Here is a 57,671-nt window from a genome sequence, read left to right on the forward strand (position 1 = left end):
ACCCGCCAAACCCTTTTATCTCGCCCTACCAGCCTACGGTGTCGCGCTGTTGCCCGGCGACGGTGTGCCGCTGGTGGAAAGCGAAGTTGCACTGGAGCAAGGGGGAGAGCGGCGGGAGCTGTTGGCTGATCCGCAGCAGTTGAGTCGACTCGCCGCAGACTTGCGTAACGACCCGCCTACGCATTTGGCGGGCTTGATCTGGTTTCGTCTTCCGTTGAGCCATGATCGCCGGGCGTGGAGTCTGACGACATTGCGCGCAGTAGCACAGGGTGTTGCGCTCGACAGTCGCTTGACGGTGAAACTGTCTAGCCAGCAAGGCCTATATGACATCAGCCTGAGCAATCAGGGCAACCTCGACAGTGCCTGGCCCGAACGCATAACCCTCGCCGCACGAGGTTGTGAGGGCGCCGATGCGTTGGCCGGTTACACGTTGCAACAGAGCCCTGAACTCCTTACCTTCACCCGCCTGCGTGAAGGCCGGATACTGGCCGGCGGAGAGCGCGCCATCGGCTGGGCGCGGTGCGCATCGATTGATCAAGGAAATTCGAATGTTGACCCGTAACTGGCCTCGCCATCTGTTATGCCTGAGTCTGGGTTTGCCGTTGGGCACGGCAGTGGCCTGCGGGCCGGACTTCCCGATGCGCCTGCTCGACAATCGCGCGCAGTCGCTAGCGGAGCTACCGGAAGGGAATTTCCGCTACGAGGTGAGTCGTCTCGGGCAGGCCATCGATGGTTTGAAGAAAATCGCTGTGCCCGTCGGCGACAGTGCCGTACTGGACCTCGCAGAACAGCGCAGTCAGGCTGAATTGGCGGGGCTGACTGCTGAACAGCAGACTCTTCTAAAGCACTTGCGCACCTTGACCGATGCTCACGAAGTCGACCGTCAAGGCGCGAGTCTTTCCAGTGAATTCAGGCTGTATCTGGCGGGCGCTGTCGCTTTCCATGCGGGCGATTTTCCCTTGGCCGTCGAATATTTTCACCGAGTGCTGGCGCTCCCTGCTGATCAACGCGCCTTGCGCAGCACTTGGGCAGCTTACTCATTGGGCCGTGCGCTGTTTGCCATGCACGCTGGAGCAGATGCTTCGTCTGATCTGCTCCATCAGGCGCAGCAGGCCTTCGAGCTGACGCGACGACTGAGCATCGATGGTTTCAGCGATCCACTGGGACTGGGTGTCGCCAGTCTTGGCGAGCAAGCGCGTGTAGCGCTCGATTCGGGCGACTGGAGCAGGGCAATCGAGCTTTACGCCACACAGAATGCCCAAGGTTCGGCGGTGGGTTACACCTCGCTGAAACTGTTGGCGGCTCAACTGAGCTCGATGCCGAGCGATCAATTGGCATTGCTGCTGCAAAACAAGCCGGTGCAACAACTGGTCACGGTGTCGTTGCTCAGCCGACTTGGCTGGTCATTTGGTGAACAACCGCCAAACGAAAAGAAATTGATCGAGCTTCTGCAAAGCAGCACCCGTGGCACCTTCGATAACGCTGATCGCCTGGCAGCGATCAGTTACCAACAAGGTGATTACCCCAGTGCCAAAGCGCTCCTTGAGCACGCAGGGGATGGCGGGCTGGCATGGTGGCTGCGGGCGAAACTGGCGATGCGAGACGGCGACAAATCCGCTGCGGCCGCAGCCTACGCCAAGGCAGCCCGAGCCTTTGCGCAAGACGAATCCTGGGGCGAGCGACGAACGCAGGACTGGAATATCGAATCGCTGCAACCCAAGTGCCGGGTCGAAGGCGAGAGCGCGATTCTTGCGTTACAACGTGGCGATTATCTTCAGGCGTTCGATCAGCTTTATCGCAGTAACGGCATCTACTGGTTTGATGCTGCCACTGTTGCGGAGCGCGTGCTGACCGTCGATGAGCTCAAGCAATACGTGGACAGCAACGTCCCGGCGCCACCTGTGCACAGCCAACAGTTTCGTGACAACTATGCACCTTTACCGGTGGCGGCGAGATTGCGTGACTTGCTCGGACGGCGGCTACTTCGAGAAGAGCGCTATGAGGAAGCGCCGCAGTATTTCGGTGATGTTGACCTGCAAAACAAAGCCAAGGCTTATGGTCAGCTGCGTCAGGAAGCCGAAGCGGCCTGGTGGCCATCGACCCGCGCTTCGGCGCTGTTCAGTTCGGCCTGGTTGGCGCGGCAGTGGGGGATGGAAATCCTCGGCTACGAGATGGCTCCGGATTACGCTACGTTCGGTGGTAATTACAGCCTCGAAACGACCTCGCTCAGTGTCGGTCCGCTGGTATCCGAGAATGAATACCAGCGTCAGCAGGCCAGTGCCGCGCGCCCTGATCAACGCTACCATTATCGGTTTGTGGCCAACTCCCTGGCCAATCGCGCCGCTGATAATCTGCCGCATTCAAGTCAGGCCTTCGCGGCTGTGCTGTGCGCGGCGGCGGGATGGAATACAGATGCGCAACAAAAAGCGTTTTTCTACCGACGCTACGTCAAGGAAGGTCCGTACGTGCAATGGGCATTGTTCTTTGGCGAGCAATGCCAAACCCCGGACTTCCTCAATGCTGACAAGCGTTATGTGACCCAGGCGTTGAGCCCGATCCGCGCTGTACTTCGACCCTATAAAAAGCCGCTGCAGTACGGCGGCGTGGTCGCGTTCACGGCGGTGGCGTTGTGGCTCATCATCCGTCGAAAGCGAGTACATAGGGCCTGATCACCTGCTGTACAAAGATCAGAATGGCGAACCCGATCAGCAGACCCGGAACCGGCTACCAGAGGCCGGTTTTACCGACAGGATCTACCCCTATGAAGCTGGATGCCTTTGATCGCAAAATCCTCTCGGCCCTGCAGCGAGACGGCCGGTTGAGCAATGTCCAACTGGCGGACGAGATTGGTCTGTCGGCCTCGCCGTGTTTGCGCCGCGTACGGATGCTGGAGGAGGCAGGCGTGATTCGCGGTTATCAGGCCATCCTGGACCGGGATGAAGTCGGGCTCGGATTGACCGTCTTTGTCGGCGTCAAAGTCGAACGACACACGGACGAACGAGCTGAAGCCTTTCGTGTTGCGGTGACGGCATTGCCTGAAGTGATTTCGGCGTTTCTGGTATCTGGAGAATCCGATTTCCTGTTACAGGTCGTTGTGCCGGATCTGCGTAGTTATGATCGCTTTCTCTCCGAGAGATTGTTGAAGCTGCCGGGTATCAGTGACATCCGCAGCAACTTCGCGATCAACACAGTGAAAGCACCCGGGGCTTTACCGCTGGCGCATTTGCCGACGGGCTGATTGCTCTCACCTGAAACATGAGAGCGATCAGCTCCGATATCACATCTGCGTCGCCATTCCTTCCACGTTCATCGCTGCTTGGCGCAACGCCTCGGAGCGAGTTGGGTGAGGGTGGCAGGTCAAAGCGATGTCTTCAGCAGACGCGCTGAATTCCATGGCCACGCAGTATTCGCCGATCATTTCACTGACGCTTGGGCCTACCAGATGCACGCCAAGGATTTCATCGGTGCGCTCGTCGGCCAGCACTTTGGCAAAGCCTTCGGTTTCGTGATTGATTTTTGCCCGGCTGTTGGCCGTGAAGGGGAATTTGCCGACCTTGTAGGCCCGGCCTTCGGTCTTGAGTTGTTCTTCGGTTTTGCCGACGCTGGCCAATTCCGGTTTGGTGTAAATCACGTTGGGGATGAGGTTGTAATTGACCTCGCCTGCCTTGCCCACAATCTGTTCGATGCACGCCATGGCTTCGTCTTCAGCCTTGTGAGCGAGCATCGGGCCGGACGTTACATCACCGATGACCCACACGCCGGCGGCTTCAGTCCGATGGTTCTGGTTGGCGAGCATGCCGCGCGCGTCGGTGGCCAGGCCGACATTCTCCAGCCCCAGTCCTTGGGTGTAAGGACGGCGGCCGATAGCGACCAATACGTAGTCGGCTTCCAGCAGCTCAGCTGTTCCACCGGCCGCCGGTTCAACGCTCAGTTGGACAGCAGTCGCCGACGTTGTGGCGCTGGTTACTTTGGAACTCAGCTTGAAGTTGATGCCCTGTTTGCTCAGCGAGCGCTGCAGCGTTTTACCTGCTTCACCGTCCACACCCGGGCAGATCCGATCGAGAAACTCGATCACCGTAACCTGGGCGCCCAAGCGTCTCCACACTGAACCCAGTTCCAGACCGATGACACCGGCGCCAATGACCACCAGATGCTTGGGGACTTCCGCCAGCGCAAGCGCTCCCGTGGAATCGAGAATGCGCTGATTATCGATGGTCACGCCGGGCAGGGGTGTGGGTTCAGAACCCGTCGCAATTACGATGTCTTTCGCACTCAGTTCGGTCTTGTTGCCTGCGCCATCGGTTACCGTCACTTTGCCCGGGCCGTCGATATGGCCCCAGCCTTTGATCCAGTCGACTTTGTTTTTGCGAAACAGAAATTCGATGCCCTTGGTCAGGCCTGCAACGCTTTCATCTTTCTGCTTCATCATCTGAGTCAGATTAAGCGTGGGCTTGACCTCGATTCCCAGGTTGGCGAATTCAGTGCCCATGGCAGCATCGTAGAGTTCTGACGCGTGCAACAAGGCTTTGGATGGCATGCAACCGACATTTAAACAGGTGCCGCCCAGGGTTGCGCGACCCTCTACGCAGGCAGCCTTCAAACCCAATTGGCCGGCGCGGATCGCCGCGTTATAGCCGCCAGGTCCTCCGCCTAAAATCACGACATCATAATTACTCATGAATAACTCCGGTTGGCCAGGCAAATGAATAGGCTCTCCCAGTCTAGAAAAGAAACACGTTCCACGTGGAACAAATGTTGGTGGGCGCAACCAAGCCGATAGAAAAACGCTATTTATCGATAGCCAGTTATTTTTCATGGATGGTCTACCCTCAAATCAGACGTCTGAAACAAGGGGGATTTTCCATGCTCGCGCATCTTCCACCGGCCTTACAGAATCTGCAGTTACCGCTTCGTCTGCGACTTTGGGATGGCCATGAATTCAATCTGGGCCCGACGCCCAGCGTGACAATTGTGGTAAAGGACCCACAAATGGTGACTCAATTTACGCACCCGAGCCTGGATGCACTCGGGGCCGCGTTCGTCGAGGGCAAACTCGAGCTTGAAGGTTCTATCAGCGACGTGATCCGTGTCTGTGATGAGTGGAGTCAGGCTTTGCTGGATGAAGGTGATGACAACCAGCCGGTCCGCGCCATGCATGACAAAGAAACCGACGCCAAGGCTATCTCCTACCATTACGACCTTTCCAATGCCTTCTATCAACTGTGGCTCGATAGCGACATGGCCTATTCCTGCGCCTATTTCGAGACCGGCAGTGAATCCCTGGAACAGGCCCAACAAGCTAAATTTCGTCACCTTTGCCGTAAGCTGCGACTTCAGCCTGGCGAGTATCTGTTGGATGTCGGTTGCGGTTGGGGCGGGCTGGCGCGGTACGCCGCCAGGGAATTTGGCGCAAAGGTGTTTGGGATTACGCTGAGCAAAGAACAGCTTGATCTTGCTCGTGAGCGCGTATTGGCCGAAGGTCTCGAAGATCTGGTTGAGCTGCAACTGCTCGACTATCGTGACCTGCCGCAAGATGGCCGCTTCGACAAAATCGTCAGCGTCGGCATGTTCGAACACGTTGGCCATGCGAATCTTCATGAATATTGCAGCACCTTGTTTGGCGCTGTGAGGGAGGGCGGCCTGGTGATGAATCACGGCATCACGGCGAAGCACACGGACGGACGACCTGTGGGACGCGGTGCCGGAGAGTTCATCGAGAAGTACGTATTTCCCAACGGAGAGCTGCCGCACCTGTCGATGATTTCGGCGCAAATCAGTGAGGTCGGGTTGGAGATTGTCGACGTTGAGAGCCTGCGTCTGCACTACGCTCGCACGCTCGACCACTGGAGCGAACGCTTGGAAGACAACCTCGAAGCCGCGGGTGGTCTGGTGCCCGAGCAGGCATTGCGAATCTGGCGCCTGTACCTCGCTGGATGCGCTTATGCGTTCGCCAGGGGCTGGATCAATCTTCACCAGGTGCTTGCCGTAAAGACGCACGTCGACGGCAGCCATGAGCTGCCCTGGACCCGCGACGATATCTACACGCCCTAAAGGATCGGTGAAATCAACCGGGCGACTCGCATGCCTAGCTGTTGCAGGCGGCGCGTTTCCCGGCGATCTTGCGCTGCGATTTCGTACGCGTTGGCGAAATCGTCGTTGAGCATCTGTTCCACCTCTGCGGCGAATGTACTGTCGACCGTCAGCAACATCACTTCAAAATTCAGCCGGAACGAACGGTTATCCATGTTTGCGCTGCCGATGGCGCTGATCTCGCTGTCGATCAAGACGACTTTTTGATGCAGGAACCCCGGTTCGTAGCGGAACACGCGCACGCCGGCACGTACTGCTTCGAAGGCGTAGAGGCTGGAGGCGGCGTAGACGATTCGGTGATCGGGTCGTGAAGGCAGGAGGATCCGCACATCAACCCCGCGCAAAACTGCGAGTCGGAGCGCTGCGAATACTGCCTCGTCGGGAATGAAGTAGGGGCTGGTTATCCACACGCGTTCAGTCGCCGCGTGGATGGCTTCGACGAAGAAGAGCGAGCAAGTCTCGTAGGAGTCTGCCGGGCCGCTGGCGAGCAGTTGGCAGAGCACGCCATCTTCAGGATATTCGTCGGGCAAGATCAGCGGTGGCAGTGTTCGCGCTGCCCAGAACCAGTCCTCGGCAAACGATTCCTGCATGCACGCCACTACAGGCCCGCTTACCCGTACGTGGGTATCGCGCCAAGGCGCCAGTGGCGGTTTTTCGCCCATGTATTCGTCGCCTACGTTGTGACCGCCGACGAAACCCAGCACACCGTCGACCACAACAATCTTGCGGTGATTACGGAAGTTGACCTGGAAGCGATTGAGCCATCCGCTGCGCGTGGCGAACGCTTTGACTTCCACACCGGCATCACGCAATGGCTGCACGAAACTGTGAGGCAGGGAATGGCTCCCTATCCGGTCATACAGTAGAAACACGGCCACGCCTTCGGCTGCCTTTTCCAGTAGCAACGTCTGCAGACGCCGGCCGAGCCGATCGTCGTGGATGATGAAAAACTGAATCAGCACTGCCTGTCTGGCGCCACGAATGGCCTCGAATATTGATTCGAACGTGGCTTGTCCGTTGATCAGCAGTTGCACTTCGTTGTTTGCCAGGCAGGGCATGCGTCCCAGTTTTGGCATCGCTCTCAACGAGGCGTATGCGCGCGATGCGCGGGCGGTCAGTGCCTCTTCAACCCACGGGCGCCAGTTCAGCTCGGAGATTGCTTTGCGCATTTCCTCGTTGGCCTGGCGACGCGCCTGGATGTAGCCATCGAAGGTACTGCGGCCGAATACCAGATAAGGAATCAGCGTGAGATAGGGAATGAAAAACAGTGACAATGCCCAGGCGATGGAGCCTTGCGCCGTGCGGACGGTCAGTACGGCATGGATCGCAGCGATCATGCCGAGCGTGTGGATCAACGCGATCAGGTAACCGAAAACATGCGGGCCGAAATAATCCATGGGGCAGCCTTGCTCCTGAAGTTTCAATGCTTAACAGACCATGTTCCGTGCAGAATGTCGCTATTTAATTGGTCCATGAACCGAAGCCAGCGGCTGACGTCTAACGGCCACTACTGATCAGGAGTTACACGATGAACGTACGTCTGCTGGGTTTGGCCGTGGCTTTTGGTTTGACACTTCCTGTCGCTGCCCAAGCGCAAATGTTGCAGCCTGGGTTGTGGGAACTGACCTCGAGCAACATGAAAGTCGATGATCAGAATTTGCCTGACCTGCAATTGATCCTCGGTCAGATTCAAAGCCAGATGACCCCGGAACAGCGTGCTCAACTGGAGAAGCAGGGCATCACCATGGGCGGCAAAGGCATTCGCGCTTGCCTGACGCCAGAGCAGGTTCGATCCGACAACATCCCGCTGACCGACCCGCAGTCGGGTTGCAAACAGGAAATCACTGAGCGCACCGGTAACCAGTGGAAATTTCGCTTCAGCTGCCCTAAGGCTCAAGGTGCTGGTGTCGCAACCTTCCTCAGCGATCGTGAGTTCACCACCAAGGTGAATGGCACCTTCAACGCGACCGGGATCCAGCAGAAGGGGAGCCTTGATACTCGCGCAGTCTGGTTGGGGAAGGAATGCGGAACGGTAAAACCGCGCGCTTAAGCTGTCACCGCACTTCAGATCAGAATTTATTCTGCCTTTCAGCCGCGCATCCATCCACATGGGTGCGCGCTACGTCCTCTGAAAACTCAGAGTTGACGGATCTCCGTGGCGACCGCGTGTGCTGATTCCGCCATCAGTTGCAGATCATGTTCTTAGGAGTCGACCCTCCAATTCCATCGGCTCACTGCTACCGCATCATGAGCGTGCAGGCTTTCGCTGTGGACCACGCGAACTTGGAATCCGTTGATGCCTGGAGAACGTTTGAGCGCCAAGTTCAATCGTCGGGCTGCGTCCTCGCAAAACATCAGATTCTGTCCATTAGCCAACGCAAAAGCTTGCTCGTCAGCGCGCTTGACGGCGGTTTGCACGGCTGTTCCCAAAGCGGCTTCTGCGTCATTGATCACGGCCACCCACGGCAGATTGTCCAGATAATCGTCGAGGCGAACCTGCAGGTGCGCATAACTGCGTTGGCTATGTGGCGTTGCAACAATGCCATTGGATGAGCCTAGCCACGCTAATACGTCGGCATGCTGCAGTGATCGGTTGGCGAAATCTTCAATGAATTGCTGCTGAATCAGTTGCCTCGCGAGCGCGGCCGAGCAAGGGCAAGTCGAGGAATATGGAATCTCGATGCTAAGTTCCACGTGGAACATATCGTTTTCCATCGACGCGCTGACGCAGACTGAATAGCTTTTCCATCCCGACAAAGGACTTATCAGCGCGGGCCTCCTCAACAGAAGTTCTGCGCGTAATTTCAAATATGCATTTTTTGAAAGGCCGCGGTGGGAATGAAGAAAGCTTTGCAGGAGCTGGCGCAACAGGGCCGGAGTCAGGCTTTCGCGTTCAAGTATTCCCAGTGCGAGATACAACCGTGACATGTGAATGCCGCGAGCATCGCCGTTATCCAGGCTCACACCGGCGTCAGCTCTTGCGCTGAGGCGTTGCCCGTCGAATACGACCGGCAGGGCGATGCCGTGCATGCCAACCCATTCAAGAGGCAGCGAAGTGTGGGACGTCTGGGCGCAGATATCCGGGAGCGTTAGCGCATTCATGAGCAAGTCCGTCGTGGAAATCGATTAGTTTATGTTATGTTATTACATCTAAATCGACCACGCCTTTTTGCCGAAGCAATCATATTGCTTGCCGTAAAGGGCGCTCGCTCAGTCTCCCCTTGAGGAATACCCGATGCCCAATCGACTCCCCGTTACGGTTCTTTCAGGCTTTCTCGGAGCCGGCAAAAGCACGCTGCTCAACTACGTACTGCGCAACCGTGAACATCTTCGGGTCGCTGTAATCGTCAACGACATGAGCGAGATCAACATCGACGGCAGCGATGTTCAGCGCGACGTCAGCCTGAATCGCGCTGAAGAAAAACTCGTGGAGATGAGCAACGGCTGCATCTGCTGCACGTTGCGCGAAGACTTGCTGGAAGAGGTGAGCAAGCTCGCCAAGGAAGGGCGTTTTGATTACTTGTTGATCGAGTCCACCGGTATTTCCGAGCCACTGCCCGTGGCCGAGACCTTCACTTTTCGCGACGACAGCGGACAGAGTCTGGCCGATATTGCCCGGCTCGACACCATGGTCACCGTCGTCGACGGTGTGAATTTCCTGCTCGACTACCAGGCTGCTGAAAGCCTCGCGTCTCGTGGCGAAACGTTGGGTGCTGAGGATGAACGTTCCATCACTGACCTGCTGGTCGAACAAATTGAATTCGCCGACGTCATCCTGATCAGCAAGATCGATTTGATCGGCAGCCACGAGCGCCAGGAGCTGATGGCGATACTCCAGCGACTCAACTCACAGGCAGAGATCGTCCCCATGGTCATGGGTGAAATCCCGCTGCAGAAGATCCTCAACACCGGCCGGTTTGACTTCGACAAAGCCGCCCAGGCGCCGGGCTGGTTGCGTGAAATGCGCGGTGAACATGTGCCGGAGACCGATGAATACGGCATTGCCAGCACGGCCTACCGGGCCCGGCGACCCTTCCATCCGCAACGCTTTTTCGACTTTATCGACGGGCACTGGACCAACGGCAAGCTGCTGCGCTCGAAAGGTTACTTCTGGTTGGCGAGCAAGCACATGGATGCCGGAAGCTGGTCTCAGGCAGGTGGCTTGATGCGCCACGGGTTTGCCGGTCGCTGGTGGCGCTTCGTGCCGAAAAACCAATGGCCCGAGGACGCAGAAAGTACTGCAGCAATCATGAAAAACTGGACGCAGGCCACCGGCGATTGCCGGCAGGAGCTGGTGTTCATTGGTCAGAACATCGATTTTGAATTGCTTACCGCAGCGCTGGATAACTGCCTTCTGACAGATGCTGAGATGGCTTCAGGCGTGACGGCCTGGCTGCAGCTGCCTGACCCGTTTGGCCCTTGGCACGATGACGAAGCAGCTTAGGCTCTGCATCCGCCTCAGGGCTTGAGCCACGTACCTTGGCTCTGGCCTTGGCAAAACGGTTTCAAATAGGCTGCATCCGTGGCCACACCGTAATAGTGGATGTCCTGCCGGTACGGCATGTTGACGACTTGCGCGTTGCTGCATACGCCAAAAGCGCCGGCAGGACACTCATCGACGTACTGCACTTCGACTTTCTGCCCGGGCAGGTTGGGCTGGCAGAAGCCATCGGCGAAGAGCTTCTGCGGTATGGTGCGGTTCTGTTGGCAGACCTTCACGTCGAGTCGTTCAGCTGTACTATGTACCACACATGCCTGAGCCAACACTTCGCCTGACATCAGCGCCAACAACAACGACAATCCCCTCAACCCCATTCTTGTCTCCTTAGATAACATCACCATGCTGCATAACATTCCCACACACGTTATTGCCGGGCCACTGGGCGCTGGTAAAACCAGCCTGATCAAAAATCTGCTGGCGCAGCGACCGCCGAATGAACGTTGGGCAGTGCTCATCAATGAGTTCGGCCAGATCGGGCTCGACGCTGCGTTGCTGACCCGGGATGACGAGGGTATCGCATTGGGAGAAGTGGCCGGTGGGTGTTTATGTTGCGTCAACGGTGCGCCGTTTCAGATCGGTCTTGGACGGTTGCTGCGCAAGGCGCGGCCTGAGCGTTTGTTTATCGAACCGTCGGGCCTCGGCCACCCGGCGCAGTTGCTGGCGCAGTTGAGCGAGGCGCCGTGGCTTGGTGTGTTGACCGTGCAGCCGTGTGTGTTGGTACTCGACGCTCAGGCACTTGCTGCCGGCAAACGCTTGCCAGCGGCGCAGCAGGAGGCGTTGAGCAGCGCAGGATTATTGTTGCTCAACAAGTCCGAAGGCCTCGACGAGTCCGCCCGCGAGCGAATCGCTTCACAATTACCTTCACTTCCTGTGGTTTGGACCCGCCAGGCCGCGCTGCCCCTGGAGAAACTTCCAGGATTCGGGACGAAAGCACTGGCGGGTGTGGATAACTTTGTTGTCCCCAAGGGTTTCGCCCGGATGCCTGCGGTCTGGCCCGACCCCTCGCTGCCAATTTGCTCAAGCCAGGCACAGGAGGGCGGTTGGAGCATTGGCTGGCGCTGGCATCCCGCGCAGGTTCTCGAGTCAGCGCGGATCGCTGAATGGCTCCAAAGTCTGCAATGGCGGCGCGCGAAGCTGGTGATTCACAGCAGTCAGGGTTGGGTCTCGGCGAATGCGCTGGATAATTCAGGCCTGGAATGGCGACCCAGTGAGTGGCGGAATGATTCGCGGATCGAATTGATCTTCAATGAGCCGCAGGACGTTGGCGCGCTGCAGGCCGCGCTGCTCAATTGCCGTTCGAGTTGAGCCTTTGACTCAGGGCCGCCACTTGGTGTGTTCCTGCCGCCACTGACTCAACTCGATGACTTGAGCCCGGGGCTTCGCCACATCGTCGACAACCGGCGTGTCGTCAAAAGGCATCGGGTAGGGTGCCAGTTCAATCTGCGCACTGTGTGCGCCGAACTGGGTAATAGTACCAACATGGCGACTTTCGCCGGTCACCGTAAACTCGAAGTTATACACGCGGGCCAGCCGTCGACGGCCGTTGGCGTCTTTGATGAACGCGATTTTCTTCAGTGCGACGTTGCCGTCCAGCAGCTCGATGCCGAGTTTGCCGCAATGTTGCTTGACCCGCTCCAACGCCCGTTCGCGCAAGCCATGGTTGTGCCACAGCCACGCGCCGCCAGCGGCGAGCAGCATCAGCACGAAGATATTTCCGAGGGTCAGCATCAGCAGGGTGCTCCAACAAGATAGCGTCAGCTTAACTGCCTCGCCGGTGTGTCGTACAGGCTGCGTTTCGTCGCATACTGCGCGGCTTGAATTCCAACCGTTTGACGGAACTGACGCATGAAACGAACGCCCCATCTGCTCGCCATCCAGTCCCACGTGGTGTTTGGTCACGCCGGTAACAGTGCGGCGGTTTTCCCGATGCAGCGGCTCGGGGTGAATGTCTGGCCGCTCAACACCGTGCAGTTCTCCAATCACACCCAGTATGGTCAGTGGAGCGGCGAAGTGCTGGCGCCGCAGCAGATTCCCGCGTTGATCGAAGGCATCGCCGCCATCGGCGAGCTGGGCAACTGCGACGCCGTGTTGTCCGGGTACCTCGGCAGTGCGGCTCAGGGTCGGGCGATCCTCACCGGTGTGGCGCGCATAAAGTCGACCAACCCCAACGCGCTGTATCTATGCGATCCGGTGATGGGTCACCCGGAAAAAGGCTGCAGCGTGCCGGCCGAAGTCAGCGATTTCCTCCTGGAGGAAGCCGCCGCCATGGCCGATTTCATGTGCCCGAACCAACTGGAGCTGGACAGCTTTACAGGACGCAAGCCGCAATCGCTGTTCGATTGCCTGGCGATGGCGCGCAACTTGTTGGCTCGAGGTCCGAAAGCGGTGCTGGTCAAGCATCTGGACTATCCCGGCAAACCGGCGGACGTCTTCGAAATGTTACTGGTGACGGGAGAGGGGAGCTGGCATCTGCGCCGCCCGCTGCTGGCGTTCCCGCGCCAGCCGGTGGGCGTCGGCGACCTGACTTCAGGGTTGTTTCTGGCGCGGGTGCTCTTGGGCGATAGCCTGGTGGCGGCTTTTGAGTTCGCAGCGGCGGCGGTGCATGAGGTGCTGCTCGAGACTCAGGCGTGCGCCAGCTACGAACTGCAATTGGTGCGAGCGCAGGATAGAATTGCGCATCCGCGAGTACGGTTCGAGGCGACTGCGATCAGCCTTTGAAGGCGGCGGCAAACCCATTCGCGAGCAAGCCCGCTCCCACATTTGATCTTCGTCGTGCACAAAGATGTGTCCACGGAAGATCCAGTGCGGGAGCGGGCTTGCTCGCGAAGACTCTTTAAAGAACACCGTCAGGCTATAAGACCAGCTCAGACGTCGCCCTTGATTTCCTGATAACGCTTTTCCAGTTCCTGGCGGATCTGCCGGCGCTGCTGAGCCTGGATAAAGCGGCGTTTATCCTCGCTGTTTTGCGGTTGCAGCGGCGGGACGACGGCCGGTTTGCGCTGGTCATCCACCGCGACCATGGTGAAGAAACAACTGTTGGTGTGCCGCACCGAGCGCTCGCGGATGTTTTCGGTGACTACTTTGATGCCGACTTCCATGGACGTGTTGCCGGTGTAGTTGACCGAGGCCAGAAAGGTCACCAGTTCACCGACGTGAATCGGCTCACGGAAAATCACCTGATCCACCGACAGCGTCACCACGTAGCGACCTGCGTAACGGCTCGCGCAGGCGTAGGCGACTTCGTCGAGGTACTTGAGCAGGGTGCCGCCGTGAACATTGCCAGAGAAGTTGGCCATGTCGGGAGTCATCAATACTGTCATCGACAGCTGGGCGTTTCCGGGTTCCATAGCGTTCTCAAGGTTCAGGGCAGGTTCGGGAAATGTGCACCTCTGCGGGTGCCTGACGGGTCTTTGCAAACCACAGTTATCGGGACGCCGGGCATGACACTGCCGTCACGCTTAATCGATCTGTTTCCATATATTGCACTGCCTTTCTGCCGGAAGTCGCGGTGTTACCCTGCAAATGCTCGTATCAAGGGCGATTCCTACACGTAAACCGGATTTTTACTCTGCTCAGTCAGACATTTCCTGCGTTCGGCGACTGAGCTCTGTCCCCAAGGAGCCCCCACCATGCATGCCATCAGTTTTATTCAGGACCTGGCGGTAATCATGTTGGTTGCGGGTGTGGTGACGGTGCTGTTTCACCGCTTTAAACAACCGGTGGTTCTCGGCTATATCGTTGCAGGCTTCATTATCGGCCCCCATACCCCGCCCTTCGGCTTCATCCACGATGAAGAAACCATCAAGACACTCGCCGAGCTGGGGGTGATTTTCCTGATGTTCTGCCTGGGGCTTGAGTTCAGTTTGCGCAAGTTGTTCAAGGTCGGCGCCACGGCGTTTATCGCGGCGTTCCTGGAAATCGTGCTGATGATCTGGATCGGCTATGAAATCGGCCGCTGGTTTGACTGGAACACCATGGACTCGCTGTTCCTCGGCGCAATCCTGGCAATTTCCTCGACCACCATCATCGTCAAAGCGCTTAACGATTTGAAGATGAAAAACGAACGCTTCGCTCAGCTGATCTTCGGCGTGCTGATTGTCGAGGACATCCTTGGCATCGGCATCATCGCTTTGCTCTCGAGCATCGCCGTCAGCGGTACGGTGAGTTCCGGTGAAGTGTTTTCAACGGTCGGCAAACTGTCACTGTTCATGATCGTCGCCTTGGTCATCGGCATTCTGCTGGTGCCGCGCCTGTTGGCCTACGTGGCCAGATTCGATAGCAACGAGATGCTCCTGATCACGGTGTTGGGCCTGTGTTTTGGTTTCTGTCTGCTGGTAGTGAAACTTGAATACAGCATGGTGCTCGGCGCGTTCCTGATCGGCGCGATCATGGCCGAATCCCGTCAGCTATTGAAAATCGAGAGATTGATCGAACCGGTTCGCGACCTGTTCAGCGCGATCTTCTTCGTCGCGATCGGGCTGATGCTCGATCCGATGATCCTGTTGGAATATGCCTGGCCCATCGCCGTGATCACTGTCGCCGTCGTACTCGGCAAGATAGTGTCCTGCGGCTTGGGTGCTTTTATCGCCGGCAATGATGGACGCACCTCACTGCGCGTAGGGATGGGCCTTTCGCAGATTGGCGAATTCTCCTTCATCATCGCGTCGCTGGGCATCACCCTGCAGGTCACCAGCAACTTTCTTTATCCGGTCGCAGTGGCGGTTTCCGTGCTGACCACTCTACTGACGCCCTACCTGATTCGGGCGGCCGATCCACTGTCGATCAAACTTGCCGCCGTCGTGCCGAAACGGCTTGGACGCGTGTTGAGCATGTACGGCGAATGGCTGCGCAGCATTCAACCGCAGGGCGAGGGCGCGCTGCTGGCATCGATGATCAGGCGGATTTTGCTGCAGGTAGGGGTGAATCTGGCACTGGTGATTGCCATTTTCATCTGCGGTGCTTTTTTTGCCGAGCGTATGTCGGCATACATTCAGGACTGGATCAGCGACCCGAGCTGGCAGAAGGCGTTGATCTGGGGTGGCGCGCTGCTGCTGTCGCTGCCGTTCCTGATTGCGGCTTACCGCAAGCTAAAGGCGCTGTCGATGTTGCTGGCAGAGATGGGCGTGAAGCCGGAAATGGCGGGGCGCCATACGGAGCGGGTGCGTCGGGTGATCGCCGAAGTCATCCCGATCCTCTCGCTGCTGGTGATTTTCCTGCTTCTGGCAGCCTTGTCGGCGAGCATTTTGCCGACCAACGAGTTGCTGATGTTGATCGTGGTGGTGGCGGCTGCTGTAGCGGCGCTGCTGTGGCGCTGGTTCATCCGCGTGCACACGCGCATGCAAGTAGCGCTGCTGGAAACCCTTGATAATCACAAGGACTCCACAGGTCATTGATCCCACCTGTAGCAGCTGGCGCAGCCTGCGTCCGGCTGCGCAGCAGTCGTAAAAAGAGTCGACGAAGCATTTTTGGTTGAGCGGCTCAACCGGGTTTACGACTGCTTTGCAGCAGGACGCAGGCTGCGCCAGCTGCTACACAGTCGGAGCTTCGGTTTGCTCAGCTTTCCAGCCACACATCCCGCGCCCAGTGCCACACCGATTCCCAGGTCTCTTCAGCGATCAGCTCTTCTTCCGCCTGCCACAACACCACGGTGCCGTCTTCTTCGACGCAGTAGTAGTCGTCGCCGTCCTGGCAGATAGGGATAAGACTACGATCAACGCCCACATCCCAGGCATTGGCAGCCACGTCCGGCAGATAAGTATGGGATTGCGGATCGGTGACGGTCACCGGTTCCAGGCTGCCGTAAACCACGTCACTGACCGTCAGCAGAAACTCCCTGAAGACAAACGGAATGTCGATGAACAGCTGTTCTTCGATTTCGACCAGAACGTCTTCGTCGGGCAACTCCAAGGGGACCGGTACTGGTTCGTTGGCTTCACGTAGTTGTTCGATGATTTCTTCCACGTCCGGGATCCTCTTGCTGTTGGCGCGGTTTGGTTGGGGCGGTTTATACAGTAGCTCGCAATAGATGCAACCGTGAAATAGAAAACCCCGGCCAAAGGCCGGGGCTTTTTATTGCGACACGTTTACTGCGGGTCGGTTCAGCCGTTCTGGCGGATACCGGCCACCAGCCAAGGCTGGTTCTCGCCTTGTGGACGTTCCATGTTCCAGCTTTCGCTGAATGCTTCGCCCTGGTCGAAACGCGACGTCTTCGACAGACCGCTGAAGGTCAGGGTAGCAATGGTCTTGTCCGCACGATCATCGACGCCGTCCAGCTGAACGCTGAGGTTATCAATGTAAGTGGACTGGAAACCGTCACCCAGATCAGCACGTTCGCGCTTGAGGAACTCAAGCAGTTGCGGGGTCACGAACTCGGAGATCTTGTCCATCTCGTTTGCGTCCCAATGTTGCTGCAGGGACTGGAAGTGGTTGCGGGCCGCTTCAATGAAGTTGGTTTCATTGAACCAGGCTGGCGCGTTGATCACCGGGCGCGCGGCTACTGGTGCAGCCGAACCGCCGAAGATCGAACCCATGCCTGCTGGCTTCTGCTCGAACACTTCACGCTGCATCGGTGCGCCGGCCGGAGCCATGTGCGACTGCTGCTTGCGACGACGAGCGGCGATGAAACGGAAGACCAGGAAGGCGATGACCGCCATGATCAGGATATCGAAGATCTGCATGCCTTCGAAGCCGCCACCCATGAACATGGAAGCAAGAAGACCACCGGCAGCGATACCGGCGAGAGGGCCGAGCCAGCGCGAAGCACCGCCGGCTTTGGCGGCAGCGCCAGCGGCACCGGCCGCACCGGCAGTGGCAGCAGCGCCACCGGCGGCAGAAGAAGGAGCCATTTGGCTGGTCTGGTGAGTCGGCGCAGCGCCGGAGCTCTTGCCGCCACCAAAGCGCTTGGCGTTGGCGTCGAGGCTCATCGTCAGGCCGATGCACAACGCCATGGCGATGCTAAGAAAACGTTTCATATAGGGAATTCCCATTTGTGGAAGGCACGCGCGCCATGTTGCACAGCTGAAGTGTTGCTGGCTAGCGGCAGAGTGTTTCGGGCTTTTGCCTGACAGGTGTGGTTCAGCTTCGGTCAGCGCTGTAAGGCCTGTTAACGTTGGTCTGTAGGACGAGTGATAAAGTTCTGTGGGAATGCGATCTTGCCGGAGCGAGCTGGCTCCCCTACGGATCGTTCCCACGCTCTGCGTGGTAACGCCGCCATGGACGCTCTGCGTCCACTGTGACACAGAGCGTCATGATCAGGCCGTACTAAATTGCTTCCAGCTTGGCATAACCGAGCATCAACCACTTGCTGCCTTCGCTGAAATTCACCTGCACCCGAGCCTGAGCCCCGGCGCCCTCGAAGTTGAGGATCACGCCGTCACCAAACACCGAGTGCCGCACAGCCTGGCCCAGACTGAAACCGGTGTCCGGGATTTCGCTGCCGCCAAACAGACTGCTGGAGCTCTGCTGCTGACCACCGCCAAAAGGGCGGCTGACGCTGTTGGACAAGCGCACTTCCTGAATCAGGCCTTTTGGCACTTCCCGTACGAAACGCGACACCTTGTTGTAGGTCTCGCTGCCATACAGGCGTCGGGTTTCCGCGTAAGTCATCACCAGGTTCTGCATGGCCCGGGTAATGCCGACGTAAGCAAGGCGACGTTCTTCTTCAAGACGGCCGGGTTCCTCCAGGCTCATCTTGTGCGGGAACAGACCTTCTTCCATGCCCACCAAGAACACGTAAGGGAATTCCAGGCCTTTGGCGCTGTGCAGGGTCATCAACTGAATGCTGTCTTCATGCTCTTCGGCCTGAGTATCTCCCGCCTCCAGAGAGGCATGACCGAGGAAAGCTGCCAATGGCGTAAGGTCTTCCTCTTCTTCAGCGTTCTCGAAGTTGCGCGCGGCACTGACCAGTTCCTCAAGGTTTTCCACCCGGGCCTGGCCTTTTTCGCCTTTTTCGGCCTGGTGATAGGCGATCAGGCCTGACTGCTCGATGACGGTCTGTGTCATCAAATGCAGTGGCATCTCCATGCACTTGGCGGCGAGGTTCTCTATCAGCTCCACAAACGCCCCGAGGGCGCCGGCGGCGCGGCCGGTCAAACCTTTATTGGCCACCAGCTGGCGCATGGCTTCCCACATCGAGACGTGGCTATGGCGCGCATGTTCACGTATCGCTTCCACGGTTTTCTCGCCGATGCCGCGTGCCGGAACGTTAATCACCCGTTCCAGCGCCGCATCGTTGCCACGACCTTCGAGCAACCGCAGATAGGCCATGGCGTTCTTGATTTCTGCCCGTTCGAAGAAGCGTTGACCGCCGTAAATGCGATACGGGATACGTTCACGCAGCAAGGCTTCTTCTAAAACGCGCGATTGCGCGTTGGAACGGTACAAAATTGCGATATCACTGCGAGCGAGGCCGGTTTTCAGCGCACTTTCGATGGTTTCCACCACGTAGCGCGCTTCATCGTGTTCGTTGAAGGCAGCATAAAGATTGATCGCTTCGCCTTCACCGCCGTCGGTCCACAACTCTTTACCCATGCGCCCGGTATTGTTGGCGATCAGGGCGTTAGCCGCCTTGAGAATGCCGGCGGTAGAGCGATAGTTCTGCTCCAGACGAATCACTTCAGCATCCGGGAAATCATCGGAATACTGATAGATGTTTTCGATTTTCGCGCCACGCCAGCCGTAGATCGACTGGTCGTCATCGCCGACCACCATCAAGCTGTCGCCACCCTTGGCCAGCAGACGCAGCCAGGCGTACTGCACGGCGTTGGTGTCCTGGAACTCGTCCACCAGAATGTGCCGGAAGCGTTTCTGATAGTGCGCGAGCAGCCCGGGGTTGTCGCGCCACAGGTCGAGGGCACGCAGCAGCAGCTCGGAAAAATCGATCACACCTGCGCGCGCGCACGCAGCCTCATAGGCTTCGTAAATGCTGCGCATGGTCGACAGAAACAGATCGCCGCTGGCCTGAATGTGCTGCGGTCGCAGGCCTTCGTCTTTCTGCCCGTTGATGAACCACTGCGCCTGACGGACCGGCCAGCGTTGCTCGTCCAGTCCCAGTTCACGGATCACACGCTTGACCAGCCGTTGCTGATCGTCGCTGTCGAGAATCTGGAAAGTCTGGCTCAGGCCGGCTTCCTGCCAGTGCGCCCGCAGCAAGCGGTGCGCCAGGCCGTGGAATGTGCCGACCCACATGCCGGCCGGATTGATCCCCATCAACTGCTCGATGCGATGGCGCATCTCGGCAGCGGCCTTGTTGGTGAACGTCACCGACAAGACCGAATGGGGCGACGCGTTCTCGACCTGGATCAACCAGGCGATACGGTGCACCAGCACTCGGGTTTTACCGGAACCAGCACCGGCCAGGACCAACTGACGACCCACGGCGGCGGCTACGGCCTGACGTTGGGCATCGTTGAGGGAGTTCAGCAGAAGGGAGAGATCATCGCGCATCGGGGCATTCTAGGGGGCCGCAGCACACCGGGCAAACATCGCTTTGCTTTAGCCGATGAAAGATACATGCGGGACGACCGGTCAGTCACCGGCCACAGGCATTGGCGGGGTTAGCCTGCAGGGTTTTTGGCGGGTAAACGCAGCCTGGGCTTTCGTCGAATATATGCTCGGGGGCTGTTTGGTAAGGCCATTGGCTTGTGTATGCTCCGTCCACGTTTCGGGCTCATGCTCATCATGATAAGAACAAGAACCACGCCTATGACCGTCAGCTTCGACCTGTCGGGCCCCACTGTGGAGCCTCGGGTTATTCGCAAACAGTACGCCATGGAGATGGCGGTCGAACGCACGCGCTTGCTGTATCAGGGCTCGCTGCTGCCGACGCTGTTCATGCTGATCAATGGTCTGGTGTGTGCGTGGCTGCTGTGGAGCCCGCAGCGCTACTTTGTGCTGAGTGTCTGGCTCGTGTGGTTGCTGTCGTTGGTGGCGCTTCGGGTGATTCAGGTAGCGGCGTTCGATTCGGCCATCCCCAACCGTCAGGCCCATCCGGTCTGGCGACGCATGTTTTTGCTGGGCTCGGCCATGACCGGTCTGACGTTGGCCGGGGCGGGTATCGCACTGATCCCCGTCGACAATTTCATGCAGCAGGCCTGGGTATTCGGCCTGATCGGCGCAGCGGCCCTGTCGGCCAGCGTGGCCTATGCCGTCAGTTTGCCGGCCTTCCTGTCCTTCACCTTGCCCTGTCTCTTGCCGGCGATTGCCTATCAGTTCTGGGGCGGTGACCAACAAGGGCAGGGTTGGGGCTGGTTTGGTCTGATTTTGCTGGGATCGCTGAGTGTGGTGGCCTGGCAGGTCAATAGGTTGATTGACCGTGAGTTGCTGCGACGCTTCCAGAATCAGTCCTTGATCGAGCACTTGCGCAAAGCCCAAAGCTGCAGCGATCAGCTCAACCAGGCGCTGGCCAAGGAAATCGAGCAGCGTCGCCGGGCCGAGGAGGAACTGCTCGGTATTCAGGTCGGCCTCCAGGACCACGTCGCCCAGCGTAGCCTGGAACTCGATGCGGCTACTCAGGCCCTGAGCAAAAGTGAAGCGCGCCTTGCGCTCGCGTTGAAAGCCAGCGAGCTGGGCCTCTGGGACTGGAACCTGCAGACCGACGAAGTTCACCACACACAGATTCAGGAATTGTTCGGCCTGGCGCCGGAATTCGTCACGGCCATGCTGCGCCACCTCAAGCCGCGTCTGCACCCCGACGATGTACCGGCGCTCAAGCGCGCGCTGGTCGAGCATTTGAAGGGCCGCAGCGAGGATTATCAGATCGAGTACCGCGTGCGCCATGGCGACGGCCACTGGGTGTGGATCGAGGACCGTGGTCGAGCAGTCGAGCGCAGCGAAAACGGCCGGGTCATCCGCATGGTCGGCACGCGCCGCGATATCAGCGTCAGCAAGGCGCTGGAGGAGCAACGGCAACTGGCCGCCACCGTTTTCGAAGCCGCCAGTGAAGGCATCGTGATCTTCGATCCTGATTACGCGCTGATCGCAATCAACCAGGCGTTTAGCCGCGTCACCGGCTACGACGTCGAAGACATGCTGGGGCGCAACGTCGTCGAGTTGCCGTGCAGTCGCGATGCCCGCCGGCATTACGCGGCCATTCATCAGGCGCTGGAACAACATGGCAGCTGGCAGGGCGAGCTGATCGAAACACGCAAGAATGGCGAGCTGTACCCACAATGGCTGCAACTGAACGCGGTTCGCGACACCCGGGGAAATGTCAGCCACATCGTCGGATTTTTCGCCGATCTGTCGGCACGGCGTGAGTCCGAAGAGCGCATGCGATACCTGACGCACTATGACGAACTGACCGGGCTGGCCAATCGATCGCTGTTTCGCGAACGGTTGCACGAAGCCCATCAGCGCATGCGTCAGGGCGGCCGCAGCCTGGCGTTACTGCACATCAATCTGGATCGCTTCAAGTTGCTCAACGACAGCCTCGGTCATGACGTTGCCGATCAACTGTTGCAGAAGCTGGCCCGGCGCCTGATCAATGCGGTGCCTGAGGCTGACACCATCGCGCGGTTGTCCGGTGATGAGTTTGCCGTGCTGTTCGACAGCTACGGCAACCTGTCGAGTCTGGCGCGGGTGGCGACTCGCCTGTCGACCAAGCTGCGCCTGCCGGTGACTGTCGAAGGCCACGAGCTGGTGGTCAGTGCGTCAATGGGCATCAGCATGTTGCCGGACAACGCACGGGAGATCTCCGCGCTGGTCAGCCAGGCCAACATCGCCATGCAACACGCCAAACACTTGGGCGGCAACAATTTCCAGTTCTACACCGACAGCCTGCAAGCCAGCACCCTCGAGCGTCTGCAGCTGGAAAACCAGTTGCGCAAAGCGATCGAAGAGAAGCAGCTGAAAGTGTTTTATCAACCGAAGCTGTGTCTCGCCACGGGTCGGTTGAACGCGGCCGAGGCGCTGGTGCGCTGGGATCATCCGGTGATGGGCAGTGTGCCGCCGGGAGAATTCATCGGGCTGGCAGAGGAAACCGGGCTGATCGGCCCCATCGGCGAATTTGTCCTGCGTCAGGCTTGCTGGCAAGCCTGCGAATGGCAGCGCCAGGGGCTTGAGCCGATCCGCGTGTCGGTGAACCTGTCCGTGCATCAACTGCGGCAGGGCAAATTGGTCAGCTTGGTGCGTCAGGTGCTGGAAGAAACCGGGCTGGCGCCGCAATACCTCGAACTGGAGCTCACGGAAAGCCAGTTGCTGGACAGCGTCGAGCACATCATTGCGACGTTCCAGCAGTTACGCAATCTGGGCGTGAAGCTGGCGATCGACGATTTTGGCACTGGCTATTCGTCGCTCAGCTATCTGAAGCGGATTCCGGTAGATTACGTGAAAATTGATCAGGCGTTTATTCGCGGGCTGGGCGAAGGCAGTGAGGATGCGGCCATCACTCGGGCGATCATTGCGATGGCTCACGGCTTGTCGTTGAAGGTCGTTGCCGAGGGTGTGGAAAGGCCGGAGCAGCTGGCGTTTCTGAAGGCCGAGCACTGCGATGAAGTTCAGGGCTACCTGGTGAGTCGGCCGGTCGAGGCGGATGATTTGGCAAGTTTGCTGCGAGAGCAACCCGGGAACTGACAATACTGCGAGTTAAAGCCTCCCCGCCAGTTGGTGGGAAGGCAATGGCGGTTAGTTAGTAACGTCAACTTTGTCGATGTGATGAACTAGTTTGCCTTTATAGAAGATACTTACACCGGAGACGTTAGAGTCGCCCGGTACTTTGTATTCGACGAGTTTTTCCGTCACTACTTGCAAAGCTACTTCACTGGAAGTTTCAAGTTTCAACTCCAAGCGCAGATCGAAAGATTTGTCCTGGATCGGGCAGAAAACCAGGGTTGGCGTAATGCCCGGGTTCGCTACGGCTACAATCCCGGTCGTACGGAAAAAAGCGTCGCCGGGCATGCGATTGATTTGTGCAGCCCAGTTTTTGGTTTTAATACTCATAAGGTGTAGCTCCATAATTAAGTTGATTGCGTCCTGCAGGTGCAATCTAACTTAAGCAACTTCCATGTTGTGAAAGTTTTACCGTTCCAATTGTAAATCCGTGTGTTGTAAGTTTCGGGTGTAGAGTTTTAGTCTGACTTGATAATAGTTGGTTAGTTTGTTTAAAGCGTTGATGCCGGATAAGCGCGAGGTGCCTCGCTGGATACTGATCCGGTGCGCTACATGAGGGCCCAAGCACGGCAGCTCTAGGGATTGGTTACGTATTGAGCAGGCAAAATGCTGATTCATGTAGTATAACTACAAGCGTGCTACATCCCCGGCACCTGCCAATAACAAAGAGTCCAACCCTTGAATCTGCTGCAACACATCGCCCAGTCACGCCACCTGTTACGCAAGTCGGAGCTCAAGGTCGCCGACCACGTGCTGCTTGATCCGGCGGCGGTGATGCACAGCTCCATGGCCGACCTCGCTCACAGCGTGGGCATCAGCGAACCGACCATTGTGCGTTTTTGTCGCGCCATCGGTTGCTCCGGTTTTCAGGACCTGAAACTGAAGCTGGCGCAAAGCCTCGCGGCCGGTGCGAGCTTCGGCCAGTTTGCGATCCATGAAGACGATTCGGTCGCCGACTACAGCCTGAAGATTTTCGACACCACGCTGCATACCCTGATGGAGGTCCGCGAGCGGCTCGATCCGGTGGAGTTGCAGCGCGCCGTTACGCTCATGTCCCAGGCGCAACGGGTCGAATTTTATGGCTTTGGCGCCTCGGGAGCGGTAGCGGCGGACGCCCAGCACAAATTCTTCCGGCTGTTGCTGACCGCTGCGGCGTATTCTGATCCGCACATGCAGGCGATGTCGGCAGTGACGCTGAAACCGACCGACGTGGCGATCTGTATCTCCCAGTCCGGGCGCTCCAAGGACCTGCTGATCACCGCCAATCTGGTACGCGAAAGCGGCGCCTCGCTGATCACGTTGTGCCCAAGCCAGACGCCGCTGGCCGAGTTGTCCACTGTCAATCTTGCGATCGATGTGCACGAAGACACTGAAATCTATACGCCGTTGACGTCGCGGATTGCTCACTTGGTGGTAATCGACGTGTTGGCGATGGGTGTGGCCATGGCGCGCGGGCCGAGCCTGGTCAATCATCTGAAGAGTGTGAAGCGCAGCCTGCGCAGTTTGCGTTTGTCGCCCAAATCGGTGAAAGCGCTGGATGACTGAATCAAGGCAACATGCGACCCCTGTGGCGAGGGGATTCTTCCCCGTTGGGCTGCGAAGCGGCCCCCTGGACAACTAAGTACGACGCAGCATGCGAGAGTTTTGCGACTGCTGCGCAGCCGAACGGGGGCAAGCCCCCTCGCCACAATAAATATCGCCATGGCAAAAACATTCATCTGTCTGTAACTCACCCGCTGCCAAACCGTCATCTACAGCGCCTATCTTGAAACTCCCGTAATCGCCTTGGGAGACTCGAAATGGCCCAGCCCTACGAAGAACGCAACAGCGCTGTCAAAACCCGTCGTCAGCAGGAAGATCAGCGCCGCATGGAGTTTCGCCGCGCGATCGAAGATCGTTGCGAACGCCGCCAGCTGCTGGCCGAGATCGGCGATTACCCTGACGATCTGCAACTCAATTACTGGCAGGCAGCACCGGTAACTTCCCGTCGAAGCGCTCAACCAGCGCGCTGATCTGCACGCGTTCGCTGCGGATAAACGCCAGGAACGCATGCGCGACCGGTGACAGCCGCTTCGCCTTGGCTTGCACCAGGCACCAGCTGCGATACAACGGCAGCTCTTCGACCGGCAGCTCAATCAGCGCGCCGGTCGCCAACTCAAGGTTCAGGGCGTGGCGCGTCAGTAGCGCCAGGCCCAGACCCGCCAGCACACATTCACGTTGCGCCTCCGCCGATGCGACCTCTTGGGTCTGGGTGAAGTGCACGCGCTTTTCCTTGAAATATTCCTCGCAGGCCAACCTTGTGCCTGAGCCCGGCTCGCGCAGCAGCAACGTATAGGGTTCCAGATCCTGCAGGCGCAAAGGTCCCATGTGGCTGAGCGGATGATCCGGCGGCGCCACGGCGATGATCGGGTTGTTGAGAAAGGGCAAAAACTCCAAACCCATGTCCTGCGGCACCATCGACATGATCACCAGATCGTCGCGATTGTCAGAGAGCCGCCGGATGACCTGTCCGCGATTGACCACGGTCAGATGCAGGTTCACTTCCGGGTGCTGGCGTTTGAAGGCGGCAAATAGATGCGGGACGAAATACTTGGCACTGGATTCGACCGCCAGTTTCAATTGCCCCTGTAACGAACCCTGCATGTCCGACAACTGCATGTCGAGATTTTCGAGGCGCCCGAAAATGTCCCGGCTCGCACGCTGCAGGGCTTCCGCTGCTTCGGTCATATAGAGTTTTTTGCCCACATAATCGAACAATGGCTGACCGATCAGCTCTTCCAGTTGACGAATCTGCAAGCTGACGGCAGGTTGTGTCAGCGACATTTCTTCGGCCGCACGGCTATAAGACCTCAGATCACAAACCTCATTGAAGATCTGTAATTGACGCAATGTCATACGCATCAAGGACTTACGCATATTTGGAGGTTCCCTAACCAGTCTGGTGCGTCGACTATAAGTCTTTACTTATGGCTGACCCAATTATTATTCATTTTTGTTAATCCCTTGTGAGGGCTAGTGTGGAGCTGCGACTAAATCGAAACATTTAGTCACGCGTCGACCTGGTCTAGCAGGTCGTGGGTGCCACCGGCTCAAGGGAAACTCCAAGTGATAACAAAGATCCTGATCGCCAACCGTGGTGAGATTGCCGTACGAATCGTGCGCGCCTGCGCCGAGATGGGCATTCGCTCGGTCGCGGTTTTTTCTGACGCCGACCGCCATGCCCTGCACGTGAAGCGTGCGGACGAAGCCCACAGCATCGGTGCCGACCCGTTGGCCGGTTACCTGAACCCGCGCAAACTGGTGAACCTGGCCGTGGAAACCGGCTGCGATGCGTTGCACCCCGGTTACGGATTCCTTTCGGAAAACGCCGAGCTTGCAGACATTTGTGCCGAGCGCGGCATCAAATTCATTGGTCCATCGGCAGAAGTGATTCGCCGGATGGGCGACAAGACCGAAGCGCGCCGCAGCATGATCAAGGCGGGCGTGCCGGTCACACCGGGCACTGAAGGCAACGTCGCAGGAATCGAAGAGGCATTGGTTGAGGGCGATCGCATCGGTTATCCGGTGATGCTCAAAGCCACCTCGGGTGGCGGCGGCCGCGGCATTCGTCGTTGCAACAGCCGCGAAGAACTCGAACAAGCCTTCCCTCGGGTCATTTCCGAAGCCACCAAGGCATTTGGATCGGCGGAAGTGTTCCTCGAAAAATGCATCGTCAATCCCAAACACATTGAAGCGCAGATCCTCGGCGACAGCTTCGGCAACGTGGTGCACCTGTTCGAGCGCGATTGCTCGATCCAGCGCCGCAATCAGAAGCTGATCGAGATTGCCCCGAGCCCGCAACTGACTCCGGAACAGCGCGCCTACATCGGCGACCTGTCGGTGCGTGCGGCCAAGGCTGTCGGCTACGAGAACGCCGGCACCGTGGAGTTCCTGCTCGCCGAGGGCGAGGTGTACTTCATGGAGATGAATACACGGGTGCAGGTAGAGCACACCATCACTGAAGAAATCACCGGCATCGATATCGTCCGTGAACAGATCCGCATTGCTTCCGGCCTGCCGCTTTCAGTGAAACAGGAAGACATTCAGCACCGCGGTTTCGCCTTGCAGTTCCGGATCAATGCTGAAGACCCGAAAAACAACTTCCTGCCGAGCTTCGGCAAGATCACCCGTTATTACGCGCCGGGCGGCCCTGGCGTGCGGACCGATACCGCGATCTATACCGGCTACACCATTCCGCCGTTCTACGACTCCATGTGCTTGAAACTGGTGGTCTGGGCACTGACTTGGGAAGAGGCAATGGACCGTGGCCTGCGCGCCCTCGACGACATGCGTCTGCAAGGGGTCAAGACCACCGCCGCGTACTACCAGGAAATCCTGCGCAACCCGGAATTCCGTAGCGGTCAGTTCAACACCAGCTTCGTTGAAGCCCACCCTGAACTGACCAACTACTCGATCAAGCGCAAACCCGAAGAGCTGGCCCTGGCCATCGCCGCCGCCATCGCCGCCCACGCAGGCCTGTGAGGAATAACAAAATGTCTAAGAAAATCCACGTTACCGACACCATCCTGCGCGACGCCCACCAATCGCTGCTTGCCACCCGCATGCGCACCGAAGACATGCTGCCGATCTGCGACAAGCTCGACAAAGTCGGCTACTGGTCGCTGGAATGCTGGGGCGGCGCGACGTTTGACGCTTGCGTACGTTTCCTGAAAGAGGATCCGTGGGAGCGCCTGCGCCAATTGCGCGCCGCACTGCCTAACACGCGTTTGCAAATGCTCCTGCGCGGCCAGAACCTGCTCGGCTATCGCCACTACAGCGACGACGTGGTCAAGGCTTTCGTCGCCAAGGCAGCGGTCAACGGCATCGACGTGTTCCGTATTTTCGATGCGATGAACGACGTGCGTAACCTGCGTGTTGCCATCGAAGCGGTGAAAGCGTCCGGCAAACATGCTCAAGGCACCATCGCTTACACCACCAGCCCGGTTCACACCATCGAGGCGTTCGTGGCGCAGGCCAAACAGATGGAAGCCATGGGTTGCGACTCCGTCGCGATCAAGGACATGGCCGGCCTGTTGACCCCGTACGCCACCGGTGAGTTGGTCAGAGCTCTGAAAAGCGAGCAGTCGCTGCCGGTATTCATCCATTCCCACGACACCGCCGGCCTGGCCACCATGTGCCAGCTCAAAGCCATCGAGAACGGCGCCGATCACATCGACACCGCCATCTCCAGCTTCGCCTCCGGCACCAGTCACCCGGGCACCGAGTCGATGGTTGCCGCCCTTAAAGGCAGCGAGTACGACACCGGCCTGAACCTGGAACTGCTGCAAGAGATCGGCTTGTACTTCTACGCCGTGCGCAAAAAGTATCACCAGTTCGAAAGCGAGTTCACCGCCGTCGACACCCGCGTGCAAGTCAACCAGGTGCCGGGCGGGATGATTTCCAACCTGGCCAACCAGTTGAAAGAGCAGGGCGCCTTGAACCGTATGAGCGAAGTGCTCGCGGAAATTCCGCGTGTTCGCGAAGACCTCGGCTTCCCGCCGCTGGTGACCCCGACCTCGCAGATCGTCGGCACCCAGGCATTTTTCAACGTGTTGGCCGGCGAGCGCTACAAGACCATCACCAACGAGGTGAAGCTGTACCTGCAAGGTGGCTACGGCAAAGCGCCGGGCACTGTGAATGAAAAACTGCGGCGCCAGGCGATTGGTAGCGAAGAGGTGATCGACGTCCGTCCAGCGGATCTGCTCAAGCCGGAAATGACCAAGTTGCGTGCCGACATCGGCGCCTTGGCCAAGTCGGAAGAGGACGTGCTGACTTACGCCATGTTCCCGGACATCGGCCGTAAATTCCTTGAAGAGCGTGCTGCCGGCACGCTGACCCCTGAAGTGCTGTTGCCGATTCCGGAAGCCGGCGCGGTGACCTCCGCCAGTGGCGAAGGCGTCCCGACCGAATTTGTCATCGACGTCCACGGTGAAACCTACCGCGTGGATATCACCGGTGTTGGCGTCAAGGCTGAGGGCAAGCGCCACTTCTATCTGTCCATCGACGGCATGCCGGAAGAAGTGGTGTTCGAGCCACTCAACGAGTTTGTCAGCGGCGGCAGCAGCAAGCGCAAGCAAGCCACTGCACCGGGCCACGTCAGCACGACCATGCCGGGGAACATCGTCGATGTGCTGGTCGGCGAGGGCGACATGGTCAAGGCTGGCCAGGCTGTACTGATCACCGAAGCCATGAAAATGGAAACCGAAGTGCAGGCCGCCATCGCTGGCAAAGTCACCGCCATTCACGTGGCCAAAGGCGACCGGGTCAACCCGGGCGAGATCCTGATCGAGATCGAAGGCTGAGTTAACAGCCTCGATACACCGCTTTAAACCTCGGGGGGGCATGTGCTCCCCTTTTTTTTCGCCCGCGGTTTGTGGAGGACCGGTTAGAAGCTCATCCGCCACTGGCCCGTGACACCCTGGTTTCGACTGTCTGTGCCGACTTCACCGTTGAGCCCAATGCCGAGCGAATGGCTTGCTGTTACAGCCAGATCCAGCCCGGCATCCACCAGCAAGCTGTTGCGATCGAGCGCGGCACCCGAGACCGTGAAGTCACGGCTGCCCGTCACCAGCCGTTGGCGCGTCTGATTGTCGAGCTCGCCATAGGTGTGCTTCCAGCCGGCACTCATCCGTGGAGTCAGCTGCATGCCGTTATCCAGTATGTTGAGCTTCGCCAGACGCAGGCCGAAGGTGCTGCTGATGTTGTCCCGCGTTTGACCATGGATCTGCAGTGCGGCGGCCCCGCCTTTTTCTGTGTAACTGTCGCGCTGATAACGTTGGTAGCCGATGCCGGCAAATGGCTCGACACTGGTGCTGGCAATGTCCAATTTGTAACCCAGTTCAGCGAAAGCCTGTTGGGTGTTGGCGTCGTAACTACCCTTCAGACGATCGCTGAAACCGTTGAAGGCAACGCGACGTTTGGTGGCTGCGTCGTGCTTGCTGTAAGCGGCGCCGAGGCGCAGCGAGACAGGCCCGCTTTGGCGCAGCGCGTAAGCACCCAAGTGCCAGCTGTCGAGATCACCATCGAGTCCACGGCTGTCCAGACGCGTGTCGGATTTACCGCCGATCATCCCCAGGCGCCATGCTTCGCCGACGCTCCAGTCCGCCCCCAACACCAGACCTTTGCTGGAATGCTTCAAGGCGTCCCTGTCGCGGTCGAGTGTGCCGCCATGACCCAGAGCTTGCAGCCAGACTCTGCCGGTGTCTTCGCTGCCGGCGGCGAGACGTGGCGCATTGCGCGTGCCGAAATTATTGGAGGTGCGGTCAAGTTGGCGCATGGCCGAGAGCATGGACGCACCGATGGGAGCGTCGCTGTTGAGGGTGGCTTTGGCGAGATTGGCGGTATTGCCGCCGGCCAGTTGTTCGAGTGCACGGGAGGCGGTGAGTTTATCGCTGCGGAGCAGGGCGGCGATTGCGGCATTTTTGGCTATGGCGATTGGCTTCGGTGTGGCGGCAGTGGGGTTGGCAGCGGTAGCAACGGATGTGGGTTGAGCTGCGACGGGTTGAACAACGACGGGCTGAGCGACGGCGGCTTGCGCTGCGGCGCCAGCGGACGTTTCAGCGGTGGCAGTGGCGCTTATGACGACAGCGGGCGCATCTGCGGTGACATCCTGAGATGCTTCGACGATTGCCGTCTGCGCATTTACTACGGCAGGCAAGACAGGTTGATCCGGTTCGATAACGGGTGTTTGCACAGCCACAATGGCGGGGGTCTCGTCGGTAGGTAAAATCGGCAATTCGACCATGTTTAACGTATTTTCAGGCACTTCCTGGACTTGAATCACAGGAGTCGGCTCTTCGATATTTTCACCTAATTCGCGTGCGTTATCGGTCGTAGCGAGGCTTTTGATGGGCACATCATTTCGTGCGTATGCCAGTCCGACATTCTTGAGTTCATAGCGAGGTTTCACAGTAAAAAACGCTAGGTTGGTTTCGATGTTGCCAAATTCGCCAATGACTTTTTTCGCTTCGATAATGGTTAAGTTCCCGTTTAGCGGCAATTCGCCTCCCGGAGTGGCGTGGACTTTAAGGGTCGAACCCTCAATGCTGGCAACGCCATCGACCTTCAAGGTTTCTCCGCTGCCGTCGGGACTGATGTGATAGGCAAGCACGCCGGTCTCCGAAATATTCAAGTTGCCCTTGATTCGAGGTGCACCCTGAAGTCTTCCGACACTGAGAAGGCCGGCTACATCCAGTCGGCCCACGGTACCGCTACCAGCGAAATTGCCGCCGTCGTTAACAACTACGGCACCCTTGATGTCGCCATTGTTGATAAGGCTTCCAATCGTAAATGCGCCCCCTTTGATCTTCCCGTCGTTAGTCAGCGTGCCGTCGTTGAGCACTAACACACCCTCTTTGAAATCCCCGTTGCTGGTAAGTGTCCACGTACCCGCAGAAACATAGACGCTGTCGAAGTTTCGGGTGTTTCCCAATTGACCTCCCTCGGAACCGATCAGCTGGATGACGTTGACACCTTTACCGCCGTCAACCCTCCCCTCGAAGCTGCCGCCGTTCTTGACGATGATGAGATCGTCCCTGTCGTCTGGTTTGACTGAAACACCTTTCACAGCGGGCTGAGGCGAGCCAATTTCTGTTTTATGCGTAGTGTCCTTATTGATGAAATTTGAAAGCCGCGTGAACGGATCAGTCACGGGTTCTGACTGCTCAATTGCTTCGGGCTGATTTGTGGATTCCGCCAGTTCTAAAAGTTCTTGGGCGCTTGTGTAATCAGCACAACCCAACCCCAACCCCAGCGCAATCGCCAGAGCAAGATGATGGGGACGGTATTTATGTTGAACGGGCATCGAATTTGGCCTCTGTGAACAGGAGGCCAAACTCTAAAAGAAGGCGGATTTTGCCGATGTCAGCTGGTTCTGTGACCCGCGCAGGCTTTGTCGAAGGGTTTTGCAGAAAAAGCGCAACTTGCAGCGCGACCAGGGTTTTTGCTGATGACGGAGCGCAGCAATTACCTACGCCCCATCAACGCATGAGCACTTTTCGTACAATCAAAAACTCATTTGCCACTGCCCGATCAACCCGTGATTGCGGCTGTTGCTGCCCAGCTCACCGCTGTAGCTGACGCCCACCGAATGGCGTGCCGAAATGGCCAGATCGACGCCGGCCTCCAGCACCAGGCTGTCTCGATCCAGTGAGCTGCCGTCCACGCTGAACGCGGTGCCGCCGACCACAAACGCCTGACGCGTCGAATTGCTGACATCGCCATACGTATGCTTCCAGCCGGCCGTCATGCGCGGGGTCAGGCTCATGCCATTCTCAAGGGTGCTCAGGTGCGCCAGCCGTACGCCGAAGGTGCTGTTGAAGTTGTCCTGGGTTTGCCCGTCGACCTGCAACGCAGCAGATCCACCTTTTTCCTGATAGCTGTCGCGGTGGTACCGCTGGTAGCCGAGGTTGGCGAAGGGTTCTGCGCTGAGGCGGCCGCTGCCCATCGCATAACCGAGCTCGGCAAAGGCTTGCTGGCTGTCGGCGTCGTAATCGCCCTTCGGCCGATCGCTGAAACCGTTGAAGGCGACCGTGCGCTTGCTTTCACCCTGATGACCGCTCCAGGCGGCACCCAGACGCAAGGCATACGGGCCGCTCTGACGCAGGGCGTAAACGCCGGCATGCCAGCTCTCGACGTTGCCATCGACACCTGTGGCGTCCAGATCTGTCTTCGAATAACCGCCGAGCACCCCGAGACGCCATTGCGGATCGAGTGCCCAATCGGCCCCAATCACGCTGCCTTTTGTGCGCTGTTCCAGACCGCTGCTGCCGTGTTCCCCATCAAGCTTGCCGTAGCCACCAATGCCTTGCAGCCAGAGCCGACCCCGAGCGTTGGGATCGTTGAGGTTGCGCGCGTCGGAGGGTACGCCGGTGGCTGCGAGCATTGGCGTGTCGTGTTGATCGAGGCCTGCCAGCAAACCTGAGCCGGTACTCATCTGCTGCATCGCCGAGAGCATGCTGCCACCGATCTGGCTGCTCGCACTCAGTGTTGCGCTCGTCAGGTTGGCGTTGCTTGCGCCCGCCAATTGTTCGATTGCGTTGCCGGCGGTGGCGCCGGTGGTGTTGAGCAATGCGTTATAGAGCGCATTGTTCTTGCTCATCGACGCCAGGCTGTTCGCCGCACTGCTGCCGTTGGCGGTGTTAGCGAATTGGTTGAAGGCAATGTCGTTGCGGGTGTAGGTCAGGTCGACCTCGGTGGGCGTGTAGGTGAGGGTCGGCGTGAGGAACGCAAAATCGCTGGTGACGTTACCGAAGGTGCCGTCGATGCTCGCGGCTTGCAGCACGGTGTAGCGGCTCTGCCACGGCCAGGTTCCGCTGCCCGGATTCACCGCCAGTGTTGCGCCATTCAGGCTGGCAACGCCGCCCACCTGAATCGGTGCGCTGCTGCCGTCGGCGTTGACGCCATAGGCCAGGGTCGAGCCACTGCCCATGGTCAGGTCGCCGACCACCGTAGCCGTGCCCAGCCGGGTATCGGTGCGCAGGGTGCCGTTGACCAGAAGATTGCCCACCGACCCGCCGCCGGCGTACACGCCGCCCGAGTCGACAGTCAGATCGCCGGCAACCCCGCCCTGATTGATCAGGGTCGCGCCATTACGCACCGCGCCGCCGTCACTGAAGTCGCCTTGGCCGGTAAGCGTCCACGCGCCTTGGCTGACCTCCAGCCATTCGAAATTCCGGCTGGCCGCAAAACTGCCGCCGGCCGAGTCGTCCATCAGCACGCGATCGTATCCTGTGCCACCGTCGACCACGCCGACAAAGCGGCTGCCGCTACGCAACGCCAGCTCGTCGTCGCCAGCACCCAGATCCAGCGCCAGGCCGTTGCTGCCGCTGATCGTGCCGCCGTTGATGACGCGGTCGTCGTACTCGCCCACCAGCTTCACGCCGAAGCCGTCGAGGCCCTGAATGGTGCCGAAGTTTTCCAGTGTGGTCGCTGCCATGCTCGCGCCGCCGCTGCCGTCATCGACCAGGATCGCACTGGTAGCGCCGCTGATCAGCGCATCCTTGGCGTTCAACACATAACCACCGCCCAGGGCGATGCCTTCGCTGCCGTTGGCAAAGCCGCCCTTGTCCACGCCACCCGCGCCGATGCCCTGAATGACACCGTAATTTTCGATGTGCGCGAGGTTGTCGATGTCCACGCCATCGCCGTCGCCATTGGCTTGCAGGCCGGAGTAGGCGCCGGTGATGGTGCCGTGGTTGATCACCGTGCCGTCGCCGTCGGAGCCGAAGCCCGAGCCGTTGCGGCCAGTGATGGTCCCGTAGTTTGTCAGGGTGGCGCCGAGGTCGGTGGTGATGCCATGCCGACCGCCGGAAATCGTCCCGTAGTTGGTCACGTTCACACCAGTCGCGGAGTCGATGTCGATACCGTCGAACTTGTCATCGGCGCTGCGCGAGTCGCCGGTCGAAATCTCGCCATGGTTGGTGATGCTCGCGTTGGTGCCGGTCTTCATGCCGTCGCTGGCCTCGCCGCGAATCAGTCCGCCTGCACGATTGATAATCGTGGTGGTGGCGCCGTCACTGCGCAACGCATCAAGGTCCAGGCCCTGACCCGTGCTGGAGCGGATCAGCCCACTGTTATCGATCAACAACGCGCCGCTGACAAAATTGCTGTCGATGCGCAGCGCATCGTTAGCGCTGAGGATTTGCCCGCCAGCGCGGTTGTAGATGCTGTAATTGCGGGCCTTGGTAAGGTCGCCACTGCTGTCGATCGCCCGCCCGCCTGTGGAAACGATCTTGCCCGCGTTGTCGATCACCACGCCCACGCCGCTGGTGCTGTCTTTCAGACTCACGGTTTTGCCGCTGTTGGTGATGCTGCCGGGTGCCGAAATTTTCAGCGAGTCGCTGCCGCCGAGTGTTTGCGCGGCAGTCGTGGCCGTGTCGATTTGCACGGTTTTGGCATGGGCTGAAGCGCTCGCCAAAAGAGCGATGGTCAGCGCGAGACGATGGGGCGAGAAGGACATGAGCTAACAGCCTTTTTGTTATAAGCGGGGCGTCCTGTATAGCGGAAGGTGTTTACAGATTGATGTCTGTTGAAAGTTTCATCCCTGCATTTAAATGCATTTTTCAAAGGTGAAATGGGTGATTTACGCATTATTTTGCATTTCTAAAACTGCAGAAGATTTTTTTATGCACTATATTGCGTACGGGGATTTCTGTTAAAAAGCCAAGGCGCAATGTGGGGCGGTTAAAAATGTACACACTTACGTTGCAGGCGTATGCCAACCGACAATGGTCAGACGCAATGACGCTGATATTCGTCGAGCCGGAAAAGGGCTTTGAAGGCGCTTGCCGAATCGGCTACAAGACTGACTACATCGCCAATCATCTGGAATCGATTGATCTGCCGTTTTGCAAGGCAGTCAGTGCCAGGTTGCCATTGGACTGGGACAGCACTTCGCTGAAGAAAGCGCCTGCCTTCCTGTTCGATATCGCGCCTGCGGGGGCGGCCCGGCGCTTTCTCATGGCACGCCTTGGACAGGATAAGCCTGAGGACCTTAGCGCCGATTTGTTTCTGCTGGGACGATCCACGCCTGCACCCATCGGCCATCTGCGCGTCAAGGAATCCATCGAGGCTTTGGATGACCGGGCCGTCATGGGGTTTGGTCGCGAGGAGGTCGTCGCGCGGGACAACTCTTTTCTGGAGTACGCCTACGAGCAGGGCGCTGCAATCGGTGGCGCAACCGGAGCGGGCGGAGAAGCGCCGAAATTGCTCATGGCGCAAGCTCGCGACGGGTTGCTGTATCCAGACGCAGTCCTGTCAGATGATCAGGTCGCACAGCACTGGTTTGTGAAATTTGCCCGTAACCGGGCAACCCAGATGGACCAGACCATCCTTAAAAGCGAGTTCCATTACTACAAAGCGCTGCACACACTCGGAATCGAGACAGTGGCTGCGGATGGCCTTGCCCTGGAAGAGGCTACCAAGCCCAGTCTCTGGATGAAGCGCTTTGATCGCACGGTGAGCCCGCCAGGCGTTGAGCGATTAGCCGTTGAGTCGGTTTACTCGCTCGCCGGTGTGACCGTCCCGGGCAGCTATATGGACCATATGGAAGTCATCCAGCTGTTGGCACGCCTGTGGAAACAAGCAGGACAGGCCGAGCAGATCCCTGATTTGATCGCCGATTATCTGCGTCGTGATTTGCTCAATAAAATTCTCGGCAACTCCGACAATCACGGCCGCAACACATCCATCATTCGCGAGGAAAGCAGTGTGCGTCTTGCCCCCATCTACGATTTGGCACCGATGGTCATGGACGACGAGGGCGTGACCCGGACGACCAAATGGTCGAAGGACCTCGAAGTGGGCGGCGAGGTGAAATGGCGCGCCGTCTGCGAAACATTGTCGATGATCGGAGATCCAGAGGCGTTGTTCGAAGGTCTGCGCGACGACGCGCGCCGCTTCCTGGCGTTGCCGGACATTCTCTCTGCCAGCGGCCTGCCCGAAGCCACGCTGAACCATCCTGCGATTGCCTTGCGAAACCTCGACCAACGAATGCAGCACTGGGGGCTGAAATGACTCTCTCCATCGACGCCCGCGCATTAGTGATCGAAAGCATCCAGGACGGGCTGGCCCAGGGCACGCTGGAGATTGGCGAGGCGGTGCGGCGCTTGCGTGTCGAGGTTACGGGTTTACATCAAAGCCAATTCGCCAAAATGTGCAAAATCTCGGTACGCACCCTGGTGCATATCGAACATGGCGAAGGGAATCAGACGTTGAAATCGTTGAATTCGGTGTTTCGTCCTTTTGGATTGAAGATGGGCGTGGTGCGGATTCGGCGCGATTTCAGTTAATGGCATAGCCTTAGCGCAAGGGTTCCCCACGCCAGAAACGTGGGAACAATCGTTCAGGCGCGGCATTCGGCCAGCGTTTTAACCTGTCCCGAACTCGTCTGGTTCTCATCGCTCAACCAGCGTTCAAACCCTGCGCCAATTGCGGGCCATTCCGCGTCCAGAATCGAATACCACGCGGTGTCGCGGTTCTGTCCCTTGACCACCATGTGCTGGCGAAAAACGCCTTCGAAGCTGAAGCCCAAGCGCTCGGCCGCGTATTTTGAGCGCGCGTTGCCGTTGTTGCACTTCCATTCCAGACGCCGGTTACCCAAGGCAAAAGATTCCTTTGCCAGCAGGTAAACCGCTTCGGTGCTTTTCGGCGAGCGCTGCATCGGTGCGCCGAAGGTCACATGGCCGATTTCGATGCGGCCCTGGGACGGCACGATCGACATCAGGCTGAGGAGGCCTTGCGCTTCACCGCTGGCACGGTCGATCACGGTAAAGAAGTACGGATCGCTGCTCGCCGCATGGTTGTTCAGCCAGTCGTTGAAACCTTGACGTTCCGGGAAAGGACCGTAAGGCAGATAGTCCCACAGCTTCGGATCGCCGCCCGGACCTTGCAGGGCATTCCACAAATCGTCGCCATGACGCGCAGGGTCTAATTTTTCCAGGCGGATGAAACGCCCTTCGATCGTTTTTACCGACGGCGCCGGGGCGCCTTTCCAGTCGGCGAGGGAAGTCGACATGGTGTTCTCCTTGAACCTTAGAGGCCTTTACGAAACTGGATGAAACCAGGGCGTTCGGCGATGCGCTCGTAGAGCTGGATCGCGGTGGCGTTGGTTTCATGGGTCAGCCAGTGGACTTTGCAGCACCCGTCCGCTTTGGCGGTGGCGTAGACGAATTCGATCAACTGCCGACCCACGCCAGTGCCGCGCGTTTCAGGCATCACCAGCAAGTCTTGCAGGTAGCAGGAGTTTTCGATGCTCCAGTTCGATCGATGGTAGATGAAGTGCACCATGCCCACAGCCTCGTCACCCGCCCAGGCCAACGCAGCGTGAGTCGACTCGTTGAGGTCGAGCATGCGCTGCCAGGTGCTTTGGGTGACGGCTTCAGGCAATTCGGTGTTGTAGAAACGCAGGTAGGTTTGCCACAGCGGCAACCAGGCGGCGTAGTCATCGCCGCTGACCTGGCGAATGTCGATCTGATTCATGTTCGATCCTCTAACGCATCAAGTGGGCGAGTGCCTGATCGTGCACATCGGGGCTGGCAGCAAGCCCCTCGCGCACGCCGGCAATGTCTGCAGTGCTCCGGTTCTGGCTGAGTTTGCGCTTGCCTTCCAGGCGCTGGATCGGCAGGGCAAAACCGACGATGGCCTTGAGCATGCCGTCGATGTAATCAGCCGGAGCATCGGCGACTTTCCATGGCTGGTCACGCGCGGATTCGTGACGATCCGTGAGCGCACTCACAAGCTGGAGCAAGCGGTCCGCGTCAGTGAACACTTCGGCTGTGCCATACGCATGAACGGCGACGTAATTCCAGGTCGGCACGACTTTGCCATGCTCGGCTTTCGCCGGGTAGAACGCCGGCGTGATGTAAGCGTCGGCACCGGCAAAAATCACCAGCGCTTCAGCGCCTTGCTGCAAGGCTTTCCACTGCGGATTGGCGCGGGCGAAATGACCGTAAAGCGTGCCGCTGGCGCCTTCATCAGGATTCAGCAGAAGCGGCAAATGACTCGCTTGCAGCCCGTCATCACCGTGCGTGACCAACACCGCGAGACGGGTGCCAAGTATGTGCTGATGCAGTTCATGCAAGTCATTGAGGGCGAAACTGCTTGGCGTATACATGGAAAATTCCCTTGGCGGATGCCCCCATCCTAGGCAGGCTATTGGTCTGTTGTAAGAGCCATTACCCACCATTTTCATAGGTCCAATACCATGGCTGATGCACCGCTTTCTCTGTCCTTCAATCCTGCTGGCATCGAGCTGGATCGTCGCCAGGGGTTGAGTCGTCAGCTGTATCAGGCTTTGCGCGTTCGCGTACTGGACGGCCGACTGGTCAGCGGCACACGATTGCCGGCCAGTCGTGACCTGGCAGCTGCACTCTGCATTTCGCGCAACAGCGTGGTCCGGGCCTATGACCAACTCTACGCCGAGGGCTTCATTGAAGGGCGGATCGGTGATGGCACTTACGTCGCCCAGCTGCCGCAAACTTCACCCGTCGCAAAAAAACTGTCCACAAAAGTATCCACAGGGTTTTCAACAGGCTTACCCACAGCCTTATCCACAAATTCGCTGGATTTACCTGTGATTCCATCCAGTAAAGTTATCCACAATGAGCGTTTCGACCGGATTAAAAACAACCATTTAGCCCTGCCTCCCAGTGGTCCGCCTCGCGCTTTTCGGGTCGGTGTGCCCGCATTTGATTTATTCCCATTCGACGTTTGGGCCAAGCTGAATGCGGCTTTCTGGCGAAAGCCCGATCTGCAGATGTTGTGCTACGGCGATCCGGCCGGTGATGAACGCTTGCGCGATCTGATTGCCGCGTATTTGCGCAGCTCCCGTGGCCTGCAGTGCACGGCTGAACAAATAGTGATCACCAGTGGCGCGCAGCAGGGAATAAGCCTTTGTGCACAGCTGCTGGTAGAGCCTGGGGATGGGGTGGCGATCGAGAATCCAGGGTACCGAGCGGCGGGCCATGCCTTCGCTGTGGCAGGAGCAACATTGCACGGTGTTGCGGTAGACGCCGAGGGCCTCAGTTGCGCAGAGCTCAACGCCTTGAGTGGTTGCCGACTGGCGTACGTCACGCCGTCTCATCAGTACCCGACCGGCGTGGTCATGAGCCTGGCGCGACGCCTGGAATTGCTGGCCTGGGCGGAGCGCAATCAAGGCTGGATCGTCGAGGACGACTACGACGGTGAATACCGCTACAGCGGCGCACCGCTGGCGCCATTGGCTGCGCTCGATCAACAGGGTCGCGTGTTGTATGTCGGCACATTTGGCAAGGTTGCGTTCCCGGCGCTGAGGCTTGGTTATCTGGTGTTGCCCCCCGCATTGGTGGAAGCCTTTACCCAGCGCCGAGCGGTGGACATGCGCCACTCAGAGGTCAGCACTCAAGCGGTGATGGCCGAATTCATGGCGACAGGACATTTCCAGCGACACATCCGCCGCATGCGCCGGGCGGCGTTGAGTCGGCTCAACAGGCTGTTGAGTGGTTGGCCGAAGGACGTTGCCGGTGTCGGCCAATTGCCGACGGTCGCGGCCGGGTTGCACCTGACAGTGGCGGTCGAGTCGCTGGCCCGAGAGCAGGAGCTGATTGAAAAAGCTGCAAGCGTTGACGTGGAAATCAATCCGCTCAGCAGCTATTGGCTGCCGGACTCGACGCTAACCCCGGAGCAGCGAGCAGGGCTGGTCCTGGGGTTTGCGGCGGTGCGCGAGGCTGATATCAGTGCAGCACTTGAGCGACTGCGCCGGGTTTGGCTTACCTAAGCCTGTCGTTCAATGGCTCATTTCCTGGCGGGCGGTTCGAGGTCAAAAAACCACTTGCGCACATCAGCGTCATTGATCTTGCGCAGCACGCCGTCCACCGGCTCGAAGGTGGTCAGGGTTTTTTGTTGTTCCGCAGAAAGGCTCTGCAAATACGTGTCGGCAATTTTCAAATGCGCCGCAGTGGGATTACCGACCGGACTTTTCAGGCTCTCGTAATGGAAATGCGCGACCCATAGCTCCTTGTCGTCATGTTTCTTGTCGAGTACCCGGTACTCCTGAAAATAGTCGCCCAGCTGTTTGGTTTTGATCCGGCCTTTGTCTCGCAGCAGTTTGATTTGGCCATTCTCATGCATCCAGCGCAGGGTGCTTTGGGTGGGCTTCCTGAGTTTGTACAGATTGGCGCGCACACTGATGCCAGACTCACGCATTGTCACCGCAGCGGCGCGCAATTCCTCCCCGAGGGTGTGCACTGGAAATTCTTTGGTGCGGGCCAGAATCTCATCGACGCTGGCTGCGCTTTGTTCAAGCTTGCTGGCTTGCTGATCGAAGATGTCCTGCATGTCCGCAGGGATACGAGAGGGCTTATCAGCGTCTTTCAGGGTGCGTTTTATGAATGCAGGCGCCTCCAAGACCAGATTCAGGCTGGTGCTGATGATGTCTCTGTCATCAAGTGTTGGAGTGGGCCGCTGCCGCGCTTCCAGGGCGATCGGGCCAATGGGCGCCGCAGTATCGGGCGCAGTTTCCGGGAGGGCAGGTTGGCGCGGGCGGGTCTTCCTGACTTTGACCGTTTGGCGAGATCCGCCCGAGGTCGATGGCCGTGAAGGCTCTTTCCGCAGGGCAATCTGGTCTTCGTCGAGTAACGAGGATCGCAAAGATTGCGCGTGTGCAGCGAACGCGCCGAGCAGGCCGCGCAAATGCTCGAGTTGAGTTTGCTTAAAGGCACCCGGGTAGCTCTCCGGCAGATCGCCCAGTCTCTGGTCAACGTCGGCAAACGTGTCGATTATTGCGCTGAGTTCTTCAACCTGACCTTGCGGGGCGGATTCCCCCGGTGTGCCTTTGAGCAGCTGCGAAACCCGATGTGCGGCCCCGGCGCCTCGGTAGAGCAATTCACCGACCTGATCATGAGCTTGCGAGTACAGCGAGTTTAGCGGCTCCGCCATGCACAGTTCTTGCGCGATGCCGATTTCATTGGCCTTGAGGTCCCATTCGGTGAAGTTAGGCAGCAGCGTGTGGATCGTCGATGCTTTTTCAATACCCGGCCTTCCCAGTGCGTTCAGTGCGTCTAACGCCTTCTGTGAAATCGAAAGTTTCTTGATCATGGCCTCGCTCAGGTCTGTTACGCGCTTTACCTGCGCCACATGGGCGTCCCTGGTTTCATGGGTGATCGTGGTTTCGGCCTGCAGGGCGCGCGTGCCCACGGCATATTGATTTCGTTTAACGGCAAACCATAATGAAATGTGTTTCTGTAACTCGGTATGCATCCGCAGCGAATTGTTGATGTAGCTAGAGCCTCCGCCCAGGCTGTGCCACTCCTTCGCTTGATCGAGAGCTTTTTGATAGGCGCTGATCATCTGGTCCAGTTGCCCTGTGAACGTGGCCGACAGTTGGCCGCGGTTCTCGTCTGTGGCTGCCAGGTAGTCGTCCTTGGCCTTGAGCACTTGAGCCTGCATTTGAATCTCGGTCCCGCCTTCATCAGTCGGGTTGAGCTTGCGACGTTGAAACTGCTGAAGCTCTTTTTGCAGCTCGGTTCTGCGCCGCACATTAGCTGCTTTCAGCGCCTTGAGGCGACCTGACGGGCCGGCGCCACGCAAGCGCATTCGCAGGTCCATCACCCAGCGACCGTCGGGGTCATCGGTCAGATACGGGCCGGTAATTTTCGGGTTTTTCGGGTCGAGAATCTGCAGTGGCGGATCTGCATCAGCATCCTCGTTGACACTGACATTGAACCAGCGCTTGCCGACCTTGGCGTAGGTTTTGTCCGCCACTTTGTGCAGATAACGAACAGTGCTCTGACTGCCCGCCGCCTCATCGGATTTCAAACCGTCAGGTGTCACCTGAAGGGAATCCAGGTAGATCACCAGTTCTGCCGGTGACCGTCTCGGCACTGCCGCGCCAGGGTCCACGACGGGCTCGTGCGTTGAGGGAAGCTTGCCGACCAAGGCGTCTTGGTCCAGCGTGATAATCGTTGGGGCCGGCCGCGCATTGATGTCCTCCACGGGTTCGGTAATGTCTTGGACAGGTTTAGTGACCTCTCCTTCAGGTTCGGTGATTTCATTTACCGGTTCAGTGACCTCTCCCTCAGGTTCGGTCACCTCCTTTACCGGTTCAATAATCTCCTGCCCGGAGGCGGCGACCTCCGCCAGCGGTGCGACAACGCCCCTCAGCTTGCTCGACAGCGCCTTGCGCCGCATCGCCGCGTGATGGCTGAGCAGAATGCCCAGCGCCAGCAGAATATCGGCCGTGGACTTCCACTGCACGAACGTGTCGCCGCGTTTATGAGCATCAACGGTTTGCTGAATCTGCTCGATGGTTTGCCAGGCCCAGACGGCAGTACCCACCGCACCGCTGAGGCAATTGGCCGCCGCCCCAAACAAGGCCCAGCTGCTGTCCTTCAATAAGGTCCAACGACGTTCAGCGTTCGATTGCGATTGACGGTCCGCCAGCGTGACCAGCGCTTGCGCATTGCGTTTGAACAACTCGGAGAGAACATTCCCGGTGATTTCCTCGCCATTCAGCACCACACGGCCAAACTGGTCGGGGCGATGGAGGGGATTGACCAGTTCTTCGACGGTCAGCCATGGCGACGGCCATCCGGTAGGGAAGACGTATTGCGAATACTCGAAACTCAGCGTTTTGCTCGGCAGCCACGCCAGTATCGAATCGCGCAGCTCACCTGGTTGGTGTAGGGCATACAGCAAATTCTGCCGCGAAGGAAACTGCATCAACGGCGTGTCCTGCATCGGTCGATAAAGCAGGCATGGAGCGTTTTGGCGGACCCGCGGGCTGATGATGTACATGTTGGTCACGGTATCGCTTGAGCGGATCAGACGATGTTGCGGCGTCATCGACAGCGCATAGAGCGCAATGTCGTCGTTTGCCTCGCCGACCCCATCCATCCATTCACAGATGATCTCGTAGCCCTGTTCGTCAATGCCCGCTTCCTTCTTGATCTTTCCCTCCAGCGCCTTGAGCGGCAGCAGCGAACGCAGTTGTTCGCGGTGCAAGCTCGCCTGGCGTTTTGAGGTCAGCGGATCATCGATCAGTTGGCGTTTGATCAACGCGGGGTAAGCGCTGCCGATGTCGACCTGGCCGGCAATCTCGGTCAGAAATTCAGCCGTCAACCAGGCGGGCACTTTCTCTCCGGTCTTGAAGGAAAGACTGGCCATGTACGGCGCGTCGTTTTCCATGGCGTACTCGGCCAGGGTTTCGGTGTGCTGCTCGTGCGGGTTGGGTAACACCAGGTTGTCGACGGTAAAACTGTTGGTGATCTTGATGCGCAGCTGATCCCAAGGCAGCGTCGCAGCGGCAACCGCGCGCTTGTCGGCAATGATCGCGTCCTTCATCTTTTGGTGGGCGTATCGCGCCATTGAAGGGATTTCGGTGCGGGCAGCGTGGTGCTTGGGGTCGCGATACAATTTGCCCAGCGCCGTAATGTAGCGGCGGTAATCATCCAGGTCGTTGGGCAGCGCCTTGCGCAGCCACTGCGGAATTGCCGCGTCGAGTGTTTTGTAATGCGCCTGCTCGTCGTTATCCAGGCCGCTTTCCGGCTCTGCCGATTCGGCGAACTCACTGGCATGACCCAGCGAATCAATGCTCTCGATCTGCGATGAAACCAAGGCGAGGGCCATGTGATCGAACACGTCGCCATCGGGCTCGTACAAGCGCCATTTCAGCTCGGTACCTTCGGCTCGATCAAGACGTTGAGGCAGTGAATCGCCCAACTTTTCCATCGTGCTGAAAGACTCATAACCGTAATCGACCGTGTACATCACGATGAGCTTGCGATCATCGTAGGTCGCCTGTGCGACCAGCGCGCCGCCCATCAGCAGGTGTCGGGTTTTTCCGTTTTCAACGATATCGATATCGATCAGGCACGCCTTGAGGTCAGTAAAACCGGTGGCGGCATTCGCGCGCGTCTCTCTGTCAGGGTCGGCAAATATGGCACGGGCCATGGCGCATTCGTTGGCGTCCCAGCCCTTGACCTGTTTGACGTTGAACGCTTTGCGCAGCGAATTGGATAACGCCTGCCAGCGTATGTGGCCATGGCTGGTTGCGTTCCAGTAATTGAGCTGACGGTCCTGCAGCTCGACGAACAATATCGCGGCGGCTTGGTTGAGCGTCCTGGCGATGTCCTCAATGCCCACCGACAGTTGAACCGGGTCCTCGCTGTTTGGCTCAAGGGTGAGGAATTGTTCGCCCTCGATGAAATCGGCCGTCGTGCCATCCAGCCCGTATTGCATCAGTGCAAACGTCAGCGATTCGAAGAGGAGCGGACCCTTTTCCACCTGACCATCGACCACTTGCCACTGCGGGAAACCGATCATTGTTTTATCAGGGTCAATATTCAGGTCGGGGTAGCTTTCCTTGAGCATTCGACGCAGTAACTGCGAAGCGACCTCATGCAGCAGCGGGCCGCGACTGATCAGGTTGACCTGATCATTTTTTTCCACCAGGGGATCGGAACTGTCACTGTCCGCAGTGTGGTTTTGCATGGCTGTTTCCTTCGATGCTGGTAATCAGGATGAATTCCTGGCGATGGCATCGAAGGTAAAAGGCGGCACGGCCTGAAGTGCGGTAACTAATTATCGCGGGCTAAAAAAGGAGCGGGCGCCACTGACGCCTGCTCCAGTTTTGTCATTTCACCTTTGGGTCAGGTCCCGGATTTGATCTTGGTCCAGGCCCGGGTGCGAGCCCGCTCGGCGTCGCGTGGTAATGGTTGCAAGGTGTACAGCGTGCCCATCGCCGCCTCTGTCGGGTACAGGTTCGGATTGTTGCGAATCGCCGGGTCGACCATTTCAGTGGCGTCCTTGTTCGGGTTCGGGTAACCGACAAAATCGCTGACCGGCGCGATCACCTGCGGTTGCAGCAGGTAGTTGATGAAGGTGTAGGCGTCTTGCGGGTTCTTCGCGCCTTTCGGGATGGCGAGCATGTCAAACCAGATCGGCGCGCCTTCTTTCGGGAGGCGCATGTCGACGGTTACGCCGTTTTTGGCTTCCTTGGCGCGGTTCGCGGCCTGGGAGAAACTGCCGGAATAACCGACGGCCACACAGATGTCGCCGTTGGCGATGTCGGCCATGTATTTGGAGGAGTGGAAGTAGGTGACGTATGGCCGAATTTTCATCAGCAATGCCTCAGCTTTCTCGTAATCCGCAGGCTTGTTGCTGTTTGGGTCGAGGCCAAGATGCGCCAGGGCGAGCGGCAGGATTTCCGACGGTGAATCGAGCAGGGCGACGCCACATTGTTTGAGCTTGCTGAGGTTCTCTTCCTTGAAGATCAGGTCCCAGCTGTCCACCGGCGCATTGTCGCCGAGCGCGGCTTTGATCTTGTCCGGGTTGAAGCCGATCAGGATGGTCCCGTACATGTACGGCACGGCGAATTTGTTGCCCGGGTCATTGGCCTCGATCAACTTCATCAGCTTGGGATCGAGGTGCTTCCAGTTCGGCAACTTGCTGCGATCCAACGGCTGGAATACTCCGGCTTCGATCTGCTTGGCGAGAAACACGTTGGACGGCACCACCACGTCGTAGCCGGAGTTGCCGGTCAGCAGCTTGGCTTCCAGCGCCTCGTTGGTGTCGAAGATGTCGTAGATCAGTTTGGTCTGGGTGTTCTGCGCCTTGAAGTCTTCCAGCGCTTTGGGCGTGATGTAGTCGAACCAGTTGTAGACGCGCAACGTTCGCTCTTCAGCCTGCGCCGCACCACTGAGCACCGCAGCGCAAAGCGCCGGCGCGATAAAACGCTTGAGTCTTTTCATTCTTTTCATTCCTCAGTGTGCGCTTTCAAAACCTTCGAGAACGTTCACGGCATTGATGCCGATTTCTTCCACAGCGTAGCCGCCTTCCATCACGAACAGAGTCGGTTTGCCGAGCTTGGCGATGCGTGCGCCCATGGCCAGATAATCGGGGCTGTCGAGCTTGAATTGCGAGATCGGATCATCCTTGAACGTATCGACACCCAAGGACACGACGACGATGTCTGCCGCGTAATGTTCGATCTGCTGACAGGCTTGGTCGAGCGCGGCGCTCCAAGTGTCCCAGCCGGAGCCGGCGGGCAAAGGGTAGTTGAAGTTGAAGCCTTCACCCGGCCCTTCGCCAAGCTCGTCTTCGTAGCCGAGGAAGAACGGAAACTCGGCTTCCGGATGGCCATGAATCGAGGTGAACAGCACGTCGCTGCGCTCGTAAAAAATCGATTGCGTGCCGTTGCCGTGATGGTAATCGACGTCGAGGATCGCGACTTTTTTGTGGCCCTGATCAATGAAGGCCTGTGCGGCGATGGCGGCGTTGTTGAGGTAGCAATAACCGCCCATCAAATCGCTGGCGGCGTGGTGCCCCGGTGGACGGCACAACGCGAAGGCACTGCGCGCGCCACGCTGGATTTCAGCCTGGGCAGTCAGCGCGACTTGCGCTGCACTGTAAGCAGCTTGCCAGGTGCCGGCGGTGATCGGTGCGCCGCCGTCGAAGCTGTAATAACCGAGTTGGCCGTGCAGGCTGGTCGGCATGATCCGGCGCAGGGTGCGGGCCGGCCAGGTGTAGGGCAGCAAATCGCCGTCGGTGTTGAACTCGGTCCAGCGCGCCCAGGCGCCTTTGAAAAAGTCGAGGTACTCGCGGCTGTGAACGCGCGCGATGGGGTCCACGCCGAAATCCGTGGGTTCCTGCACGGGGCCGAGGTTCTGGGTCTGTACGCGTTGCAGCACGTGATCGGCGCGCGACGGCATTTCGAAGCAGGGCATCAGTTGCCCGTCCATCAATTCACAACGGCCATGGTGCAGGTGGTGATCGTCCGAGTAGATCGTCAGCATTTTCTTGTTCTCCGCAGGCTGATTGACTGGCCTCCAGTCTTGTGGAGCACGGCGTTTGAGAGAACGGCAAGAAAGGCCAAAAGGGGATGGATATGGCCAAAAGGTTTGACCGAAATTCGCCCCTTCATGGCGCAAGAGTGCCTTCCTAAGGGGCACATTTTTGTAGGAGCCGGCTTGCTGGCGAAAAACGACGACGCGGTCTGCCTGATACACCACGTTGAAGGGATCGCCAGCAAGCCGGCTCCTACGGAGCTTATTACGGACGGAACTGACTCGGCGCCACGCCACTCCAGCGTACAAACGCATGGCGGAAACTCGCGGTCTCGCTGAAGCCCAGCGCCTCGGCGATCTGATAGATCGGCATGTGCTCTTCGCAGAGCATGTACTTGGCCTGCTCGAACCTCAGTTCATCGAGCAGTTCCTGATAACTGCAGCCCAGTTCCTTGAGGTGCCGTCGCAGGGTGCGCGCCGAGCAGTTCATCTGTTCGGCCAAGCCTTCGAGGCCGGGCGCGGCATTCAACTGCGCACTGAGTAACTGGCGGATTCGCCCGAGCCACAGCTGGCGGCCGGTGAATTCAGTGTTCTGTTTGCGGCAGCGCTCGATCATGGCCTGATGAGTGATCGCGTCGGCGAGCGGCAGAGGCTGATCAAGCCACTGTCTGTCGAAAGCGAAGGCGTTGTCCGGCGCGCCGAAGTGCAGCGGGCAATTGAAGTGCTCGCTGTAGCTCGCTTGATAATCGGGCGCGGTGTGTTCGAAGCGCGCACTCACCAGCGGCAACGAATGCCCGAGCAGGTCGTCGCAGATGACTTTCAGCGATACCAGACAAAACTCGGCGTTGAACACCGCCAGTGCCGGGTTTTCCCGGTAATCGGCAGCGACAAACCAAACACGCTCGCCATCCTCCTCAAGGCTCAGTTCGAAAAGTGTTCCCAACAGCGCCGGATAACGCATCGCCAACCGTAAAGCGTCACCGAAGGTGGCACTGGTCAGCAGCGCGTAGCCAAGCATGCCGTACGAGGAAACGTGCATGCGCCGGCCCAGTTCCAGGCCAATGTCACGCTTGAGCGCCACAGCGTTGGCGCACACTTGCATCTCTTGGTTGGTGGTGATGCGCGTATCTGCCCGGTTCAGATCCGCTGCACTGATACCGCTACCCGCGAGCAGCGCTTCGCTGGACAGGCCTTGGCCTTTGAAGGCGTTGAGCACCAGAGAAACAGCATTTAGGGTGGTGAGGTGGGAGTGGAGCATTCGGTCGTCCGGCTTTGGTCAGGCTTGAACCCATGCAACATTTGCGCCCATTTTATTGATATCTAATAAGAGCACCCAATAAAGAGAATTTTTAATTATATAATGCTCCTGTTGGCAGGATGTGGCTCCACGCCTGTTTATTTTGAAGTAGTTAAATTAATGAATCTACTGTCATAAGTGTCAGTTATTAGTGTAATTGGTTGCCGTTGGTCAGATCTCACTTGTGGCTTATTAGAGTGTTGGCTTTTATGCGTATTTTATTTGACCCAATGCCGAGAGGAGAGCTAGCGTGAAATTGCAACGCACATTTATTCTTACTTTCAGTGGGATGATGAAAATGGTTTCGCAAAAAATTGAAAAAAAATCAGGGCTTTTTGCAGGACAACTTAAAGTCACGATGGACAATCAGGAGTTTGTTTACTCGGCGTACAGTATAAGTGGTCTCGGTAATACGATGGAGGCAGTCTTTAATAGAGAAGGGGAGCCTCCTTCTAAAAACGGTGTCCAAATTAGAACGTTAACGGAAAATTATGGGAAGGAAGTTATCATACCCAACGGATCGACATGGCTGATATTATCTGTCGAGGGCGTACCCTATACGTCGGCGACTGGGAAATTAACGTTTAATTGTGATGATGAGTGCTATTCGGCACATGGTAGCTTTAGCATTCAGATGCCAAGTGGAAGTCCGTACGTCAACCTGACGGATGGGATTTTCAGTATTAATCCGTTCTAGCGCTGACAATGTAACCCTCTTTTAAAGAGAGTTACATTGTCAGCGCTAGCCCACTAAAATTAGTACGATTCAGACTCTATACAGATCACCTCACAGATCCAGTTCAATCAATTGCCGCACTTCAGCGGTTTCGAGCCCTGCCCCCATCAGTGCATGCATCTTGCCGAACGCCGCTTCGCGGGTCATGCCGCCACCTGACAATACGCCCACGCCACGCAACCGGCTGCCAGCCTCGTAGAGATCCAGCTCAACGCCGCCTTCATGGCACTGCGTTACCGCGACAACCACCACACCGTTGTCTCGCGCTCGCGAAAGCGCGGCGAGAAATGCCGGATTGTCGCTCGGCCCGGTACCGCTGCCATAGCACTCCAGCACCAGGCCCTGGATACCGCTGTTCAGCAAGCCATCCAGCTGCTCGGCGCCAATCCCGGGAAATAACGGCAGCACGGCAACGTTGGCCAGTTGTTTAGGCTGGTTGTAGTTGAGCTGCGGCGGCAGGGCCGTCGCTTTTGTTTCGCCACCCTGACGCGCCAGTAACTTGAACGGATGGCGCCCAAAACTGCGCACCTTCGCGCAGCGGGTCGGATCGAGCAATTCGCCGTGGAAATACAGGTGAACGCCCGGTGCCAAACCTTTCCCAAGGGCCACCAGCGCACCGCTGAGGTTTTCCCAGGCATCGCTGTCCGTCACGCCAGCGGGCAGCATGGAACCAGTGAAAACGACGCGAGCGTGCAGGCCGAGCAGTTGAAAACTCATGGCCGCGGCGCTGTAGGCGAGGGTGTCCGTGCCGTGAAGGATCAGCACGCTGTCGCAGCCTTGCACGTCAACAGCGTCGACGACCGCTTCGCGCAATTGCTGCCAGTAAGCCGGTGACATGTTCGCGCTGTCGATCAGCGGCGACATCTCGCGAAAGCGCCACTGCGGCACCACTAATTCAGGCTGGCTGTGCAGGTACTCGCGCATCCGCGCTTCGAAACCGGACGCCGGGGCCAGGCCGTTGGCGCTGGCCTGCATGCCGATGGTGCCACCGGTGTAGAGCACCATGACGTTTTGGGCGGCGGGGTAGGTCGAGGAATTCATTGCGCTCTCCGAAACAATGACTGCCCCTTGTGGGAGCGAGCCTGCTCGCGAATACATTCTTTCATTCAACATAGGTGTCGACTGATACAACGCTTTCGCGAGCAAGCCCGCCCCCACAGGGATTTTGCGCACTTTAACCGATCAGCGTTGCGCTGCGGGTACGCCTTGCGACTCGACATCAGCCTTGACTGCGGCAGCAGGCGGGTTGGCCGGCCAGGCTTTCAGATCCAGGTCCAGGTCCGGGAACTTGCTCGAATCAAATACCGGCGTCTTGATGCCAGCGGCGCGCTGGTCATCGTAGTCACGCAGCACGCGCATGGCGATCTTGAACAGCAGGAACAGTGCGATCAGGTTGACGAACGCCAGCATGGTCATGGTGATGTCGGCAAACGCGAACACTGTGCCAAGGTTTTCGATGGCGCCCCAATAGATCAGCACCAGTACCAGGGCGCGATAAGCCATCAGCGCCGCGCGGTTTTCACCGATCAGGAAACGCAGGTTGCTCTCGCCCAGGTAGTAGTTGTAGAGGATCGAGGTAAACACGAACAACGACAGCGCCACGGAGATGAAGCTGCGGCCCCAGTCACCGACCACGGCGGCCAGCGAGTTCTGTGTCAGGGCAATGCCGTCGCCTTCGAAGCCCGGGGTGTAGAAACCCGACAATAGAATCAACAACGCGGTGCAGGTGCAGATCACGAACGTATCGAGAAAAACGCTGAACGCCTGAACCACACCCTGCGCCACCGGGTGCTCGACCGACGCCACGGCGGCCACGTTTGGCGCGCTGCCCAGGCCCGCTTCGTTGGCGAACACGCCACGCTTAACGCCCATGATGATCGCGCTGCCGATCAGCCCGCCGAAAGCCTGATCCAGGCCAAAGGCACTTCTGACGATGGTCATCAGCATCGCCGGAACCTGGTCGAATTGCAGCACGATCACGTAAACGGTCACGCCGATGTACACCAGGGTTTTCACCGGTACCAGCAGGTCTGCGACCTTGGCGATGCGCTTGATCCCGCCGAAAAACACCAACCCCAGCAACACGGCCAGCACCGCACCCGAGTATGTCGGGTCAAGTTTGAAAGCATCCTGCAGCGAGTGAGTCACCGCGTGAGATTGCAGGCCGTTGAAGGCAAAACCGAAGGTCACCAGCAGCAGGAACGCCATGACCATGCCCAGCCAGCGTTTTTGCAAACCATGCTGAATGTAGTAGGAGGGGCCGCCGCGATAACTGCCATCGCTATCGCAGCGCTTATAGAGCTGGCCGAGGGAGCATTCGAAGAAGCTGCTGGACATGCCGACCAGCGCGGTGACCCACATCCAGAACACTGCGCCCGGGCCGCCCATGGTGACGGCGATGCCGACACCGGCAATGTTGCCCGCACCGACGCGACCGGCAAGGCTGAGCATCAGCGCCTGAAACGAGCTGAGCTGACCGGCGCTGCTTTTCAGGCTGTCGCGGAACACCGCGAACATGTGGAAAAAGTGGCGCAGTTGTACGAAACGCGAGCGGATCGTGAAGTAGCCACCGAGCCCGACAATGAGCACGATCAGTACTTTCTCTGAGAGGAAGCCGTTGATGACTTCGAGCATGGAGTATTCCTCGCTGTTTTTTATGTAAGCAGAAGCTGGATAGGCAGAAACATCGTGTTACACCGGTTTGCGCACGGCAAAACAGGCGAGGCAGAGGTTTCGTCCCGGTTCCAAATCGCGGGTTTGTTGTTAGTTCGGGTATCGCATGGGTTAAAGCCTCGTTACCGACGACCGCTCATACGAAGAGGGGCGGCACTATACCGATGCTTTCCTGTGGGAGCGAGCCTGCTCGCTCGCGGATCAGTCATCGCGGTATCGTAGGCGCCGTCTTGCTGGCGATGGTTGTTAACGATTACGCAAGCTGTCTGACTGAATACGGCGCACTAAAGTCCATCGCCAGCAAGCCGGCGCCTACAGGGCATCGCGTCTGAATAGTTAAAAAAAAGGGCCTGGGGAATAAATCCCCAAGCCCTCAAAAGGTGAGAGGTGTCTAGTCCCTCGACCTGGTGAGCGGTGATACATGTAACGTGTCGGTTCAGGCTTTAAGCGGAACCAGACGCGGAGCAATCATGTTTTCCGGGCGCAGGATGTCGGCGAGCATTTCTTCGTCGAGCAAGCCTTCTTCGCGCACCAGTTCCAGCACGCCGCGGCCGGTTTCCAGCGCGATGCGGGCGATGCGGGTGGCGTTTTCATAGCCGATGTACGGATTCAGCGCGGTGACCAGGCCGATCGAGTGTTCGACCAGCTCACGGCAGCGTGCTTCGTTAGCGGTGATGCCGACGATGCAATGTTCGCGCAGCATGTCCATGGCGCGTTGCAGCAGGCGGATCGAGTCGAAAATCTTGAACGCGATCAGCGGCTCCATCACGTTCAGTTGCAGCTGGCCGCCTTCGGCCGCGATGGTCAGCGCCAGGTCGTTGCCGATGATCTGGAACGCGACCTGGTTGACCGCTTCCGGGATGACCGGGTTGACCTTGCCGGGCATGATCGAGCTGCCTGGCTGACGCGCCGGCAAGTTGATTTCGTTGATACCGGTGCGTGGTCCGCTGGACAGCAGGCGCAAGTCGTTGCAGATCTTCGACAGCTTGACCGCGGTGCGCTTGAGCATGCCGGAGAACAGCACGAAGGCGCCCATGTCGGACGTGGCTTCGATCAGGTCGGCGGCAGGCACCAGCGGTTGGCCGCTGATCAAGGCCAGACGCTGAACGGCCAGGTGCTGATAACGCGGGTCAGCGTTGATGCCGGTGCCGATCGCGGTGCCACCCAGGTTCACTTCAGTCAGCAGCTCTGGGGCGAGAGTTTTCAAACGCCCCAGGTCTTCGCCCAACGTGGTGGCGAAGGCACGGAATTCCTGACCGAGGGTCATCGGCACCGCATCCTGCAGCTGGGTACGGCCCATCTTCAGGACGTGGCCGAATTCTTCGCCTTTGGCGGCGAATGCCTGAATCAGGCTGTCGAGGCTGGCCAGTAACGCGTCGTGACCGAGCAGCAGACCCAGGCGGATCGCGGTCGGGTAGGCGTCGTTGGTCGACTGCGCCATGTTCACGTCGTTGTTCGGGTGCAGGTATTGGTATTCGCCCTTCTGGTGACCCATGGCCTCCAGCGCGATGTTGGCGATGACTTCGTTGGCATTCATGTTGGTTGAAGTGCCGGCGCCGCCTTGAATCATGTCGACCACGAACTCTTCGTGGAAGTCGCCGCGGATCAATCGTGCACAGGCTTCGCTGATGGCAGCGTGCTTGGCTTCGCTCAGATGACCCAGCTCACGGTTGGCGTCAGCGGCGGCCTGTTTGACCATCGCCAGGCCGACGACCAGCTTCGGGTAATGCGAAATCGGGACGCCGGAGAGACGGAAGTTGTTCACCGCTCGCAGGGTCTGGATGCCGTAATACGCTTGAGCCGGTACTTCAAGTACGCCAAGCAAGTCTTTTTCTGTGCGGAATGATGCAGCGGAGGACATGATAGAAATCATCTCGATAAGAACCCGGTCTGTGCCGGAACACTGCAAATGCTAGGCTTGTAGAGATTTTTCGGCCAATGCTGTTAAACACTGGCCTATGCACATTCGGCATAATGCCCATGTGACGCCGTGATCGCGGCGAGCGTGTGACCTAATTTGGTGCGTGTCCGGGAGGACGTGATGAATCTGGAAAGTAAATGGCTTGAGGATTTCAGTGCTCTGGCCGCCACCCGCAGCTTCTCCCAGGCAGCCGAGCGACGTTTCGTCACGCAACCGGCGTTCAGTCGGCGTATCCGTAGCCTGGAAGCCGCGCTGGGGTTGCAACTGGTCAACCGCTCGCGCACGCCGATCGAGCTGACCGCGGCGGGGCAATTGTTTCTGGTGACCGCGCGAACCGTGGTCGAACAACTCGGGGAAGTGCTGCGTCATCTTCATCACCTTGAGGGCGGGCAGGGCGAAGTGATGCAAGTTGCTGCCGCGCATTCTCTGGCGCTGGGATTCTTTCCGCGCTGGATCGCACAATTGCGCAATGAAGGCCTGAACATCGCCACGCGTCTGGTGGCCACCAACGTCGGCGATGCAGTGCATGCGCTGCGTGAAGGCGGCTGCGATTTGATGCTGGCCTTCTATGACCCGGATGCAGCGATGCAGATGGACCCGGAAATCTTCCCGTGGCTGCACCTCGGTCAGACCGAGATGCTGCCGGTCTGCGCTGCGGATGCCAACGGCAAGCCGCTGTTCGATCTGGAAGGGGACGGCAGTGTGCCGTTGCTTGCTTACAGCGCTGGAGCGTTCCTCGGGCGTTCGGTGAACCTGTTGCTGCGCCAGCGCGGGCTGCGCTTCACCACCATCTACGAAACCGCCATGGCCGACAGCCTGAAAAGCATGGCGCTGGAAGGGTTGGGGATCGCCTGGGTACCGCAGCTCAGCGTGCGGGCGGAGTTGGCGCGCGGCGAACTGGTGGTCTGCGGTGGGCCGCAATGGCATGTGCCGCTGGAGATTCGTTTGTACCGCTGCGCGCTGGTGCGCAAGGCGAATGTGCGGTTGTTGTGGCGCAAGCTGGAAGGCGGCGCGGCCCAGACACCCACCGGACTGTAGGAGCCGGCTTGCAGGCGATCCAGTCGATTCGGTCCGTCTGTCACACCGCGTTGACTGGATCGCCAGCAAGCCGGCTCCTACAGGGTGGTGGTGTTTTGCCTGACCTTCCAGTCAATAAAACCGGGCTTTTGCGCCGTATGACAGATGGTCGCCATGGGGGCTGTTTATTGGCTTCATTGCGGTATACTGCGCGGCCTTCGGCCGGCTCGACTGGCCAAAATTCGTACAACAAGCCACGCTTTTTTGCGTGGCTTGTTGTTTTTTGACGCGCCTGCGGGCGCCCAGAGAGAAGAGGCACGACGATGAGTGCACTGGTTGGCGTGATCATGGGCTCCAAGTCCGATTGGTCCACCCTTAGCCACACCGCCGATATGCTGGAAAAGCTCGGCATCCCTTACGAGGTGAAAGTGGTTTCTGCCCACCGCACCCCGGACCTGCTGTTCCAGTACGCCGAAGAGGCCGAAGCGCGTGGCATCGAGGTGATCATCGCCGGTGCCGGTGGCGCGGCCCATCTGCCAGGCATGTGTGCGGCCAAAACCCACCTGCCGGTGCTGGGCGTTCCGGTGCAGTCGTCAATGCTCTCGGGCGTCGATTCGCTGCTCTCCATCGTGCAGATGCCAGCGGGTATCCCGGTTGCCACCCTGGCCATCGGCAAGGCCGGCGCGATCAACGCCGCGCTACTGTCGGCGAGCATTCTGGGCGCCAAGCATCCGCAGTACCACGAGGTGCTGAAAACCTTCCGCGCTGAGCAGACAGACAGCGTTCTGGACAATCCAGACCCACGCATCGCCTGAGGTTGTTGACGATGAAGATCGGTGTAATCGGTGGCGGCCAGTTGGGTCGCATGTTGGCGCTGGCGGGCACTCCGCTGGGCATGAACTTCGCTTTCCTGGACCCTGCGCCAGACGCTTGCGCAGCCGCGTTGGGCGAACACTTGCGCGCCGATTACGGCGATCAGGATCACCTGCGTCAGCTGGCCGATGAAGTCGATCTGGTGACCTTCGAGTTCGAAAGCGTCCCGGCGGAAACCGTCGCATTCCTCTCGCAATTCGTGCCGGTCTACCCGAGCGCCGAAGCGCTGCGCATCGCCCGTGATCGCTGGTTCGAGAAAAGCATGTTCAAGGACCTGGGCATTCCGACGCCTGCGTTCGCTGACATTCAGTCGCAAGCTGATCTAGACGCCGCAGTAACTGCGATCGGTCTGCCCGCCGTGCTGAAAACCCGCACGCTGGGTTACGACGGCAAGGGCCAGAAAGTCCTGCGCAAGCCTGAAGATGTGGTCGACACATTCGCCGAACTAGGCAGCGTTGCCTGCCTGCTGGAAGGCTTCGTGGCCTTCACCGGTGAAGTGTCGCTGATCGCTGTACGTGCTCGCGATGGTGAAACGAAGTTCTATCCGCTGGTTCACAACACCCATGACAGCGGCATTCTCAAGCTGTCCGTAGCCAGTACCGATCATCCGCTGCAAGCGCTCGCGGAAGATTATTCCAGCCGCGTGCTCACGCAGCTGAATTATGTCGGCGTGATGGCGTTCGAGTTCTTTGAAGTTGACGGCGGCCTCAAGGCCAACGAAATCGCCCCGCGCGTGCACAACTCCGGGCACTGGACCACCGAAGGCGCCGAATGCAGCCAGTTCGAAAACCACTTGCGGGCGGTGGCCGGCCTGCCGCTGGGTTCGACCGCCAAGGTCGGCGAGAGCGCGATGCTCAACTTCATCGGTAAAGTGCCAGACACCGAAAAGGTCCTGGCCATCGCCGATTGCCATCTGCATCACTACGGCAAGGCCTTCAAGGTTGGCCGCAAAGTGGGTCACGCCAACCTGCGTTGTGCAGACCGTGAAACCCTGGCTGAGCAGATCCTCAAGGTCGAAGCGCTCATCGCCGAATAGTTTCTGCAGACATCGGCGGAACCATTCCGGGGCCGCCGTTCTCTCATGGCAGGATGCCAAAGTCTGACTAGGCTTTCGCATAGCTAATCAATCAGAGGGGAATGTCATGGGAATTATCGGAACCATCTTTATCGGCTTGATCGTCGGCCTGCTGGCCCGGTTCCTGAAACCGGGTGATGACAGCATGGGTTGGATCATGACCATCCTGCTCGGTATCGGCGGTTCGCTGGCGGCTACATATGGCGGCCAGGCGCTGGGCATCTATCGCGCGGGCGAAGGTGCAGGCTTCCTGGGTGCGCTGGTTGGCGCCGTGGTGCTGCTGGTGATCTACGGTTTGATCAAGAAGCGCTGATCCAGGCGACAAAGCCCTCTCTGCCAAACGCGCGGGGAGGGCTAGAATGCTCGGCGTTTTACAGTCCTTTCTTCTGCCGAGCACCTTCATGCGCCATCTTTTACTGACCTTCCTTTTACTGGGTTCGGGCTATGCCCACGCCGGCGACCTGCCAGAAACCGACTGGCTGGAGCTGATGCCCAAGTCGGACCAGAAGGCCCTCGAGGCCATGCCCGAAATCGATCACGACTCGCCCGAAGCCAACGGCACCTTTACCGAAAAAGGTGGCAT

46 protein-coding genes (1 of these 46 running past the window's edge) are annotated in these 57,671 nt (G+C 58.5%); 23 read left to right on the forward strand and 23 right to left on the reverse strand.

The features are described from left to right. The 3 genes from DU29_RS0103060 to DU29_RS0103070 form a co-directional block, all read left to right on the forward strand. Positions 1 to 562, forward strand: a 562-nt coding sequence (locus DU29_RS0103060) for a DUF3142 domain-containing protein (RefSeq protein WP_028620379.1), incomplete at its 5' end; no start/stop codon positions are given. After that, positions 549 to 2,669 carry a hypothetical protein gene (locus tag DU29_RS0103065; protein WP_028620380.1) on the forward strand — a complete coding sequence of 707 codons (2,121 nt, stop codon included), beginning with the start codon at positions 549 to 551 and terminating at the stop codon, positions 2,667 to 2,669. The genes DU29_RS0103060 and DU29_RS0103065, both read left to right, overlap by 14 nt. A 92-nt stretch (positions 2,670 to 2,761) precedes the next feature. After that, a complete protein-coding gene (locus DU29_RS0103070) occupies positions 2,762 to 3,238 on the forward strand; it encodes an Lrp/AsnC family transcriptional regulator (protein ID WP_028620381.1) in 477 nt (158 codons plus the stop codon). A gap of 39 nt (positions 3,239 to 3,277) precedes the next feature. Here DU29_RS0103070 and lpdA read toward each other — a convergent pair whose 3' ends face one another. After that, entirely contained in the window at positions 3,278 to 4,678 is a 1,401-nt protein-coding gene (gene lpdA, locus DU29_RS0103075; protein WP_028620382.1) for a dihydrolipoyl dehydrogenase, read from the reverse strand. 185 nt (positions 4,679 to 4,863) lie between these two features. Between lpdA and cfaB the strand changes: the two genes are divergently transcribed. After that, positions 4,864 to 6,051: a C17 cyclopropane fatty acid synthase CfaB gene (gene cfaB / locus DU29_RS0103080; RefSeq protein WP_028620383.1), complete on the forward strand. Its 1,188-nt coding sequence runs from the start codon at positions 4,864 to 4,866 to the stop codon at positions 6,049 to 6,051. Here cfaB and cls read toward each other — a convergent pair. Continuing rightward, positions 6,048 to 7,487 carry a cardiolipin synthase gene (gene cls, locus DU29_RS0103085; RefSeq protein ID WP_028620384.1) on the reverse strand — a complete coding sequence of 480 codons (1,440 nt, stop codon included), beginning with the start codon at positions 7,485 to 7,487 and terminating at the stop codon, positions 6,048 to 6,050. The two genes, cfaB and cls, sit on opposite strands and share 4 nt — an antisense overlap. A gap of 131 nt (positions 7,488 to 7,618) precedes the next feature. On the opposite strand from cls, the gene DU29_RS0103090 reads away from it, so the two are divergent. Then, on the forward strand, positions 7,619 to 8,140 hold the full coding sequence (locus DU29_RS0103090) for a DUF3617 domain-containing protein (protein WP_028620385.1): 522 nt from the start codon (positions 7,619 to 7,621) through the stop codon (positions 8,138 to 8,140). A gap of 152 nt (positions 8,141 to 8,292) precedes the next feature. Here the strand turns inward: DU29_RS0103090 and folE2 are convergent, their stop codons facing one another. Beyond that, positions 8,293 to 9,192 (reverse strand): GTP cyclohydrolase FolE2, encoded by a 900-nt coding sequence (gene folE2 / locus DU29_RS0103095; RefSeq protein WP_028620386.1) that lies wholly within the window; start codon positions 9,190 to 9,192, stop codon positions 8,293 to 8,295. 133 nt (positions 9,193 to 9,325) lie between these two features. On the opposite strand from folE2, the gene zigA reads away from it, so the two are divergent. Then, positions 9,326 to 10,534: a zinc metallochaperone GTPase ZigA gene (gene zigA, locus DU29_RS0103100; protein ID WP_028620387.1), complete on the forward strand. Its 1,209-nt coding sequence runs from the start codon at positions 9,326 to 9,328 to the stop codon at positions 10,532 to 10,534. Between the two features lie 14 nt (positions 10,535 to 10,548). Here the strand turns inward: zigA and DU29_RS0103105 are convergent, their stop codons facing one another. Then, positions 10,549 to 10,905, reverse strand: a complete 357-nt coding sequence (locus DU29_RS0103105) for a hypothetical protein (protein ID WP_028620388.1) — start codon at positions 10,903 to 10,905, stop codon at positions 10,549 to 10,551. 25 nt (positions 10,906 to 10,930) lie between these two features. Here DU29_RS0103105 and DU29_RS0103110 point away from each other — a divergent pair, with 25 nt between their 5' ends. Further along, positions 10,931 to 11,896 carry a CobW family GTP-binding protein gene (locus DU29_RS0103110; protein WP_028620389.1) on the forward strand — a complete coding sequence of 322 codons (966 nt, stop codon included), beginning with the start codon at positions 10,931 to 10,933 and terminating at the stop codon, positions 11,894 to 11,896. 9 nt (positions 11,897 to 11,905) lie between these two features. Here the strand turns inward: DU29_RS0103110 and DU29_RS0103115 are convergent, their stop codons facing one another. After that, a complete protein-coding gene (locus DU29_RS0103115; RefSeq protein ID WP_028620390.1) occupies positions 11,906 to 12,319 on the reverse strand; it encodes a DUF3301 domain-containing protein in 414 nt (137 codons plus the stop codon). A gap of 117 nt (positions 12,320 to 12,436) precedes the next feature. On the opposite strand from DU29_RS0103115, the gene pdxY reads away from it, so the two are divergent. Further along, the gene (gene pdxY, locus DU29_RS0103120) at positions 12,437 to 13,309 is read left to right on the forward strand and encodes a pyridoxal kinase PdxY (protein WP_028620391.1); all 873 of its coding nucleotides are present in this window, start codon (positions 12,437 to 12,439) and stop codon (positions 13,307 to 13,309) included. Between the two features lie 146 nt (positions 13,310 to 13,455). Here pdxY and DU29_RS0103125 read toward each other — a convergent pair whose 3' ends face one another. Further along, a complete protein-coding gene (locus tag DU29_RS0103125) occupies positions 13,456 to 13,938 on the reverse strand; it encodes an acyl-CoA thioesterase (protein WP_028620392.1) in 483 nt (160 codons plus the stop codon). 282 nt (positions 13,939 to 14,220) lie between these two features. Between DU29_RS0103125 and DU29_RS0103130 the strand changes: the two genes are divergently transcribed. Further along, positions 14,221 to 15,984 (forward strand): cation:proton antiporter, encoded by a 1,764-nt coding sequence (locus DU29_RS0103130; RefSeq protein ID WP_028620393.1) that lies wholly within the window; start codon positions 14,221 to 14,223, stop codon positions 15,982 to 15,984. A 160-nt stretch (positions 15,985 to 16,144) separates the two neighbouring features. On the opposite strand, the gene DU29_RS0103135 is transcribed toward DU29_RS0103130, so the two are convergent. From DU29_RS0103135 to uvrD, 3 genes are all read right to left on the reverse strand, one after another. Next, entirely contained in the window at positions 16,145 to 16,552 is a 408-nt protein-coding gene (locus DU29_RS0103135) for an SMI1/KNR4 family protein (RefSeq protein WP_028620394.1), read from the reverse strand. A 137-nt stretch (positions 16,553 to 16,689) separates the two neighbouring features. Then, the gene (locus tag DU29_RS0103140) at positions 16,690 to 17,562 is read right to left on the reverse strand and encodes a Tim44 domain-containing protein (protein ID WP_028620395.1); all 873 of its coding nucleotides are present in this window, start codon (positions 17,560 to 17,562) and stop codon (positions 16,690 to 16,692) included. 289 nt (positions 17,563 to 17,851) lie between these two features. Next, positions 17,852 to 20,035, reverse strand: coding sequence for a DNA helicase II (gene uvrD, locus DU29_RS0103145; RefSeq protein WP_028620396.1), 2,184 nt, complete (start codon positions 20,033 to 20,035; stop codon positions 17,852 to 17,854). A 258-nt stretch (positions 20,036 to 20,293) separates the two neighbouring features. Here uvrD and DU29_RS0103150 point away from each other — a divergent pair, with 258 nt between their 5' ends. Next, positions 20,294 to 23,161, forward strand: a complete 2,868-nt coding sequence (locus DU29_RS0103150) for a putative bifunctional diguanylate cyclase/phosphodiesterase (protein WP_028620397.1) — start codon at positions 20,294 to 20,296, stop codon at positions 23,159 to 23,161. A 51-nt stretch (positions 23,162 to 23,212) separates the two neighbouring features. Here DU29_RS0103150 and DU29_RS0103155 read toward each other — a convergent pair whose 3' ends face one another. Next, entirely contained in the window at positions 23,213 to 23,527 is a 315-nt protein-coding gene (locus DU29_RS0103155) for a hypothetical protein (protein ID WP_028620398.1), read from the reverse strand. A gap of 348 nt (positions 23,528 to 23,875) precedes the next feature. On the opposite strand from DU29_RS0103155, the gene hexR reads away from it, so the two are divergent. Beyond that, positions 23,876 to 24,742: a transcriptional regulator HexR gene (gene hexR, locus DU29_RS0103160; protein WP_028620399.1), complete on the forward strand. Its 867-nt coding sequence runs from the start codon at positions 23,876 to 23,878 to the stop codon at positions 24,740 to 24,742. 254 nt (positions 24,743 to 24,996) lie between these two features. Further along, positions 24,997 to 25,209 (forward strand): PA3496 family putative envelope integrity protein, encoded by a 213-nt coding sequence (locus DU29_RS1000000131100; RefSeq protein WP_081832425.1) that lies wholly within the window; start codon positions 24,997 to 24,999, stop codon positions 25,207 to 25,209. Here the strand turns inward: DU29_RS1000000131100 and DU29_RS0103170 are convergent. Further along, on the reverse strand, positions 25,151 to 26,098 hold the full coding sequence (locus DU29_RS0103170; RefSeq protein ID WP_177326937.1) for a LysR family transcriptional regulator: 948 nt from the start codon (positions 26,096 to 26,098) through the stop codon (positions 25,151 to 25,153). The two genes, DU29_RS1000000131100 and DU29_RS0103170, sit on opposite strands and share 59 nt — an antisense overlap. Before the next feature lie 204 nt (positions 26,099 to 26,302). On the opposite strand from DU29_RS0103170, the gene DU29_RS0103175 reads away from it, so the two are divergent. After that, a complete protein-coding gene (locus DU29_RS0103175) occupies positions 26,303 to 27,718 on the forward strand; it encodes an acetyl-CoA carboxylase biotin carboxylase subunit (protein WP_028620402.1) in 1,416 nt (471 codons plus the stop codon). An 11-nt stretch (positions 27,719 to 27,729) separates the two neighbouring features. Beyond that, on the forward strand, positions 27,730 to 29,538 hold the full coding sequence (gene oadA / locus DU29_RS0103180; protein ID WP_028620403.1) for a sodium-extruding oxaloacetate decarboxylase subunit alpha: 1,809 nt from the start codon (positions 27,730 to 27,732) through the stop codon (positions 29,536 to 29,538). 83 nt (positions 29,539 to 29,621) lie between these two features. On the opposite strand, the gene DU29_RS0103185 is transcribed toward oadA, so the two are convergent. Both DU29_RS0103185 and DU29_RS0103190 read right to left on the reverse strand, forming a co-directional pair. Further along, a complete protein-coding gene (locus DU29_RS0103185) occupies positions 29,622 to 32,039 on the reverse strand; it encodes an autotransporter outer membrane beta-barrel domain-containing protein (RefSeq protein ID WP_028620404.1) in 2,418 nt (805 codons plus the stop codon). Positions 32,040 to 32,240: 201 nt separating this feature from the next. After that, entirely contained in the window at positions 32,241 to 35,195 is a 2,955-nt protein-coding gene (locus DU29_RS0103190) for an autotransporter outer membrane beta-barrel domain-containing protein (protein ID WP_028620405.1), read from the reverse strand. Between the two features lie 230 nt (positions 35,196 to 35,425). Between DU29_RS0103190 and DU29_RS0103195 the strand changes: the two genes are divergently transcribed. Together DU29_RS0103195 and DU29_RS0103200 are read left to right on the forward strand one after the other, a co-directional pair. Further along, on the forward strand, positions 35,426 to 36,751 hold the full coding sequence (locus tag DU29_RS0103195) for a type II toxin-antitoxin system HipA family toxin (RefSeq protein ID WP_028620406.1): 1,326 nt from the start codon (positions 35,426 to 35,428) through the stop codon (positions 36,749 to 36,751). Beyond that, positions 36,748 to 37,026 (forward strand): helix-turn-helix domain-containing protein, encoded by a 279-nt coding sequence (locus DU29_RS0103200; protein ID WP_028620407.1) that lies wholly within the window; start codon positions 36,748 to 36,750, stop codon positions 37,024 to 37,026. The genes DU29_RS0103195 and DU29_RS0103200 overlap by 4 nt, the downstream gene beginning before the upstream one ends. Positions 37,027 to 37,079: 53 nt before the next feature. On the opposite strand, the gene DU29_RS0103205 is transcribed toward DU29_RS0103200, so the two are convergent. From DU29_RS0103205 to DU29_RS0103215, 3 genes are read right to left on the reverse strand one after another with little or no spacing between them, the layout of a single operon-like run. Next, positions 37,080 to 37,751, reverse strand: a complete 672-nt coding sequence (locus DU29_RS0103205) for a GNAT family N-acetyltransferase (RefSeq protein WP_028620408.1) — start codon at positions 37,749 to 37,751, stop codon at positions 37,080 to 37,082. A 17-nt stretch (positions 37,752 to 37,768) separates the two neighbouring features. Continuing rightward, a complete protein-coding gene (locus tag DU29_RS0103210; RefSeq protein WP_028620409.1) occupies positions 37,769 to 38,215 on the reverse strand; it encodes a GNAT family N-acetyltransferase in 447 nt (148 codons plus the stop codon). A gap of 10 nt (positions 38,216 to 38,225) precedes the next feature. Continuing rightward, positions 38,226 to 38,849 (reverse strand): FMN-binding negative transcriptional regulator, encoded by a 624-nt coding sequence (locus DU29_RS0103215; RefSeq protein ID WP_028620410.1) that lies wholly within the window; start codon positions 38,847 to 38,849, stop codon positions 38,226 to 38,228. A gap of 90 nt (positions 38,850 to 38,939) precedes the next feature. Here DU29_RS0103215 and pdxR point away from each other — a divergent pair, with 90 nt between their 5' ends. Next, the gene (gene pdxR / locus DU29_RS0103220) at positions 38,940 to 40,490 is read left to right on the forward strand and encodes a MocR-like pyridoxine biosynthesis transcription factor PdxR (protein WP_028620411.1); all 1,551 of its coding nucleotides are present in this window, start codon (positions 38,940 to 38,942) and stop codon (positions 40,488 to 40,490) included. Between the two features lie 17 nt (positions 40,491 to 40,507). Here the strand turns inward: pdxR and DU29_RS1000000130875 are convergent, their stop codons facing one another. From DU29_RS1000000130875 to DU29_RS0103240, 4 genes are all read right to left on the reverse strand, one after another. Further along, entirely contained in the window at positions 40,508 to 45,202 is a 4,695-nt protein-coding gene (locus DU29_RS1000000130875) for a dermonecrotic toxin domain-containing protein (RefSeq protein ID WP_028620412.1), read from the reverse strand. A gap of 158 nt (positions 45,203 to 45,360) precedes the next feature. Beyond that, on the reverse strand, positions 45,361 to 46,461 hold the full coding sequence (locus DU29_RS0103230; protein ID WP_028620413.1) for a polyamine ABC transporter substrate-binding protein: 1,101 nt from the start codon (positions 46,459 to 46,461) through the stop codon (positions 45,361 to 45,363). A gap of 12 nt (positions 46,462 to 46,473) precedes the next feature. Then, positions 46,474 to 47,505, reverse strand: coding sequence for a histone deacetylase family protein (locus DU29_RS0103235; RefSeq protein WP_028620414.1), 1,032 nt, complete (start codon positions 47,503 to 47,505; stop codon positions 46,474 to 46,476). 256 nt (positions 47,506 to 47,761) lie between these two features. Then, positions 47,762 to 48,754 carry an AraC family transcriptional regulator gene (locus DU29_RS0103240; protein ID WP_028620415.1) on the reverse strand — a complete coding sequence of 331 codons (993 nt, stop codon included), beginning with the start codon at positions 48,752 to 48,754 and terminating at the stop codon, positions 47,762 to 47,764. A 289-nt stretch (positions 48,755 to 49,043) separates the two neighbouring features. Here DU29_RS0103240 and DU29_RS0103245 point away from each other — a divergent pair, with 289 nt between their 5' ends. Continuing rightward, the gene (locus DU29_RS0103245; protein ID WP_028620416.1) at positions 49,044 to 49,490 is read left to right on the forward strand and encodes a hypothetical protein; all 447 of its coding nucleotides are present in this window, start codon (positions 49,044 to 49,046) and stop codon (positions 49,488 to 49,490) included. Between the two features lie 90 nt (positions 49,491 to 49,580). On the opposite strand, the gene DU29_RS0103250 is transcribed toward DU29_RS0103245, so the two are convergent. The 3 genes from DU29_RS0103250 to aspA all read right to left on the reverse strand — a co-directional run bounded on the left by DU29_RS0103250 (position 49,581) and on the right by aspA (position 54,063). Beyond that, positions 49,581 to 50,570: an asparaginase gene (locus DU29_RS0103250; protein WP_028620417.1), complete on the reverse strand. Its 990-nt coding sequence runs from the start codon at positions 50,568 to 50,570 to the stop codon at positions 49,581 to 49,583. Positions 50,571 to 50,711: 141 nt separating this feature from the next. Further along, the gene (locus DU29_RS0103255) at positions 50,712 to 52,163 is read right to left on the reverse strand and encodes an alanine/glycine:cation symporter family protein (protein WP_028620418.1); all 1,452 of its coding nucleotides are present in this window, start codon (positions 52,161 to 52,163) and stop codon (positions 50,712 to 50,714) included. Between the two features lie 475 nt (positions 52,164 to 52,638). Continuing rightward, the gene (aspA, locus tag DU29_RS0103260) at positions 52,639 to 54,063 is read right to left on the reverse strand and encodes an aspartate ammonia-lyase (protein ID WP_028620419.1); all 1,425 of its coding nucleotides are present in this window, start codon (positions 54,061 to 54,063) and stop codon (positions 52,639 to 52,641) included. A gap of 180 nt (positions 54,064 to 54,243) precedes the next feature. Here aspA and DU29_RS0103265 point away from each other — a divergent pair, with 180 nt between their 5' ends. From DU29_RS0103265 to DU29_RS0103285, 5 genes are all read left to right on the forward strand, one after another. Further along, on the forward strand, positions 54,244 to 55,161 hold the full coding sequence (locus DU29_RS0103265) for a LysR substrate-binding domain-containing protein (protein ID WP_028620420.1): 918 nt from the start codon (positions 54,244 to 54,246) through the stop codon (positions 55,159 to 55,161). Between the two features lie 302 nt (positions 55,162 to 55,463). Beyond that, positions 55,464 to 55,955, forward strand: a complete 492-nt coding sequence (gene purE, locus DU29_RS0103270) for a 5-(carboxyamino)imidazole ribonucleotide mutase (RefSeq protein ID WP_028620421.1) — start codon at positions 55,464 to 55,466, stop codon at positions 55,953 to 55,955. A gap of 11 nt (positions 55,956 to 55,966) precedes the next feature. Further along, a complete protein-coding gene (locus DU29_RS0103275) occupies positions 55,967 to 57,049 on the forward strand; it encodes a 5-(carboxyamino)imidazole ribonucleotide synthase (RefSeq protein WP_028620422.1) in 1,083 nt (360 codons plus the stop codon). 106 nt (positions 57,050 to 57,155) lie between these two features. Further along, positions 57,156 to 57,401: a GlsB/YeaQ/YmgE family stress response membrane protein gene (locus tag DU29_RS0103280; RefSeq protein WP_028620423.1), complete on the forward strand. Its 246-nt coding sequence runs from the start codon at positions 57,156 to 57,158 to the stop codon at positions 57,399 to 57,401. 88 nt (positions 57,402 to 57,489) lie between these two features. Continuing rightward, on the forward strand, positions 57,490 to 57,671 hold the 5' end (the start) of the coding sequence (locus DU29_RS0103285; RefSeq protein ID WP_028620424.1) for a DUF3299 domain-containing protein. It continues 355 nt past the right edge of the window; the window shows 182 of its 537 coding nt (coding positions 1-182); the start codon lies at positions 57,490 to 57,492; its stop codon lies off the right edge, out of view.

The organism is Pseudomonas sp. Ant30-3, assembly GCF_000690905.1.
Classification (GTDB): domain Bacteria; phylum Pseudomonadota; class Gammaproteobacteria; order Pseudomonadales; family Pseudomonadaceae; genus Aquipseudomonas.

Coding starts and splice junctions, on each gene's coding strand:
- DU29_RS0103125 (WP_028620392.1), bottom strand. CDS start 13,938: ATGGAACCCGGAAACGCCCAGCTGTCGATGACAGTATTGATGACTCCC.
- cls (WP_028620384.1), bottom strand. CDS start 7,487: ATGGATTATTTCGGCCCGCATGTTTTCGGTTACCTGATCGCGTTGATC.
- DU29_RS0103210 (WP_028620409.1), bottom strand. CDS start 38,215: ATGAATCAGATCGACATTCGCCAGGTCAGCGGCGATGACTACGCCGCC.
- DU29_RS0103190 (WP_028620405.1), bottom strand. CDS start 35,195: ATGTCCTTCTCGCCCCATCGTCTCGCGCTGACCATCGCTCTTTTGGCG.
- DU29_RS0103155 (WP_028620398.1), bottom strand. CDS start 23,527: ATGAGTATTAAAACCAAAAACTGGGCTGCACAAATCAATCGCATGCCC.
- DU29_RS0103240 (WP_028620415.1), bottom strand. CDS start 48,754: ATGCTCCACTCCCACCTCACCACCCTAAATGCTGTTTCTCTGGTGCTC.
- DU29_RS0103200 (WP_028620407.1), top strand. CDS start 36,748: ATGACTCTCTCCATCGACGCCCGCGCATTAGTGATCGAAAGCATCCAG.
- DU29_RS0103235 (WP_028620414.1), bottom strand. CDS start 47,505: ATGCTGACGATCTACTCGGACGATCACCACCTGCACCATGGCCGTTGT.
- DU29_RS0103110 (WP_028620389.1), top strand. CDS start 10,931: ATGCTGCATAACATTCCCACACACGTTATTGCCGGGCCACTGGGCGCT.
- DU29_RS1000000130875 (WP_028620412.1), bottom strand. CDS start 45,202: ATGCAAAACCACACTGCGGACAGTGACAGTTCCGATCCCCTGGTGGAA.
- DU29_RS0103170 (WP_177326937.1), bottom strand. CDS start 26,098: ATGCGTATGACATTGCGTCAATTACAGATCTTCAATGAGGTTTGTGAT.
- DU29_RS0103230 (WP_028620413.1), bottom strand. CDS start 46,461: ATGAAAAGACTCAAGCGTTTTATCGCGCCGGCGCTTTGCGCTGCGGTG.
- DU29_RS0103150 (WP_028620397.1), top strand. CDS start 20,294: ATGACCGTCAGCTTCGACCTGTCGGGCCCCACTGTGGAGCCTCGGGTT.
- DU29_RS0103185 (WP_028620404.1), bottom strand. CDS start 32,039: ATGCCCGTTCAACATAAATACCGTCCCCATCATCTTGCTCTGGCGATT.
- DU29_RS0103090 (WP_028620385.1), top strand. CDS start 7,619: ATGAACGTACGTCTGCTGGGTTTGGCCGTGGCTTTTGGTTTGACACTT.
- uvrD (WP_028620396.1), bottom strand. CDS start 20,035: ATGCGCGATGATCTCTCCCTTCTGCTGAACTCCCTCAACGATGCCCAA.
- DU29_RS0103255 (WP_028620418.1), bottom strand. CDS start 52,163: ATGCTCGAAGTCATCAACGGCTTCCTCTCAGAGAAAGTACTGATCGTG.
- DU29_RS0103265 (WP_028620420.1), top strand. CDS start 54,244: ATGAATCTGGAAAGTAAATGGCTTGAGGATTTCAGTGCTCTGGCCGCC.
- DU29_RS0103195 (WP_028620406.1), top strand. CDS start 35,426: ATGTACACACTTACGTTGCAGGCGTATGCCAACCGACAATGGTCAGAC.
- purE (WP_028620421.1), top strand. CDS start 55,464: ATGAGTGCACTGGTTGGCGTGATCATGGGCTCCAAGTCCGATTGGTCC.
- pdxR (WP_028620411.1), top strand. CDS start 38,940: ATGGCTGATGCACCGCTTTCTCTGTCCTTCAATCCTGCTGGCATCGAG.
- DU29_RS0103065 (WP_028620380.1), top strand. CDS start 549: ATGTTGACCCGTAACTGGCCTCGCCATCTGTTATGCCTGAGTCTGGGT.
- aspA (WP_028620419.1), bottom strand. CDS start 54,063: ATGTCCTCCGCTGCATCATTCCGCACAGAAAAAGACTTGCTTGGCGTA.
- DU29_RS0103215 (WP_028620410.1), bottom strand. CDS start 38,849: ATGTATACGCCAAGCAGTTTCGCCCTCAATGACTTGCATGAACTGCAT.
- DU29_RS0103105 (WP_028620388.1), bottom strand. CDS start 10,905: ATGGGGTTGAGGGGATTGTCGTTGTTGTTGGCGCTGATGTCAGGCGAA.
- folE2 (WP_028620386.1), bottom strand. CDS start 9,192: ATGAATGCGCTAACGCTCCCGGATATCTGCGCCCAGACGTCCCACACT.
- DU29_RS1000000131100 (WP_081832425.1), top strand. CDS start 24,997: ATGGCCCAGCCCTACGAAGAACGCAACAGCGCTGTCAAAACCCGTCGT.
- lpdA (WP_028620382.1), bottom strand. CDS start 4,678: ATGAGTAATTATGATGTCGTGATTTTAGGCGGAGGACCTGGCGGCTAT.
- DU29_RS0103280 (WP_028620423.1), top strand. CDS start 57,156: ATGGGAATTATCGGAACCATCTTTATCGGCTTGATCGTCGGCCTGCTG.
- pdxY (WP_028620391.1), top strand. CDS start 12,437: ATGAAACGAACGCCCCATCTGCTCGCCATCCAGTCCCACGTGGTGTTT.
- oadA (WP_028620403.1), top strand. CDS start 27,730: ATGTCTAAGAAAATCCACGTTACCGACACCATCCTGCGCGACGCCCAC.
- DU29_RS0103140 (WP_028620395.1), bottom strand. CDS start 17,562: ATGAAACGTTTTCTTAGCATCGCCATGGCGTTGTGCATCGGCCTGACG.
- DU29_RS0103130 (WP_028620393.1), top strand. CDS start 14,221: ATGCATGCCATCAGTTTTATTCAGGACCTGGCGGTAATCATGTTGGTT.
- DU29_RS0103275 (WP_028620422.1), top strand. CDS start 55,967: ATGAAGATCGGTGTAATCGGTGGCGGCCAGTTGGGTCGCATGTTGGCG.
- DU29_RS0103115 (WP_028620390.1), bottom strand. CDS start 12,319: ATGCTGACCCTCGGAAATATCTTCGTGCTGATGCTGCTCGCCGCTGGC.
- zigA (WP_028620387.1), top strand. CDS start 9,326: ATGCCCAATCGACTCCCCGTTACGGTTCTTTCAGGCTTTCTCGGAGCC.
- DU29_RS0103205 (WP_028620408.1), bottom strand. CDS start 37,751: ATGTCGACTTCCCTCGCCGACTGGAAAGGCGCCCCGGCGCCGTCGGTA.
- cfaB (WP_028620383.1), top strand. CDS start 4,864: ATGCTCGCGCATCTTCCACCGGCCTTACAGAATCTGCAGTTACCGCTT.
- DU29_RS0103250 (WP_028620417.1), bottom strand. CDS start 50,570: ATGAATTCCTCGACCTACCCCGCCGCCCAAAACGTCATGGTGCTCTAC.
- DU29_RS0103070 (WP_028620381.1), top strand. CDS start 2,762: ATGAAGCTGGATGCCTTTGATCGCAAAATCCTCTCGGCCCTGCAGCGA.